The organism is Pseudomonas sp. LjRoot277 (assembly GCF_964253845.1).
Taxonomy (GTDB): domain Bacteria; phylum Pseudomonadota; class Gammaproteobacteria; order Pseudomonadales; family Pseudomonadaceae; genus Aquipseudomonas.
In genome coordinates this window covers 1,229,399-1,286,110 of record NZ_CAXURI020000001.1, presented here as the reverse complement: position 1 = coordinate 1,286,110, position 56,712 = coordinate 1,229,399, and the positions used below count along the sequence as shown (strand labels likewise).

Here is a 56,712-nt window from a genome sequence, read left to right as displayed (position 1 = left end):
ACTTGCCCGACCCTTACGACGGACTGGTCGATGGCCTCGATGATCATCTGGAAGTCCACGACTGCATGGGTTGCCCGCTGTTTATCGATGAGCGTCCGTGGGGTTTGCTGACCCTCGACGCACTCGATCCGGAGCGCTTCGAACCGATCGAACTGGACGCCCTGGAAGCCTTCGCCAGCCTCGCCGCCGCAACGGTCAACGCCGCCGAGCGCATCGAACGCCTGGCCAATCGTGTCGAAGACGAACACCAGCGTGCCGAGGTTTACCGACAAGCCAGCGGCCAGCAAAACCGCGAGATGATTGGCCAGAGCAAGGCCCACAAACGGCTGGTGGAAGAAATCAATCTGGTGGGCGGCAGCGATCTGACCGTGCTGATCACCGGCGAAACCGGGGTCGGCAAGGAACTGGTCGCCCAAGCCATCCACGCCGCATCGCCTCGGGCCGACAAGCCGATCATCAGCCTCAACTGTGCCGCGCTGCCGGACACGCTGGTGGAGAGCGAACTGTTCGGCCACGTCCGCGGCGCCTTCACCGGTGCGATGAACGATCGACGCGGCAAGTTTGAACTGGCCAATGGCGGCACGCTGTTTCTCGATGAAGTCGGTGAGCTGTCCCTGACCGTCCAGGCCAAATTGCTGCGAGTTCTGCAAAGCGGTCAGCTTCAGCGATTGGGCTCGGATAAAGAGCATCTGGTCGACGTACGTCTGATCGCCGCGACCAACCGCGACCTGGCCGAGGAAGTGCGCAGCGGCCGCTACCGTGCCGACTTCTATCACCGCCTGAGCGTTTATCCGTTGCTGGTGCCAGCACTGCGTGACCGTGGGCGGGATGTGCTGTTGCTCAGCGGCTACTTCCTGGAGCAAAACCGCTCCCGCATGGGCCTCAACAGCCTGCGCCTGAACAGCGATGCGCAGGCTGCATTGCTGGCGTATGCATGGCCGGGAAATGTGCGCGAGCTGGAGCATTTGATTGGCCGCAGTGCCTTGAAGGCGCTGGGTAATTGCAAGGAACGGCCGAAGATTCTGAGTTTGAGCGCGGCGGATCTGGATTTGCCCACTGGCAGCGTTGAGCTTACAACCGAGCCAGCCCCTGTCAGCCCTGCTGCTTTGGTCTCGGGAGACTTGCGGGCAGCGACCGAGGATTATCAGCGTCGACTGATCGACGCCTGTCTGGAACGGCACCATAACAATTGGGCGAGCGCGGCGCGTGAGCTAGGCTTGGATCGGGCGAATCTTGGGCGGATGGCCAAACGCCTCGGCATGAAGTAACCCGGTTATTGTGGCGAGGGAGCTTGCTCCCGCTCGGTTGCGCAGCAGCCGCACTACCAGCGATTGCGTACTGCCAGATATAACACGATGCCTATTTTGGGAGTGCTTCGCACTCCAACGGGAGCAAGCTCCCTCGCCACAGGGTTCACCGTTTGACCAGGGGGTAGGCATTTGGCCTAAAGCCTGCCCACAACAAGTCGATAACCCGGCATCGATAGCTGCTGGCGATCCTCGCGGTCGCCCATCACCTTTTTCCACAGAAGGTTTTTATGTCTTCAAACAAAGCCCGCGCAGATTCACTTTCGCTTCTGCTGTTTACCTTGCGCAGCGGCAAGCTGATGGCGATCAACCTGCTGAAAGTCAGTGAAATCATTCCCTGCCCGCCGCTGACCAAGCTGCCGGAGTCGCACCCACACGTCAAAGGCATCGCCACCCTGCGCGGTGCCTCGTTGTCGGTGATCGACCTCAGCCGTGCCATCGGCGAACGACCGCTGGAAGACCCGAACGGTGGCTGCCTGATCGTCACCGATGTCAGCCGCTCCAAGCAGGGTTTGCACGTTCAAGCCGTGAGCAAGATCGTCCACTGCCTGACCACCGACATCCGTCCGCCGCCCTTTGGCTCTGGCGGCGTGCGTTCGTACATCACGGGCGTGACCTCGGTCGACGGCACGTTGGTACAGGTCCTGGACATCGAAAAAGTCATCCATGGCATCGCCCCGGCGCAGATCGAAACGGCCCCGACCGAACTGAGCATGGAAGACGCTGAAGTACTCGGCAACGCGCGGATTCTGGTGGTCGATGACAGCCAGGTGGCGTTGCAGCAATCGGTGCATACCCTGCGCAACCTCGGCCTGCAATGCCACACCGCCCGCAGTGCAAAGGAAGCCATCGACTGCCTGTTGGATCTGCAAGGCACGGCCCAGCAGATCAACCTGATCGTCTCGGACATCGAAATGTCGGAGATGGACGGCTACGCCTTCACCCGAACCTTGCGTGAAACCCCGGATTTCTCGCACCTCTATGTGTTGCTCCACACTTCTTTGGACAGCGCGATGAACAGCGAAAAGGCCCGTCTTGCCGGCGCGAACGCGGTGTTGACCAAGTTCTCCTCGCCAGAACTGACCAAGTGCCTGATCGAAGCGGCCAAGGCGGTCGCTGAACAAGGTCATTGAGGCTTGAGCAAGGACTTCTGCTTTCTGATGCGGCGCAACCTCGCTGAAGTTGTGCCTGCGATCACTTGGCCTCAGGGAATCGTCCTCAGCGACTACCGCCCCTATCTGGCTGAAGCCGTTCATCGTTTGATGGAACTGGGTTATCAACAAGGTGGCGGTCGCGTGCCGGCACTGGACGTCTGGCAACAGCGTTTTGAAACCGATCCTGAATATGATCCGAGCCTGTGCTTCATTGCCCTGGATGCCGAAGGTATCGTCGGCGTGTGCCAGTGCTGGACAAGTGCCTACATCAAAAACCTGGTGGTGCATCCACGAGCTCAGGGGCAAGGATCAGGACGCGCGTTGCTGCTACATGCTTTCAAGATATTTCAGCAACGACGCGAAGGTTTTGTGGATTTGAAGGTGTTGGAAGACAACCTTCGGGCGCGGCGTTTGTATGAAAACGCCGGAATGCGTGTGATCCGTCGGGAACCGGTTCCGGCCTGACATCGGCCAATCCAAACCTCTTGAGGCATACTCCAACCTCGGCCAACACAAGCCCAAGGATGCCTGTCCCATGAAAGCTGTCACCCTGACTTTCTTCTGCCTCGCCGCCCTCGCCACCCAGGCCCACGCCTCCAGCTCCGACGCCTGGGCCGCTTACGACAAAGCGGTGCTCGCCAGTTGCAGCAAGGCGCAGTGACTGGCGCATAACTTGCTTCGATAGCGGCCTTTGCGGTGGCATTCTGTCGCCGTTTCATGTCCTTTTATGCGACTGGCCGTTCAATGAATACGACGTTTTCCTGCGTAGGCTGTGGCAAATGCTGCAACGACCACCACGTGCCCCTGACCCTGCCCGAAGCCCGGATGTGGGCGGCCGATGGCGGTCAGGTGATCGTGTTGGTGGAAGGTTTCCTGGGCAATGGCCTGGGCCTGCCAGTGCAGCAACGCGAACACGCCGAACGCCGTTCGGTGAGGGTTCGAAGCGGCGCATCCGAGGCGTACATAGCCATCACCTTTGCCGCCTACAACGTCGGTCCTTGCCAGAATCTTGACGAAGACAACCTCTGCCGTATCTACGAACGCCGGCCGCTGGTGTGCCGCATCTACCCGATGGAAATCAATCCGCACATTCCCCTGAACACCGCCGTAAAGGAATGTCCTCCCGAGTCGTGGGAAAAGGGACCGGATCTGATTGTGGGTGGTGAATTGGTGGATCAGGAACTGGTCGGATTAATCCAGCGTTCCCGTCAGGCGGATCGCGATGACATTCGGACCAAGGATGCGATTTGCGCGCTGCTGGGGATTCGGACTACAGCGTTGAAGGGTGATGGGTTCACCGCTTATCTGCCGGACATGACCGCGTTTGCGAGGGTCATCGATCAGGTTGCGGCTCAGCCAGTGGTCGGGTCAGGCGCTGACTGGTTGTTTCATGTGTCGGGCGAGGACATCGCCGGGCAAGTGCAGGCGGCCGGTGCGCAAGTGGTGACAGATACGCCAGTGAACTATGCGTTTATTTCGTTGCGGGCAGCCTAAGACGCAAGGCTTCGGAACCACTGCGCAATCCCGTTGCGCAGTGGCTCGTCGTCAAAAGAATTAGCTGGCCGTCACCGCCAGACATTCCACTTCTACCTGCGCGTTCTCGACCAACTTGCCAGCAAACGTTGTACGTGCGGGCAAACGATCCGCTGGAAAGAAACTGCGATACACAGCATTCATGGCGGAAAAATCCCTTATGTCGGCAAGGATGACCGTGCATTTGGCCACTTGAGCCAGGGACGAACCGCTGCGTTGCAGCGCGGTACGCAAGTTCTCCATGACCTGGGTCGTCTGCGGGCCGATGCCGCCCTTCACCAGTTCACCATCAGCCCCCAGGCCGAGCACCCCGGAAAGGTAAATGGTCTCGCCGACCTGCACCGCATCGGAGAATGCCAGACCTTCCTCATTCGGAAAGTAGCGTGGTGAGTCTGGCGCTGCGGGCGGCAAATAACGTTGGGTAATCGCCTGGTACTGGCCATTTTGCTTAAGACGCTCAAGCGCCGCATTCAGGTTATCGCGCAGCAGGGTGTCGGTTTTTCGCACAGCCATGGCCACACCGCTCCCCAGCATGGGGTCCTTGAGCGCCGGACCGACAAAATCGAAACCTTGCCCCTGAGGCTGACTTAAAAGCGCCTGGGTGATTTCAATCGAGTCTTGCAGGGTCGCGTCGAGCTCACCCGCCAGCAGGCTGGCGACCAATTGGTTGTTGAAATTGAAACTGTGCACCGTCACCCCGGCCGCCGCCCAGCGAGCCTTGGCGAAAGCCTCGCGACTTGTGCCCGCAAGGACGCCGACACGCTTGCCCTTGAGTGATTGCGCATCCGGCTGCAGATTCGAGCCCACACGAGCCACCAGACGGTTACTCAAGGGATACAGGTCTTCGGTGAAATCAACCCGCTCGCGACGCGAAGAGGTGGCGGTCATCGGCATGATCACGTCGAAACGGTTGGCTTCAAGGGCATGAATGTTGGTCGCGTAATCCTGATCAACCCAGACACAGCGGGATTTGAGTTCGGCACACAGCGCGTTGCCCAACTCGACGTTCAATCCGACCAGCTCACCCTTGTCGTTACGGCTCTCGAACGGCGGAACCAGCGCTTCGACACCGAAACGGATCTGTGGATCGGGCACAGACGACATGCAGCCAGTGGTCAGGGCCACCAGCGACAGTAGAGAGAGGGTTTTTACCAGAGACATTTTGGCGGCCTTCATCGAAAATTCATGGGCATGAATCTTCGACGAGTGGCCACCGACTTACCCAGAGGACGAATCGCCCATCTTTGTAGGAACTATCTCAATGACAGGAAGAACAATTACCGCTCAACAAAATGCCTGACAGTCAGCGTTTACCCATTGAGCGACGAGTGCCGGGAGGCGCGGCGCCGGGGGTCTTGGTATGGCCATTCTTGGCGCCATTCTTGTACCAGGGCTGGCTGGCGTTCTTCGCTCCAGCCAACTCACCCGGTTTGAACGGGAACTTGAACGCCGGGATCGCGGCCTTGGTTTCGCTGTCTGCGCTGGAGTCGACGCTGTCTGGCAGGTCTGCCTGGTCGTCGCTCAAAGCGTCGGCAACCGGCGGTTGTGTCGGGGAAGTCATGAAAGCTCCGGGTGATGCCATAGAGTCGGGCCCGGTCAGCGAGCCGCGAAAGGCGGCAGTATACCTGTGTCGGAAGCAGCAAGCTTCAAGCCGTAAGCGAGTCCGTCGGGTTTTGTGTCTTGGTCGGCTACCTGCCGCCAAGATCAAAAGATCGCAGCCTCCGGCAGCTCCTACGGGGATCGACGCCGATCCGCAGAGGTCCAAACTGACAGCGCCGTCAGTTAGCAGTCACCTTCTTGACGGGCGAACAGGTTTATAAAGGAAGGTATAAACCTGAAAAAGCTCCAACCACCCAGCCCCGGCGCCCCACTCGCATGCGAATTCAGAAAAACCCCGCCCTGCTCGCAGCCCTTCTGATCGTTCTGGCAGCGCTGGGCCTGTGGTACGCCATCAAGCCCGCTACCACCAAACTGACCGCGCCCTCTGCGATCCCCGTTCGGGTAGTGAACGTCGTCGAAAAAGATGTCCCCCGCTACGTCAGCGGCATCGGCTCGGTGCTGTCGCTGCACAGCGTGGTAGTGCGTCCGCAAATCGACGGCATCCTCACCAAAATCCTGGTCAAGGAAGGCCAACTGGTGAACAAAGGCGACCTGCTGGCCACCATCGATGACCGCTCGATCCGCGCCAGCCTCGATCAGGCCCGGGCGCAACTCGGCGAAAGTCAGGCGCAATTGCAAGTCGCGTTGGTCAACCTCAAGCGTTACAAGCTATTGAGCGTGGACGACGGCGTTTCCAAACAGACTTATGACCAGCAACAAGCCCTGGTCAACCAACTCAAAGCCACCGCCCAAGGTAACCAGGCCTCGATCGACGCCGCACAGGTGCAGCTCTCCTACACACAGATTCGCTCTCCAGTCACCGGCCGCGTCGGTATTCGCACGGTGGATGAAGGCAACTTCCTGCGCATGACCGACGCTCAAGGCCTGTTCACGGTGACCCAGATCGACCCGATCGCCGTGGAGTTCTCCCTGCCACAGCAAATGCTGCCGACCTTGCAGGGTCTGATCGGCGACCCACAACGTGCACAAGTGAAGGCCTACATCGGCGCCGACACTGACGGCGAAACCGGCAATCTGCTCGGCGAAGGTCATTTGACCCTGATCGACAACCAGATCAACGCCAACACCGGGACCATCCGCGCCAAGGCTGAATTCGCCAACCCCGCACAGAAACTCTGGCCGGGCCTGCTGGTAACGGTAAAGATTCAAACAGCACTGGATAAAGATGCGCTGGTGGTGCCGCCCACTGTCGTACAACGCGGGCTCGATCAACATTTTGTGTACCGGGTCAATGGCGACAAGGTCGAAGCCGTTCAGGTGCAGATGGTTTATCAAGGCAGCGGCCAGGACCTCATCAAAGGCGTGAAACCGGGTGATGTGCTGGTCAGCGACGGCCAGTCGCGGCTCAAACCTGGCTCGACCGTGCAGGTAGTGACCGACCCACCGCAAGTGGTGCAATCGGAGCCGAAACCATGAAGGGACATGGCTCGGTTTCCGCGTGGTGCATCGATCATCCGGTGGCGACGGTCCTGCTGACCTTTGCCTTGGTGTTGCTCGGGGTAATCGCTTTTCCGCGGTTGCCGATTGCACCACTGCCGGAAGCGGAATTCCCGACCATCCAGGTGGCCGCGCAACTACCCGGCGCCAACCCCGAAACCATGGCCTCGTCGGTGGCCACGCCGCTTGAAGTGCAATTCAGTGCCATTCCCGGCATGACCCAAATGACCTCGAGCAGCGCCTTGGGTTCGACCATTCTGACCCTGCAATTCACCCTCGACAAAAGCATCGACACCGCCGCGCAGGAAGTCCAGGCCGCGATTAACACCGCCGCCGGCAAACTGCCCAAAGACATGCCGAACCTGCCGAACTGGAGGAAGGTCAACCCGGCCGACAGTCCGGTGCTGATCCTCAGCATCAACTCGCCGCAAATGCCCGGCACCGAAGTCAGTGACCTGGTGGAAACTCTGCTCGCCCGTCAGATCAGCCAGATCGACGGCGTAGGCAATATCAACATCACCGGTCAGCAACGTCCGGCGATTCGCGTGCAGGCGTCGGCGGACAAACTCGCCGCCATTGGCCTGACCCTGGCGGACATTCGCCTGGCGATCCAGCAGACCAGCCTCAACCTGGCCAAGGGTGCGCTGTACGGCGAGTCGAGCATTTCGACCTTGTCCACCAACGACCAATTGTTCCACCCCCAGGAATACGGTCAGCTGATTGTTTCCTACAAGGACGGCGCACCGGTTCATCTCAAGGATGTGGCCAAAGTCGTCGACGGTTCGGAAGATGCCTACATCCAGGCCTGGGCTGACGGTCAGCCGGGGGTGAACCTGGTGATTTTCCGGCAACCGGGGGCCAACATCGTCGAGACCGTGGACCGTATTCAAGCGGCCCTGCCGACGCTGGAGGCCATGCTGCCGGCCTCGGTGCAGGTCAAAGTGTTGATCGACCGCACCCAGACCATCCGCGCTTCGCTGCATGAAGTGGAAGTCACCCTGCTGATCGCGATCCTGCTGGTGGTGGCGGTGATGGCGCTGTTCCTGCGGCAGTTGTCGGCGACCCTGATCGTGGCGTCGGTGCTCGGTGTGTCGCTGATCGCCAGTTTTGCCCTGATGTACATCATGGGCTTCAGCCTGAATAACCTGACACTGGTAGCAATCGTGGTGTCCGTCGGGTTTGTGGTGGACGATGCGATTGTGGTGGTGGAAAACATTCACCGTCACCTGGAGGCTGGCGTCGGCATGCGCGAGGCGGCGATCAAGGGTGCCGGCGAGATCGGCTTTACCGTGGTCTCGATCAGCTTCTCGCTGGTAGCGGCGTTTATTCCGTTGCTGTTCATGGGCGGCGTGGTCGGGCGGCTGTTCAAGGAATTCGCCCTGACCGCCACCTCGACCATCATGATTTCCGTGGTGGTGTCCCTGACGCTGGCGCCGACTCTGGCCGCGCTATTCATGCGCGCGCCGGTGCATCACGCCCACGGTAAACCTGGTTTCGGCGAACGCTTGCTGGCGCTGTATGAGAAAGGCTTGCGCCGCGCCCTCGCCCATCAGAAATTGATGATCGGTGTGTTCGGCCTGTCCCTCGGCCTAGCGGTCGCCGGGTACATTTTCATTCCTAAGGGTTTCTTCCCGGTACAGGACACCGGCTTCGTCCTCGGCACCACCGAAGCAGCCGCCGATATTTCCTACGGCGAAATGGTGAAAAAACATCTGGCGATGGCCGAGATCGTCGCCGCCGATCCCGCCGTCGAGACGTTCTCCCATTCGGTCGGTGTTTCGGGCAGCAACCAGACCATCGCCAACGGCCGCTTCTGGATTTCGCTGAAAGAACGCGGTGACCGCGATGTGTCCGCCAGCCAGTTCATTGACCGGATTCGCCCGCAATTGATGAAAGTCCCGGGCATCGTGCTGTACCTGCGCGCCGGGCAAGACATCAACCTCAGCTCCGGCCCGAGTCGCGCGCAGTACCAATACGTGCTCAAGAGCAACGACGGCGCGATCCTCAGCACCTGGACCCAGCGCCTCACGGAAAAACTGCGCGCCAACCCGGCGTTCCGTGACATTTCCAACGACCTGCAACTGGGTGGCAGCATCACCCACATCAGCATTGACCGCAGCGCCGCCGCGCGTTTCGGCCTGACCGCCAGCGATGTCGACGAAGCGTTGTACGACGCCTTCGGCCAGCGGCAGATCAATGAGTTCCAGACCCAGACCAACCAGTACAACGTGATTCTGGAACTGGACACCAAGCAGCGCGGCAAGGCCGAAAGTCTCAATTATTTCTACCTGCGTTCGCCGCTGAGCGGGGAAATGGTGCCACTGTCGGCCCTGGCGAAATTCGATGCGCCAACCATCGGCCCGTTGTCCATCGCTCACGACGGGATGTTCCCGGCGGCCAACCTGTCGTTCAACCTGGCACCCGGCGTCGCGTTGGGCGATGCGGTGATCATGCTCAATCAGGCCAAGACCGACATCGGCATGCCGGCGGCCATCAGCGGTAATTTCCAGGGCGCGGCCCAGGCGTTCCAGAGTTCGCTGGCCAGCCAGCCATGGCTGATTCTGGCGGCACTAGTGGCGGTGTACATCATTCTTGGCGTGCTCTACGAGAGCTTCGTGCATCCGCTGACCATCATCTCGACGCTGCCGTCGGCGGGGCTCGGCGCGGTGATCATGTTGTGGATTTGCGGGCAGGACTTTTCGATCATGGCGCTGATCGGGTTGGTGCTGCTGATCGGCATCGTCAAGAAGAACGGCATCCTGATGATCGACTTCGCGCTGGACGCCCAACGTAACCGTGGCTTGCCTCCCGAAGAGGCGATCTTTGAGGCGTGTATGACGCGGTTCCGGCCGATCATCATGACCACCCTCGCCGCCCTGCTCGGCGCCCTGCCGCTGATGCTCGGTTACGGCACCGGCGCCGAATTGCGCCAGCCCTTGGGGATCGCGGTGGTCGGCGGCTTGCTGGTGAGCCAGGCGCTGACGCTGTTCACCACTCCGGTCATATACTTGTGGCTTGAGCGGCTATTCCATAGGCCCAAACCTGCGCCCGTACCGGCGCTGGCGACCACAGACTGAGGCGGGGTCATGCGCGTTCTGATTATCGAAGACGAAGAAAAAACCGCGGATTATCTGCACCGCGGCCTGACGGAACAGGGTTACACCGTGGACCTGGCGCGCGACGGCGTTGAAGGCCTGCACCTGGCGCTGGAAAGCGACTACGCGGTGATCGTCCTCGACGTCATGCTGCCGGGCCTCGACGGCTTCGGCGTACTGCGCGCGTTGCGTGCGCGCAAGCAAACCCCGGTGATCATGCTCACCGCCCGCGAGCGTGTGGAAGATCGCATCAAAGGCCTGCGCGACGGTGCCGACGATTACCTCGGCAAACCGTTTTCCTTTCTCGAACTGGTGGCGCGCCTGCAAGCGCTAACCCGTCGCAGCGGCGGTCATGAACCGGTGCAGGTGAGCGTCGCCGACCTGTGGATAGATTTGATCAGCCGCAAAGCCACCCGCGCCGGCACGCGCCTGGACCTGACCGCCAAGGAGTTCTCGCTGCTGAGCGTACTGGCCCGCCGCCAGGGTGAAATTCTTTCGAAAACCGCCATCGCCGAAATGGTCTGGGACATCAATTTCGACAGCGACGCCAACGTCGTCGAAGTCGCGATCAAACGCTTGCGAGCGAAGCTCGACGGGCCGTTCGACGAGAAACTGCTGCACACGATTCGTGGCATGGGTTATGTGCTGGAGAGCCGTGGTGTCCAGTAACTCGATTGCCCTGCGCCTCAGCGGGATGTTCACGCTGGTGGCGCTTTTGGTGTTTTTGTTGATCGGCTGGGCGTTGTACCAGCAGGTCGATAAAGGCTTGGGTTTGTTGCCCGAGGCTGAACTGGACGCGCGCTACAGCGTGCTCGAATCCACGGTCGGCCGTTATGGCACACCCGAACACTGGGTGAAGATCAACAACAAGCTCAAGCTGCTCGGTGAAGAAGACAAGCGCATCAGTTTCTGGATTATCAGCGGTGATCCGCACTACGAATACGGCAACCTGACGCCGCAGATCCGCGCCTTTGCCGAAGGCCCGCTGGGCATGCGCGACTTGAATCTGCCGGATCAGCCATATCCGCTGAAAGTGCTGGTCAGTCAGTTCCCGGCCAAAGATCAACGCCCGCCGTTGCGCTTCATGATCGGCATCGACACCGAGACGTTTCTGCAGACTCAACATCATCTGCTGATTGCCCTGATCAGCCTGGCAATCATCGGCGTGTTGCTGGCGTCGGCCCTCGGTTACTGGGTGGCACGAATCGGCCTCAAGCCGCTGATCAAGTTGTCCCAGGAAGCCCAGCGGCTGGCACCGCCGTTGTTGTCCGGCCGCCTGCAATTGTCGCCGCTGCCGCCGGAACTGAATCAGTTCGTCAACTCGTTCAATTCGACACTGGAGCGGGTCGAACAGGCTTATTCGCGCCTTGAGTCGTTCAACGCGGACGTGGCCCATGAACTGCGCTCGCCGCTGACCAACCTGATCGGCCAGACCCAAGTTGCGCTGACTCGCGGGCGATCCGCCGAACACTATTTTGAAGTGCTGCAATCGAACCTTGAAGAGCTTGAGCGACTGCGCTCGATCATCAACGACATGCTGTTCCTCGCCAGCGCGGATCAGGGCAGCAAAGCTACCAAACTGACCTCCACCTCGCTGGCCGATGAAGTGGCGACGACGCTGGAGTACCTGGATTTCATTCTTGAAGACGCGCAGGTTCAGGTGCAGGTCAGTGGTGACGCGCAGGTGCGGATCGAGATCGCTCATCTGCGCCGGGCCTTGATTAATCTGCTAAGCAATGCGGTGCAGCACACCGAGCCTGGGCAAGTGATTGAGGTGCGGATCGAAGTTGAGGAGCATCAGGTGAGCATCGGGGTTGCGAACCCTGGATCGCCAATTGCCAGCGAGCATTTGCCGCGATTGTTTGAGCGTTTTTATCGGGTCGATGCGTCGCGCAGCAACAGTGGCAACAACCATGGGTTGGGGTTGGCGATCGTCAAGGCGATTGCGCTGATGCATGGCGGGGATGTGTTTGTGCGCAGTGATCACGGTATGAATACCTTCGGTATCCACCTCCCGGTCTGACGATCTTTGCTCTTTGCGTAACAGTCCTTTCTGCAACCCGCTCTTTTTCCCCTCGCCCACGCCCCTTATCTTTGCCGCACCAAACAGCACTTGCCAAGCAAGAAGGTTTTAAAGATGTCCAACACTATGGGTATTGCCAGCGCTTTCGTTTTGTCCTCTTTGTTTCTGTCTCCGTTCGCCATCGCTGAAGAGTCGCAGACGTTCGTCGCGCAAAATTCCGCACGCGCTGCTGCATTCGAACAATATCAGAACGAAATGACGGCCAAGGCTCAGGAAGCTGCGCAAACCCCTCAAGCGTCGACCACTCAAGCCCGGTCACGGGTTGAGAAAGACAGCTGATTGCCAAGTATCACTCTGTTTCCCTCGACACTTTTCATCGGCTCTTCCCATTGAAAAGTTGTCTTCAAAGCCGCTGCTATCAGCGGCTTTTTTTCGTTGTGGTTTTAAACAGTTTCAGTTCGTCTTCCCTAACAAGAAACATCCGGAGTCTCAAAACAACGAGGCTCTTAGTTGACCCAAGGCGCTTTACCGCTAGTGCGTTTCCCTCTTGGATTCAGCCCGTTATTCATTGCAATCGCTGCAACGGTGGCGCCTGCTGCTCACGCTGATGGCAAAAACGCCAGGCACTGGGAACGCGACATCGATCTCAAGTATGTGGTTCAGGGCGGCAAGGCCAAAAACCTGGCGCTGCGCCTGCAATGGGCGTCCAACCGTGGAGGCAACGGCTACGACGCGCTGGATCAGGACACTGATGAACACCGGGTGATCGTCGACTACCCGCTCAATGTCTTCTAAGCTTCAATAAGCAAAAGGCCAGCATGTTTTGCTGGCCTTTTTTTTATCCGGGATTTATACAGGCGCTCCGAACGCAAACGGTTTCTGGGATTCTGCCTGAGTCTTGCAAAACACTTTCATAACGCCTCATTAGCAGAAGTCAGAACCATGAGTGTGAGCAGTCCAACATCTCACCATCCGATCCGGTCGACGCGATCGGAGCGGCTTCTGGTTCTTGGCAGTTTGCTGCTGGTGATTGCGATATTGAGCATCGTGGCGTTCCTGCTCATTCGCGAACGCGCCAATGCTGAACAATCTGCCACTCGCGCAGCAACCAATATCGTGCAACTGATCGACGCAGACGTGTTACGCAACGTCGAACTCTATGACCTGTCCTTGCAAGGCTTGATCGCAGCCTCGCAGCGTGAAGACCTCAAGAACGTTTCCCCTGCCATCCGCCATCTGGCCTTGTTTGACCGTGCCACTGCCGCGCCGTACAAGGGCGACATTTTGTTGCTGGACAACAAGGGCGACGTGATCGCCGACTCGGCCTCGGTGGAGCCTAGAAAGGGCAATTTCGCTGACCGCGAGTACTTTCAGTCACACGTGACCAATCGTGATCCGGGCATGCTCATCAGCCGCCCCTTCCGTTCCAGGCAGGCTGAACATGAATGGCGAATCAGCTTCAGTCGCCGGGTCAGCGGCTCACAGGGCGAATTCCTCGGTGTGGCCGAAGCCGCCATGCGCTTGAGTTATTTCGATCAGCTGTTCAACAGTTTGAGCATCGGGCGTGACAGCTCGGTCAACCTGATCAGCTCGGACGGGATTCTTCTGGCCCAGGAACCCCGCCTGGCCGAAGAGCTGATTGGCAAGGACTTCAGCAACCGTCCCAACTTTCAGCGCATCGTCAAAGAAGGCAACGGCAGCTTCACCGGTGATTCAAGCCGCTATAAGGACAAACGCCTGTACACGTTCTCCAAGGTGGGCAACTTGCCGTTGATCGTCATCGTTGCACTGTCCAGTGATGAAGTATTTGCCTCGTGGAAGCGCACTGCAGTGGTGGTTAGCGTTGCGACTATTGCGCTGTGCATCAGCTTGCTCTGGCTGACTTGGCTGCTCAGCCGGGAATTGCGCCTTCGCCACAATGCCGAACAGGAACTGGCGCAACTGGCGGCCACCGATGCCTTGACCGGCCTGGCCAACCGCCGAACGCTGGATCAGGTCCTGCGTCATGAGTGGTTTCGCGCTCAACGTTCCGGCCAGCCATTGTCGCTGTTGATGATTGATGCCGACCACTTCAAGGCGTTCAACGATCGTCATGGGCATCAGGCTGGCGATGATGCCTTGCGCTCGTTGGCCAAGGTGACCTCCGACAATGTAAGGCGACCAGCCGATCTGGTCGCCCGTTACGGCGGTGAGGAGTTTTCGGTGATTCTCGCGGAAACCGACAGCCAGGGTGCGCAACAGATTGCCGAACACATCCGAGCGACAGTGGAGCAATTGCCGCTGGTTGCAGGTGCCGAGTCGCCGATTACTGTCAGTATCGGTATCAGTACCTGGACCACCTCCGCTGAGATCAGTCTGGAACAGCTATTGTTTGCAGCGGACAAGGCGCTGTATCAGGCCAAGGAAAGTGGGCGTAATCGGGTGGTCGCTGCGGATTGAGGCCTTTCCCGCAGGCATAAAAAAAGGCCACCCGAAGGTAGCCTTTAAAAAACTAGAGAGGTTTTTTACTTACACGGCCGCAACGGGACGCATGTAAGAGATCGGTGCAGTGCTGGCGTCTTCGAAAGTCACGACTTCCCAAGCATCTGTCTGCTCAATCAACTTGCGCAGCAGCTGGTTGTTCAATGCATGTCCGGACTTGAAGCCCTTGAACTCACCAATCAGGCTATTGCCCAGCAGGTAGAGGTCACCAATTGCATCGAGGATCTTGTGCTTCACGAATTCGTCTTCATAGCGAAGGCCGTCTTCGTTCAGTACACCATCCGCGTCGACCACAATAGCGTTTTCAACGCTGCCGCCGAGTGCGAGATTGTGCTTGCGCAGGTACTCGATATCACTCATGAAACCAAAGGTACGGGCGCGGCTGACTTCTTTTACAAACGAAGTGCTGGAAAAATCCACGCTTGCACTTTGTGTGCGGTCACGGAAAACCGGGTGATCGAAATCGATCTCGAAGCTCACTTTGAAACCTTCGAAAGGGACGAAAGTGGCGCGCTTGTCGCCGTCTTCCACTGTCACTTCCCGCAGGATCCGGATGAACTTCTTGGCGGCGTCCTGTTCTTCCAGGCCGGCCGATTGGATCAGGAATACGAAAGGTCCAGCGCTACCATCCATGATCGGAACTTCAGACGCGGAGAGCTCGACGTAGGCGTTATCGATGCCCAGGCCAGCCATGGCCGAGAGCAAGTGCTCCACCGTATCAACTTTGGTGTCACCACTGACCAATGTGGTCGACATCGTGGTTTCACCAACGTTTTCCGCGCGGGCAGGAATCTGCACCACAGGGTCGAGATCGGCACGAACAAACACAATGCCGGTGTCGATAGGTGCGGGCTTGAGGGTCAGGTATACCTTCTCCCCGGAGTGCAGGCCTACACCTGTAGCACGGATAATATTTTTCAGTGTGCGTTGTTTAATCATGGCTTGGGCCGCTTCAGCGCAAATTGCGAACTGGTATCAACAAAGGCTGGCGATGATAGCAGACCAGACCTTTGCTGAACACCAATCACCTTCATAGCCCTGATACATTCCATTAATCGGCCTGACGACGCAGGAAAGCCGGGATGTCCAGGTAGTCCAGATCATCTTGCGGATTCATCTTCGCGGCAGTCGCAGCACCGGCCTGAGCCTGGTTGCGCATGACGGTCGGACGGTCCAGGTCACGGTAGTTTACCGCAGGCGCTTCCTGACGCGAAGGCGCTTGCTGTTGCGGCTGCGATGCCACGGACGTGTGCATGGTGTTGTCGATGACCTTTACAGGCTTCTCGATTTTCGCGCCTAAACCTGTGGCAACCACGGTCACGTGCAGTTCGTCGCGCATGTCCGGATCGATAACGGTACCGACCTTGACCATTGCGTGTTCGGAAGCAAAGGCTTCGATGATGCTACCCACGTCGGAGTACTCACCCAGGGACAGGTCAGGACCGGCGGTGATGTTCACCAGGATGCCGCGTGCACCTTGCAGGTTCACGTCTTCCAGCAACGGGTTGCGAATGGCCGCTTCAGTAGCCTCACGTGCACGGTTCGGACCGCTGGCGCAGCCAGTGCCCATCATCGCCATGCCCATTTCGCTCATCACGGTGCGTACGTCGGCAAAGTCGACGTTGATCATGCCCGGACGCTTGATGATGTCGGAGATACCGCGAACGGCACCGGCCAGTACATCGTCGGCCTTGGCGAATGCGGACAGCAGGCTTGCGTCCTTGCCAAGGATGGTCAGCAGCTTCTCGTTGGGAATGGTGATCAACGAGTCGACGCTTTCAGACAGCAGACGGATACCTTCGTCGGCGATCTGCATGCGCTTGCGGCCTTCGAACGGGAACGGACGAGTCACCACCGCAACGGTGAGAATCCCCATTTCCTTGGCCACTTCAGCAATGATCGGCGCAGCACCGGTACCGGTACCACCGCCCATGCCGGTGGTGATGAACACCATATTGGTGCCCTGCAGGACTTCGGCAATGCGCTCACGATCTTCGAGAGCGGCCTGACGACCTACTTCAGGGTTGGCGCCAGCGCCAAGACCTTTGGTCACGCCGGTACCCAGTTGCAGGATGGTCCGCGCGCCGATGCTTTTCAGCGCTTGGGCATCAGTGTTGGCGCAGATGAATTCAACGCCTTCAATGTTGCTCTTGACCATGTGATTGACGGCGTTGCCGCCGCCTCCGCCAACACCGATAACTTTAATAACCGGGCTTGCGGGGATGTTGTCTACGAGTTCAAACATTTTCCCTCTCCTTTCATTTCTCTAGTTTTTTCGCCTACTGCCTGTATCTACAACGGTGCTGCGGTAAATCTTTAGAAGTTGCCTTGTACCCAGCTCTTGATGCGATCGAGCAAGGCGGCTTTCGGTTCTTCATTGCTGTAGCTGTCACGGCTGCTGATGCCCGAGAACGAAATCCCGTCGGACTGCTTCTGCAGGCCGTACATCAACAGGCCAACGCCAGTGGAATAAATCGGGTTACGAACCACATCGTCCAGGCCCTTGACGCCATGCGGCACGCCCAGGCGGACCGGCATGTGGAAGATTTCTTCGGCAAGTTCCACCGCGCCTTCCATCTTCGACGTACCACCGGTCAGCACGATGCCGGCCGGGATCAGGTCTTCGTAGCCACTGCGACGCAGTTCGGCCTGGATCAGCGTGAACAGCTCGTCGTAACGCGGCTCGACCACTTCGGCCAGGGCCTGGCGGGACAGCTCGCGCGGTGGACGGTCGCCAACGCTTGGAACCTTGATGGTTTCACCGGCACCAGCCAGTTTGGCCAGGGCGCAGGCGTAGCGAATCTTGATTTCTTCGGCGTACTGGGTCGGGGTGCGCAACGCCATGGCGATGTCGTTGGTTACCTGATCGCCCGCAATCGGGATCACCGCGGTGTGACGGATCGCGCCTTCGGTGAAGATCGCGATGTCGGTGGTGCCGCCACCGATGTCCACCAGGCACACGCCCAGCTCTTTCTCGTCGTCGGTCAGGACCGAATACGCGGAAGCAAGCTGCTCGAGAATGATGTCGTCGATTTCCAGGCCGCAGCGACGCACGCATTTTTCAATGTTCTGTGCGGCGTTGACGGCGCAGGTGACCACGTGAACCTTGGCTTCCAGACGTACGCCCGACATGCCCAGAGGCTCACGAACACCTTCCTGGTTATCGATCACGTAATCCTGCGGCAGGGTGTGCAGAACGCGCTGGTCAGCCGGGATTGCCACGGCCTGGGCGGCGTCGAGTACGCGCTCGAGGTCGGCGGAGCTGACTTCGCGATCACGAATCGCCACGATGCCGTGGGAGTTCAGGCTGCGGATGTGATTGCCGGCCACGCCGACGAACGCCGAGTGAATGCGGCAACCAGCCATCAGCTGCGCCTCTTCGATCGCGCGCTGGATCGATTGCACGGTGGACTCGATGTTCACCACCACGCCTTTCTTCAGGCCACGGGACGGATGGGTACCGATCCCGACGATTTCCAGCGTGCCGTCGTCCGAGACCTCGCCGACCAGCGCCACCACCTTGGAGGTGCCGATATCGAGACCGACGATCATTTTGCCGCTTTGCACGTTTGCCATGGTCCTGCCTCTTCTTAATTCTTCGCGACAGCGGGTTGGGCTGTCGTGGGCGCTACAGGTTCCCGCCAGCCAACAGCGAGGCCGTTGGCGTAGCGCAGATCGATGCGCGCAATGTTCGTAATCTGTTCTTTAAGCGTCTTGTCATAGATGGCAATGAAGCGGCGCATCTTTTCCAGCAGGTTGCCGCGTCCCAGCAACAGTTCGATTCCCGGGCCCGCGCTACCGGCGCCGGTGGTCAGGAACCAGCTGCCTCGATCACGCAACTCCAGCCGTGCAATCGAGAAGCCCAACGGCCTGAGCATCTGGCTCAGCACCTGGTATTGCTGCATCACTTGCTGTTGGGCCCGTTGTGGGCCGAACAGCTGTGGCAAGTGTTCGTAATTCGCCAGCTCACGCGGGGTGAACGCCTGCCCCTGGTTGTTCAACAGCGACTCATCGCCCCAACGGGCCACCGGCAGTTGTTCTTCCAGGCGGATCACCACTTGATCCGGCCACACCCGACGCACTTCGGCGTGGGCAATCCATGGCATCGTTTCAAGCTCGGTACGCATGCTCGCAAGATCGATGGTGAAGAAGCTCGACGCCACGTACGGGGCGATCCGCTGCTGCACCGCTTGCTGGCTGATGTAACTCAAATCGCCCTGCACGTTGATCTTGGTGATCGGCCGGTCGGCGTACGGCAACAAACGCTGCGCGCCTTCGTAAGTACCGAAACCCAGCGCGACCAGCAGCACCGGCCAGAACAGGCTTTTCAGAAAACCAAAATTGGCTTTCGGCAGGCGCGCAGACATCGGCTCTTTGGCCACCATTCGGCTGGCACCCCGCGGTACCGGCTTGCGGCCGGGTGGTGCGGAGGGCTGATGTCTCAGCTGTGCGCCTTGCATGCTCTTAACCTCGCGGCTCGATACTTGCGGCCAGAATCGCCAGAACCAGTTGCTGGAAATCCAGACCGGCAGCACGAGCCGCCATCGGCACCAGGCTGTGATCGGTCATGCCCGGTGCGGTATTGACTTCCAGGAACCAGAACTGCCCGTCGGCGTCCTGCATCACGTCAGCCCTGCCCCAACCGGCGATACCCAGCGCCTCACAGGCTTTCGCCGTGAGGTCCATCAGTTCTTTTTCTTTGCTGCTATCCAGGCCACACGGAATCCGGTACTGAGTATCGGAAGCCACGTACTTGGCGTCGTAGTCGTAGAAACTGTGCGTCGTGCCCAGGGCGATCGGTGGCAACACCTGGTCACGCAGGGTGGCGATGGTGAACTCCGGACCTTGAATCCATTGCTCGACCAACACTTGCGAATCGTAGGTACTGGCCGCTTTCCACGCGTCGATCAACTCCGACGCGGAGGTCACTTTGGCCATCCCGATACTTGAACCTTCATGGGCCGGTTTGACGATCAAAGGGAAGCCCAGTTCCGTCACCGCCGAAATACAATCGGCCTCGCAGCTCAGCACGGCATGGCGTGGCGTCGGAATACCGAGGCTGTGCCAGACCTGTTTGGTCCGCAGCTTGTCCATGGCCAGCGCGGAAGCAAGGATGCCGCTGCCGGTGTACGGAATACCCAGGCACTCCAGCAGGCCCTGCATGCTGCCGTCTTCACCGCCACGACCGTGGAGAATGATGAAGGCGCGATCGATTTTTTCGTTCAGCAGACGCTGCAAAAGGTCATCGCCCACGTCGAGACCAAACGCGTCCACACCGGCGCTTAGCAGCGCGTCGAGAACCGCGTTACCCGACTTGAGAGAAACCTCACGCTCGGCACTCTTGCCGCCGAAGAGCACGGCGACGCGGCCGAAATCTTTCGGCGCAATAGTGGAGACGAGGTTGGCGTAAGCAGCAGTCATTTCAACTTCCCCACACTCGGCGCAGCAACGGCGCCTGCGAACAACGGACTTTTCAACAGTTTCGGTGCGAGACCACCGATGTCACCGGCGCCCTGGCACAGCAGGATGTCGCCAGCACGCAGCAGCGGCTTGACCACCGGCGCGAGGTCAACACCGCGCTCGATGTAGATCGGGTCGAGCTGACCGCGCTGACGGATGCTGTTGCACAGCTTGCGGCTGTCGGCCCCAGGGATCGGTTCTTCACCGGCCGGGTAGACTTCCATCAGCAGCAGGACGTTGGCATCGGCCAATACATTGACGAAATCGTCGTACAGGTCGCGGGTGCGGCTGTAACGGTGCGGCTGGTAGACCATCACCAGACGGCGTTCCGGCCAGCCACCGCGCACGGCTTTGATCACCGCGGCGACTTCGGTCGGGTGGTGACCGTAGTCGTCGACCAGCATCACGCTGCCACCTTCTACTGGCAGTTCGCCGTAGACCTGGAAGCGTCGGCCGACACCCTGGAACCCGGACAGGCCCTGGACGATGGCTTCATCGCTGACACCTTCATCGGTGGCGATGCAGATGGTTGCCAGTGCGTTCAACACGTTGTGGTTGCCCGGCATGTTCACCGAGACATCCAGCGGATCGCGATCAGGACGCAGCACGGTGAAGAAGGTCTGCATGCCCTGCTGACGCACATTGATTGCGCGCACGTCGCAGTCGTCGCCGAAGCCGTAAGTGACCGTCGGACGTTTCACCTGCGGCAGAATTTCACGCACCACCGGATCGTCCAGGCACACCACGGCCAGACCGTAGAACGGCAGGTTGTGCAGGAACTCGACGAAGGTTTTCTTCAGTTTGTTGAAGTCACCGTCGTAGGTCGCCATGTGGTCGGCGTCGATGTTGGTGACCACGGCCACCAGCGGCTGCAAGTGCAGGAAGCTCGCATCGCTTTCGTCAGCTTCGGCGATCAGGTAACGGCTGGTGCCGAGCTGGGCATTGGTGCCCGCGGCATTCAGACGGCCACCGATGACGAAAGTCGGGTCGAGCCCACCGGCGGCAAACACCGAAGCGATCAGGCTGGTGGTGGTGGTTTTGCCATGGGTACCGGCGACGGCGATGCCGTGGCGGTAGCGCATCAGCTCAGCCAGCATTTCAGCGCGAGGCACCACCGGAATGCGGCGTTCCAGGGCGGTGGCGACTTCCGGGTTGGAGGTGTTCACGGCACTGGAGGTGACCAGCACATCGGCGGTCGCGGCGTTCTCGGCACGGTGGCCGATAAAGATCTGGGCACCGAAGGACTCGAGACGCTCGGTCACCGGCGAAGCTTTCAGGTCGGAACCGGACACTTCATAGCCCAGGTTCAACAACACTTCGGCGATACCGCACATGCCCACGCCGCCGATTCCGACGAAGTGGATGCGACGGATGCGGCGCATTTCCGGTTGCGGCATGGCTTTCTGATTCTCAACCATGGGCCACCTCCAGGCAGGTATCGACCACGTTACGGGTTGCATCGGGTTTGGCCAGGCGGCGTGCCGCGGTAGCCATGTCGGTCAGTCGTTGTGGTTGCATCAGGACCTCTGTCAGGCGTGCGGCAAGATCCGCTGCGCCAGTCGTTCTTTGCGGCATCAGGAAGGCAGCGCCTTCACGGGCCAAATAATCGGCGTTGCGGGTCTGGTGATCGTCGATCGCGTGGGGCAAAGGCACCAGCATCGAGGGCAGACCGGCGGCGGCCAGTTCACTGATGGTCAACGCGCCTGCGCGGCACACCACCAGGTCGGCCCAGCCATAGGCTTGGGCCATGTCTTTGATGAAAGGCTGCACTTGCGCCTCGACGCCAGCCGCGCGGTAGCGCTCTGCAGTCACTTCATCGTGGTTTTTGCCGGCCTGATGAAACACTTCCGGGCGCAGGTCGGGGGCGACTTGCGACAGGGCTTCAGGCAGCAACTTGTTCAACGGTTCTGCGCCCAGGCTTCCGCCCAGGATCAGCAAACGCGCCTTGCGACCGGCCAGAGCCTGCCGCGGTGTGTCGAGGAACAGCTCGGTGCGCACCGGGTTACCGGTGGTCCGACGGCTGCCCGACAGGGTAAAGGTGTCGGGGAACGCTTCACAGACTCGGGCGGCCAACGGCACCAGCAACCGATTGGCGGTACCGGCCACGGCGTTCTGTTCATGAACGATCACCGGCACGCCGGCCAGTTTGGCTGCAACGCCACCAGGACCGGTCACATAACCACCAAAGCCGACGACACACACCGGCCGCAGCTGACGAATGATCGTCCGCGCCTGCCAGATCGACTTGAGCAACATGAACGGCGCCTTGAGCAGGGACAGCTTGCCCTTGCCACGCAGACCACTGGCATTGATTCGATGCAGTTCGATGCCGGCCACCGGGACCAGATCGTTCTCGATGCCACGCGGTGTCCCGAGCCAATGCACGGTGTAACCACGGGCCTGGAATTCGCGGGCACACGCCAGCGCCGGAAACACGTGACCACCGGTGCCGCCCGCCATGATCAATACGTTAGCGCCCATGGGTCGGCTCCTCGGCGAAGTCGCTTTCATGGAACTCCATCTCTTCGCTGCCCAAGTGGGTTCGACTTTCCCATTCGATGCGCAGCAACAAGCCGAGACAGGCACAGCAGATCACCAACGAGCTACCGCCGTAACTGAGGAACGGCAGAGTCAGACCTTTAGTTGGCAGCAGACCGACGTTCACCCCGATGTTGATCAGGAACTGACCAATCCACAGGAACGACAAGCCGTACGCGATGTAGGCGGCGAAAAATTGCTTGGCCTTCTCGGCCCAATAACCGATGTACATGCCACGAATACAGACAAAGACGAACAGCGCCACCGTGCACAAAGAACCCACGGCACCCAGCTCTTCGGCCAGGACCGAGAACACGAAGTCGGTGTGGGCTTCCGGCAGGTAGAACTGTTTCTGCACGCTGTTGCCCAGGCCAACGCCCAGCCATTCGCCGCGACCAAACGCGATCAACGCTTGAGACAACTGATAGCCGGCACCGAACTGGTCGGCCCACGGATCCGCGAAGTTGGTCAGGCGCGCCATTCGATACGGCTGCACTTGAATCAACAACACCACCGCCGCGACCGCCAGGACAACCATCAAGGAAAAACGGAACAGCCCGACCCCGCCGAGGAACAGCATCGCCGCAGCAGCCCCCATCATCACGACGGTGGCACCGAAGTCCGGCTCCATCAGCAACAGACCCGCCATTGGCAGCAGAACGATGAACGGCTTGAAGAAGCCCATCCAGCTTTCACGCACTTCTTTCTGGCGACGCACCAGGTAACCGGCAAGGTAAATAACGACAAATACCTTGGCAATTTCCGACGGCTGAACGTTGAAGAAACTGAAGCCGATCCAGCGCATCGAACCGTTCACTTCACGGCCGATCCCCGGGATGATCACCATCACCAGCAGACCGAACGCACCGATCAGCATCAGCCAGCCCAGGCGTTGCCAGGTGGCGATCGGAATCATCATGGTGACGATGCAGGCACCCAGGCCCAGCACAACGTAGATAAGGTGGCGAATCATGTAGTACAGGGCGCTGCCCGACTGCACAGCCGCCACTTCGGTCGATGCCGATGCAATCATGACCAGCCCGAGGCCGATCAATGCCAGGCAGCCGGCGAGCATCGGGAAGTCGAGGTCGATGCCGCGCCCGGTGATGATCGGCGACGGATAGGGCTTGATGATGTTCATCAGGCTCATGCCAGATCCTCCACGGCGCGGACGAACTGGTGACCACGGTCTTCGTAATTCTTGAACATGTCGAAACTGGCGCACGCAGGCGACAACAACACGGCGTCGCCCGTCTCTGCGATGGCGCGGCATTGCTCGACCGCTTCGATCAGCGAGTTGACGCGAATCAGTGGCACGGCATCGCCGATGGCCTGAGCGATCAGCTCGGAGTCACGGCCCATCAGCACCACGGCGCGGCAGTTGGACGCCACCGGATCACGCAGGTCCTTGAACTCGGCACCCTTGCCGTCGCCACCGGCGATCAGCACGAGCTTGCCGTCGATGTCCGCGCCCAGGCCTTCGATGGCAGCCAGTGCGGCGCCGACGTTGGTGGCTTTGGAATCGTTGTAGTAGCTCACGCCATTCAGGTCGCGGACCCACTGGCAGCGATGCTCAAGTCCGGCGAAGGTGCGCAGGCTCGAGAGCATGGCGTCGAACGGCAGGCCGACGGCGTGGCCCAGGGCCAATGCCGCCAGGGCGTTGGACTGGTTGTGGGCGCCGCGAATTTTCAACTCGCGCACCGGCATCAGGTTCTGGAATTCGAAGGCCAGGTACTTCTCGCCGTCTTCTTCGCGGATACCAAAGGCCTTGAAATCGGGCTTGCTCAAACCGAAGGTCCAGCATGGCTGACCTTCGCCTATCAGCGGACGGCTGAGGGCATCCTGACGGTTGACCACAAACTGCTTGGCACCCCGGAAGATCCGGTGCTTGGCCAGGTGATAAGCCGGCAGACCGCTGTAGCGGTCCATGTGGTCTTCGCTGACGTTGAGCACGGTCGCCACTTCGGCGTTGAGCTGATCGGTGGTTTCGAGCTGGAAGCTCGACAGTTCCATCACGTACAGCTCGACGTCGTCGCTGAGCAGGTCCAGCGCCGGCGTACCGAGGTTGCCACCAACGGCGACACGCTTGCCGGCCGCTGCTGCCATTTCGCCAACCAGTGTGGTGACGGTGCTTTTCGCGTTGGAACCGCTGATAGCGACAATCGGCGCCTTCGCGTTACGCGCGAACAGCTCGATGTCGCCGGACAATTTCACGCCACGGGCGGCGGCAGCCTGCAGGGCCGGGGTCGCCAGCGCCAGGCCGGGGCTCACGTAGAGCTCGTCGGCGCGGCACAGGAATTCGACGTCCAGCTCGCCACAACGCACTTCCACGTGCGGATAGTCACGCTTGAGCGTGGCCAGTTCCGGTGGATTTTCCCGCGTATCGGCGACAGCAAACGACGTGCCCCGGTTCGCCAGGAAGCGAACCAGGGACATGCCGCTCTTGCCGAGGCCGACAACGATGCGGAAGTGGTCAGAAGCGATCAGAGACACTCGTTCTACCTCAGCTTCAGGGTGGCAAGGCCAACCAGCACGAGAATCACGGTGATGATCCAGAAACGGACGATCACGCGTGGCTCGGGCCAGCCCTTGAGTTCAAAGTGGTGGTGAATCGGTGCCATGCGGAACACACGGCGACCGGTGAGCTTAAAGGACGCGACCTGAATGACGACTGACAGGGTCTCCATCACGAACACGCCGCCCATGATGAACAGGACGATTTCCTGACGGACGATCACCGCGATGGTGCCCAGTGCCGCGCCCAGCGCCAATGCGCCGACGTCGCCCATGAACACCTGAGCCGGATACGTGTTGAACCAGAGGAACCCGAGGCCCGCGCCGATCAAGGCGCCGCAGAAAACGATCAACTCGCCTGCGCCCGGTACATACGGGATCAGCAGGTATTCAGCGAATTTCACGTTACCCGACAGGTAGCAGAAGATCCCCAACCCGCCGCCGACCATTACGGTAGGCATGATCGCCAGACCGTCGAGGCCGTCGGTCAGGTTGACCGCGTTGCTCGACCCGACAATCACGAAGTAAGTCAGGACAATGAAACCTATGCCCAGCGGAATGCTGTGGTCCTTGAGCATCGGCAGGATCAGGGTGGTTTCCACCGGCGTCGCTGCGGTCATATAAAGGAAGATCGCCGCGCCCAGGCCGAACACCGATTGCCAGAAGTACTTCCAGCGGCTCGGCAAGCCACGGGAGTTCTTCTCGATCACTTTGCGGTAGTCGTCGACCCAGCCGATGGCGCCGAACAGCAAAGTCACCAGCAACACAGTCCAGACATAACGGTTGGTCAGGTCAGCCCAAAGCAACGTGCTGACGCCGATGGATGACAGAATCAGCGCACCACCCATGGTCGGGGTGCCGGACTTGGACAGGTGCGATTGTGGACCGTCGTTACGAACGGATTGACCGATCTGACGGTTCTGTAAAGTGCGGATCATCCACGGGCCATAGCACAGCGACAAAACCAGCGCGGTCAGCACACCGAGAATCCCGCGCAGGGTCAGGTACTGAAAGACCGCGAAGCCTTTGTAGAACTGTTGCAGATACTCCGCTAGCAGCAGCAGCATTAATGTTTCTCCAGGCTGGTCCCGCACAAAGCGGCGACGATGTTTTCCATCGCAGCGCTGCGCGAGCCCTTGATCAAAATGGTGGTGTTTGTGTCTTGCTCGGCGCCGAGGGCCTTGATCAGTTCAGCCTGAGTGCTGAAGTGATAGGCCTGTGGACCGAAAGCGTTCACGGCGTGAGCCATCATTGGCCCGACAGCGTAAAGCGCGGAAACCTTGCCGCGGGCGTACTCGCCCACATCGCGGTGCCCCTGCTCCGCCCAATCGCCCAACTCGCCGATATCTCCGAGCACCAGAACGGTGCGGCCGGAAAAGCCGGCGAGTATATCAACGGCGGCGCACATGGAGGTGGGGTTCGCGTTGTATGTGTCATCGATTACGCGCATGCCATTGGTGGCCAGTTGCGCGACGGTGCGGCCCTTGACCGGCTGCACCGAGCCGAGGCCGGTGGCGATGCCGAACAGCGACACGCCCAGCGCGTGGGCAGCGGCGGCGGCGGCCATGGCATTGGCGACGTTATGGGTGCCGAGCAGGTTCAGTTGAACGCGCTCCATACCGTCAGGAGTGTGCAGGTTGAACGCCGGGCAACCGCGAGCGTCGCGGTCCAGATCGCTGCCGTAGAAATCGGCACTGACATTGCTCAGGGCGAAGGTCAGCACTTTGCGACCGGCAGCGCGGGTCTTCCAGATGTCGAACGCTTTGTCGTCAAGATTGAGAACGGCGACGCCATCGGCATCGAGCCCTTCAATAATCTCGCCCTTGGCTTCAACGATTTTTTCCGGCCCGCCGAACTCGCCGACGTGGGCGGTCCCGGCGTTGTTGAGCACGGCCACATGAGGCTTGGTCATGCCGACGGTGTAGGCGATTTCGCCGAGACGCGAAGCACCCAGTTCGATCACCGCAGCGGTATGTTCCGGTGCGAGCTCGAGCAGGGTCAGCGGAACGCCGAGGTCATTGTTCAGGTTGCCACGGGTCGCCAACACCGGACCGCGCGTGCGCAGGATGCTGGCGAGCATTTCCTTGACCGTGGTCTTGCCGCTGGAACCGGTGATGGCCGCAACGGGATGGGTGTAAGCCGCACGGTTCAACGCGCCGAGTTGCCCCAGCGCCTGACGGGTATCTTTCACCAGCAATTGCGGCAGTGCGCTGTCGGCGACTTCGCGTTCGACCAGCGCTGCAACGGCGCCTTTTGCGGCGACGTCATTGAGATAGTCATGACCATCGAAGCGCGGGCCGGTCAGGGCGATAAAGAGCTGGCCTGGTTTGATCGCGCGGCTGTCGATGCTGACGCCGTCGAAGCTGACATCGGCAGTGACCAGGCGGGCATTCAGCGCGCCGGTCAGTTCGCTCAGTTTCAAGGCTTTAAGCATGGGCCACCTCCCACGCGGTCAAGGCGTGATCGGCCTCGACCAGATCGGAGAACGCGTGACGCTGGCCGTTGATTTCCTGATAGTCCTCGTGACCTTTACCGGCCAGGACAATCACGTCATCCGCCGAAGCGCTGGCGATCAATTGCGCAATCGCCTGGCCACGGCCAGCGACGAAGGTGACTTTATCCACAGCGGTAAAACCGGCGCGGATGTCGTCGAAAATCACTGCCGGGTCTTCGGTGCGCGGGTTGTCATCGGTCACCAGCACGCCGTCAGCCAGACGCTCGACCACTTCAGCCATCAACGGACGCTTGCCGCGATCGCGATCACCACCGCAACCGAACAGGCACAGCAAACGGCCTTTGGCGTGAGGACGCAGGGCCATCAAGACTTTTTCCAGCGCATCCGGCGTGTGGGCGTAATCGACCACGACCAGCGGCTGAGTACCGCCGCCGAGGCGCTGCATGCGTCCAGCCGGGCCTTCGAGTTTCGGCAGCACGTTGAGTATTTCGTCCAGTGCGTAGTCCAGACCGAGCAAGGCGCCGACCGCGGCCAGCACGTTGCTCAGGTTGAAACGACCGAGCAAGGTGCTACGCAGATGATGCTCACCCTGCGGCGTGACCAACGTGGCGCGCACGCCTTCGTCATCGAACTGCGCTTCGCGGCAATAAAGGTAGGCACTGGAGTCTTCCAGGCTGTAGGTGATCAGGCGCGACTCGCGTTTATCAGCTGCCAGTTGGCGGCCGAATTCGTCGTCGAGGTTAACCACCCGGCACTTCAAATCGTTCCAGGCAAACAGCTTGGCCTTGGCTTCGCCGTAGGCTTGCATGGTGCCGTGGTAATCCAGGTGATCGCGGGACAGGTTGGTCATCACCGCCACATCGAACGCCAGTGCGGTCACGCGCCCCTGATCCAGACCGTGGGAAGAAACTTCCATGGCGACGGCTTTGGCACCCGCCTTTTTCAGGTCGGCGAGGGTCGCTTGCACGGCGATCGGGTTCGGCGTGGTGTGCAAGCCGCTTTCGAGCGCGCCGTAAAAACCGGTGCCCAACGTGCCGACGATGCCGCAGTGCTGGCCGAGCAAGTCCAATGCTTGCGCAACCAACTGCGTCACGCTGGTTTTGCCGTTAGTGCCGGTCACGCCGATCAGGTTCAGGTGACGACTAGGGTCACCGTAAAAACGCCCGGCGATGTCCGACAGCTGCGCCGCCAGGCCTTTGACCGGAATCAGTGGAACATCGGTAATCGGCAATACGGTCGCGCCTTCGACTTCATACGCCACAGCGGCAGCACCGCGTTGCAGGGCATCGGCAATGTGCGCGCGACCGTCGAATTTGCCGCCAGGGACGGCGAGAAACAGATCGCCAGCCCGCACGTTGCGGCTGTCCAGGGTCAGTTCGCGGATCAACAGATCGCGGCCGGCGTGGGCGAAAATCTTGTTCAGACTCAGAGACATCAGCCGCGCCCTCCATTGGCTTTCAGCGGAACGACTGGTGTTGCGTTCGCTTGTTGAGTGGGTGGCAGGTTGTCCGGGGTGATGTTCATCAGACGCAAGGTCCCGGACATCACTTTGCTGAACACCGGGGCCGATACCAGACCACCGAAGTAACCGGCCTTGGTCGGTTCGTCGATCACCACCACGATGGCGTAGCGCGGATCGTTCATCGGGCCGAAGCCGGCGAACAGCGAGCGGTAGGAATTCTCGGCGTAGCCTTTGGTGCCGACCGACGTTTTACGCGCGGTACCCGACTTGCCGCCCACGTGATACGCCGGCACTTGCGCACGGAATACACCGCGCGGGGCTTCGATCACTTGTTGCAGCATGGTTTGCATGGTTTTCGCGACAGCTTCCGGCAATACCTGTGTGGTTTGCGGCGCCTTGTCGGTTTTGATCAGGGTCAGCGGCGCGAGGCGACCATTGTTGGCCAGGGCCGAGAAGGCGTGGACCAACTGGATCGCGGTCACGGAAATACCGTAGCCGTAGGACAGCGTGGCAGTTTCAGCCTTGCGCCATTCGCGGTAGTTCGGCAGGTTGCCGACGCGCTCGCCCGGGAAGCCCAGGCCGGTGTCCTGGCCGAGGCCGACTTTTTGCGCCAGACGGAAAATCGTTTCACCGCCGATATCGAACGCGACCTTACTCATGCCGACGTTACTGGAGTTGATCAGGATGCCAGTCAGGTCGAGCACCGGCCCTTCGCTCTTGGAGACGTCCTTGATGGTGTATTTACCAATCTGCAAGGTGCCCGGGTACACCTCGACGGTATCGGTCGGCTTCCAGCGCCCGGTTTCAATCGCGGCGCTCATCGAGATCGCTTTCATCGTCGAACCCGGTTCGAACACGTCGATCATCGCGCGGTTACGCATCATCGCCGGTTGCAGGTTGCGGCGGTTGTTCGGGTTGTAGGTCGGCTGGTTGACCATGGCGAGGATCTCGCCGCTCTTCACGTCCATGATCACCAGACTGCCGGCCTTGGCGCCGTTCTCGATGATCGCGTTACGCAATTCACGGTTGGCCAGGTATTGCAGACGCAGGTCAATGGACAACGCCAAGGGCTTTCCGGCCTTGGCGTTTTTGGTGACCTGAACATCCTTGATAAGTCGGCCACGCCGATCCTTGATCACCTGCCGCTTGCCGGGGACCCCGGCCAGCCATTCGTCGTAGGCCAGCTCGACGCCTTCACGACCGTGGTCATCGATGTCGGTAAAACCGACCATATGGGCCGTGACTTCACCGGCCGGGTAGAAACGCCGGAATTCTTCGATACCATAAACGCCCGGCACTTTCAGATCGAGCACAGACTGGCCCTGCTCGGGGGTCAGCCCGCGCACCAGATAAATGAATTCTTTGTTGGCCTGGGCCTCGAGACGTTCGGCCAGGGCTTTCGGGTCCTGCCCCAAGGCAGCCGCCAGTGCAGGCCACTTTTCTTTGGCCGTTTGCATTTCCTTGGCATTGGCCCAAAGGGTGGTGACTGGGGTACTCACGGCCAAAGGCTCGCCGTTACGGTCAGTGATCAGACCACGGTGAGCCGGAATCGGGATATGACGAACGCTGCGCGCATCGCCCTGACCTTTTAGAAAGGCACGGTCGACTACTTGCAGATCGATAATGCGCCAGGCAATCGCCGCGACCATGACGCCGAGCAAACCCACCACCAGGCGGAACCGCCATGGAAAGAGTGCGCCCTCGAGTTTCATCATGGCGCCACCATCTGCACTTCAGCGGCGCCAGGAATGCGCATCTTCAGTTGCTCGGTCGCCAGGACTTCGATACGGCTGTGGGCGGTCCAGGTGCTCTGTTCGAGAATCAAGCGGCCCCACTCCGCTTGCGCCTTGTCGCGCACGCTCAACTCGTTGTACAGCGAATTCAGCAGTTGACGGTTCCAGTGGGCGCTGTAGGAAACGCCGATGGCCGACACGAGCACGCCAATAAACAGCAGAAACATGAAAAAGCTTCCGCCGGGAAGTGGCTTGGCGAAAAGCTTGCTCACCGCAGCTTCTCCGCGACGCGCATGACGGCGCTACGGGAACGTGGGTTGGCTTTGAGTTCGGCCTCGGAGGCGGACTGCGCTTTGCCATGGATTTTGATTATTGGTTCGAAGGCGACGTGACGTACCGGCAGGTTACGCGGCAGATTGTCGGCTTCGCCTTTCACCAGTTTGCGCATGAACAGTTTGACGATGCGGTCTTCCAGCGAGTGGAAGCTGATGACCACCAGACGGCCGCCGACTTCCAGGCATTCCAGCGCGGCTTCGAGGCCGGCTTCCAGATCACCCAGTTCGTTGTTGACGTGAATACGCAAGCCCTGGAACGCACGGGTCGCCGGGTTTTTGCCCTTTTCCCATGCCGGGTTGGCGACTTTCAGGACTTCAGCCAGATCGGCAGTGCGCTCGAACGGCTTGATGTCACGACGCTCGGCCACGGCACGGGCCATGCGGCCGGAGAAACGTTCTTCGCCGTATTGCTTGAACACCCGGGCGATTTCTTCCACCGGGGCGGTGTTGACGAATTCGGCAGCGCTGATCCCGCGGGACGGATCCATGCGCATGTCCAGCGGGCCATCATTGAGGAAACTGAAGCCGCGCTCAGGATCGTCGAGCTGCGGCGAGGACACGCCGAGGTCGAGCAAAACGCCGCTGACCTTGCCGTCCAGGCCACGTTCGGCGACTTCCGAACCGAGCTCGGCAAAGCTGCGCTGCACAACGACAAAGCGGCCGTCTTCGGCCGCTAGCGTTTGCCCGGTGGCAATCGCTTGAGGATCTTTATCGAATCCGAGTACCCGACCCTCGGGACCGAGCTGGCTGAGGATCAACCGGCTGTGCCCGCCGCGCCCGAACGTACCGTCCAGATAGCAGCCATCAGGGCGTACGGCGAGAGCCTCCACGGCTTCGTCAAGCAGTACGGTGATGTGGTTAAAGCCGCTATCAATAGTCACAGGATCAAATCACGCAGTTCATCAGGCATAGAGCCCGGTTGTTGAATAGCAGCCAGGTCTGCGGCAGAAACCGCATCCCAGGCATCCTCGTCCCACAATTGGAACTTGTTCAGTTGGCCTACCAACATCGCGCGCTTATCCAACCTGGCATATTCACGAAGACGCGGCGGAACCAGAAAACGACCACTGCCATCGAGCTCGAGGTCGACGGCATTACCAATCAGTAAACGTTGCAGGCGGCGGTTCTCTTCGCGAAGCGAAGGCAGTGCGCGCAGTTTGGTTTCAATAATTTCCCACTCATCGAGGGGGTAAACACACAAACACGGATCAACGGCATCAATTGTGACGATTAACTGACCGGAACTACGCGAAACGAGCTCGTCACGGTACCGGCTCGGCATAGCGAGACGGCCCTTTGCGTCGAGACTGATAGCGTTAGCTCCGCGAAACACGTCAGCGCTTCTCCAAATATTAGCGTTTTGAGCTCAAAAAACCCACTTCATGCCACTTTCCGCCACTTGCGCACACTATAGGAATGCGGCCACCGCACCGTCAAGGCGCGGATTAAAGGAAAAGCCTTACAGAACTGAGATTTAGGAGCGCAAAAGGAGGGGTAGCGAGAATCTGACGTGTCATCCTGCTCAATAACTTGAACCAGCACTGAAGGCTGCGCTCGAAAGTTAAAGTAGTTTGTTAAGAGTAAGATTTTTTTGGTATTACGAAAGTGCTTCTGCTGTTGATTCTGTAAGGAGGGAAATTGCTACTACAGGCGCCCTGCTCAATGATTAAAGCAGGGAGGGGAAAAAGGTGGAGAGTCGATCTGTAAGCCGGGTTCTGTCTTGAACAGTCATTCGTCTACGATGGCCATCACTGGACATCTTTAGCAACCTACCCGGTCCCAGCGCGGGCCACGCCTTGGGACCCTATTTGGTCTTGCTCCAAGTGGGGTTTACCTAGCCACGAACTGTTGCCAGACGTGCGGTGCGCTCTTACCGCACCTTTTCACCCTTACCGGCGCCGAAGCGCTTAGGCGGTTATTTTCTGTGGCACTTTCCGTAGGCTCACGCCTCCCAGGCATTACCTGGCACTTCGCCCTATGGAGCCCGGACTTTCCTCCCCCCCCTAATTTTCATAGAGGGCAGCGACTGTCCGATCGACTCTCCGCCGCGAAGATTAACGGCAGAGCGGCCGAAGGACAAGCGCTAAACGCCTTGGGCCACGCCTGCACGTCGGTTTTTACTCGCCCTTCTGTTTATCCAGCGCGACCTGATAGAGCACATTCTTGCGCTCGCCGGTAATTTGCGCCGCCAACGCCGCGGCTCGCTTGAGCGGCATTTCTTCAAGCAACAGATTCAGAATGCGCATCGCTTCACTGCTGACGGCGTCTTCGGTCTCGGGGGCAGACCAACCCGCCACCAACACCACGCACTCACCGCGCTGCTGATTGCTGTCTGACTCGACGAACTCGCGCAACTCGGCCAGCGGCAAGCCTTTAAGGGTTTCGAAAGTCTTGGTCAGCTCGCGCGCCAGCAACGCTGGACGCTCACCACCAAACACCAACTCCATGTCTTGAAGGCACTCAAGGATCCGGTGTGGGGCTTCATAAAAGATCAGCGTGCGCGGCTCTTCTTTTACCAGTTCAAGTCGAGCGCGCCGACCGACAGCCTTGGCCGGCAGAAAGCCTTCGAAGATGAAACGGTCCGACGGCAACCCCGCCGCCGACAACGCTGCGATCAACGCGCAGGCGCCCGGAACCGGCACCACATTGATACCCGCAGCACGAGCCTGACGCACGAGGTGATAACCCGGATCGGAAATCAACGGCGTGCCCGCATCGGAAATCAGCGCCACATCGTCGCCGGCGAGCAAGCGTGTGATAAAGCGGCTACCTTCATCCCGCTCATTGTGTTCATGGCAAGCTGCCAGCGGTGTAGGAATGCCGAAATGCTGCATCAATCGCTGTGAGTGACGGGTGTCTTCGGCGGCGATCAGGGCGACCTCGCGCAGGATTTTCAGCGCACGCGCGCTGATGTCGTCCAGGTTGCCGATGGGCGTCGCCACCACATAAAGCGAGCCAGCAGCGGAATTCAAAGCACCTGGAGCAGTCAAAGCGCACACCTCATGATCGGTAAAAACCGCCATTGTAGCGCGTCGTGAGGTTCGCGATACGCGCAAGCAACCCTCGGTTTTGCAGCCTTTTGTGCAGTGCTGCAACATTTGCACGAGCTAAATTGATCGATTCACACCAGTAACATCGCGCCCCGGCCAGTGCTTGGGTACAATTCCACGCTAATTTGATCGAGTATCAGGAACACTTACATGATCGCTTGCCTGCGGCTGCTCACTGCCCTCTGCCTCGCTGCCTTGCTGGCGGCTTGCGCCAGCTCGCCCTCCTCCAGCCTTGGCGAACTTCCTCGGACCCCGGATGCCAGTATCGAGCAATTGCTCGCACAGGCAGCTCAAAGCAAAGACCCGGAAAAAGCCTCCCTGTTGCGCCTGAGCGCAGCAGACCTGGCCTATCGTCAGGGGAATGCCGGCCAGTCCGCGCAAATCCTGCAACAAGTCCCCGTCGAAACACTCAAGCCTGGACAACAGGTTTTCGCCAGTACCCTGGCGGCTGAACTGGCCATGGTTCGCAATCAGCCCAAAGCGGCGCTGACAGCCTTGAGTCATCCGAGCCTGCAACGCCTGAGTGAACTGCCGGTTGAGCAACAGGTTCGCACCGGCACCGTCCATGCCCGCGCCCTTGAAGCCGATGGCCAGACGCTGGCCGCCGCACGGGAGCGCATCTTCATCGCGCCAATGCTTGAAGGTGAAGCCGCGAGCAAAAACCACGAAGCTATCTGGACCCTGATCGCCTCGTTGCCGACCGACCAGTTGCAGCCAACCACTACCGACGACCTCGGCGGCTGGATGGGCCTGGCGCTGGCTGTGAAAACTGCCGGCACCCTGGAACAGCAGCAAGCCGCGATCGACAACTGGCGCGCACAGAATCCAAAGCACCCGGCCGCCATTCAATTGCCGCTACCACTGACCAAGCTCAAGGAACTGGCTAGCCAGCCCCTGAGCAAAATCGCCCTGCTGCTGCCACAGGACGGCCCGCTGGCGTCGGTCGGCAAAGCACTGCGCGAAGGTTTCATGGCTGCTCACTACCAGGCCCAACAAGCCGGGCAGAAGCCGCCAGCCATCGAGTTCTATGACAGCTCGCGCCTGACGTCCCTTGATGAGTTCTATCGCAAGGCTCAGGCCGACGGCGTGCAACTGGTCGTCGGCCCGCTGGAGAAACCGCTGGTCAAACAGCTCAGTGCTCGCCCGCAACTGCCGATCACCACCCTGGCGCTGAATTACAGCGAAGGCGCACAAGGTCCGGCCCAACTGTTCCAGTTCGGCCTTGCGGCTGAAGACGAAGCCCGCGAAGTGTCCCGCCGCGCTCGCGCCGATGGCCTGCATCGCGCAGCCATCATGGTGCCGAAAGGCGAATGGGGCGATCGCGTGTTGAGAGCGTTCAGCCAGGATTGGCAGGCTAACGGTGGCAGCATCGTCGCCACCGAACGCGTCGACCAACCGGTTCAACTGGCCCAGCAAATTGCCGACATGTTCCAGCTGCGTCAGAGCGAAGGTCGTGCCAAGAGCCTGCAAAGCACCGTTGGCGGGCAGGTAGCTGCGCAGCCTTCGCGTCGCCAGGACATCGAGTTCATCTTCCTGGCCGCAACGCCTCAGCAAGCCCAGCAGATCAAGCCGACCCTGAACTTCCAGTACGCCGGCGACGTGCCGGTTTATGCCACCTCCCACGTGTTCAGCGCCAGCGGCGATGTAAATCAGTACAACGACATGAACGGCATTCGCTTCTGCGAAACCCCATGGTTGCTGGAGGCCAACGATCCACTGCGCAAACAAGTGACCGCTCAATGGCCACAAGCTGCTGGCAGCCTGGGCCGTCTGTACGCGATGGGGGTTGATGCCTATCGCCTGGCACCACGCCTGGGTCAACTCAAGGCTCTGCCGGACAGCCGCATCGAAGGTCAATCGGGCAGCCTGGGCATGACTCAGAACCAACGTGTGGTCCGCCAGTTGCCGTGGGCACAGTTCGTCAGCGGCCAGGTTCAACGCCTGCCGGACACCCCGCGCTGATGCCCGACAGATCACGCCAGCAAAGCGGTAAAGATGCCGAGCGCCATGCGCTCGAGCATCTTCAACAACAAGGTCTGCGCCTGCTGGCGCAGAACTGGTTGTGTAAACGCGGTGAGCTTGATCTGGTCATGCTTGATGGCGATACAGTAGTATTCGTAGAAGTCCGCTACAGAAAAAACACTCACTGGGGTGGCGCGCTCGATAGCATTGATGAGCGCAAACGGCAGAAGCTGATATTTGCCGCGCAGTATTTTCTTCAGCGCGAGTCGCGCTGGGCCAATTCCCCTTGCCGTTTCGACGTGGTTGCCATCGACAGCAACCTCGATCAGTTGAACTGGTTGCAGAATGCCTTCGACAGCTGATCGCGTGCGCCCCGAACCGGACACTTTCACCCAACACTTTTGCTCTTTGCTTTGCGGGCTGCACATTCATGTGCCGAGTAGCCGCGCTAATTAAGGTCACACAGATGGACATGCAATCCCGAATTCGCCAGCTTTTTCAGGCCAGTATCGATACCAAGCAAATGGCGATGGACGTACTTGCACCGCACATCGAGCAAGCCAGCCAAGTGATGGTCAACGCCCTGCTCAACGAAGGCAAAATGCTGTCCTGCGGCAACGGCGGCTCTGCCGGTGATGCCCAGCACTTCTCGTCCGAGCTGCTCAACCGTTTCGAGCGCGAGCGTCCGAGCCTGCCAGCGATTGCGCTGACCACCGACAGCTCGACGATCACCTCGATCGCCAACGACTACAGCTACAACGAAATCTTCTCCAAACAGATCCGCGCCCTCGGCCAGCCGGGTGACGTATTGCTGGCGATTTCCACCAGCGGCAACTCGGCAAACATTATTCAAGCGATCCAGGCCGCACATGATCGCGAAATGATTGTCGTAGCATTGACCGGTCGCGATGGCGGCGGCATGGCGTCGCTGCTATTGCCCGAGGACGTCGAGATTCGCGTACCGGCCAACGTCACCGCACGTATTCAGGAAGTCCACCTGCTGGCGATCCATTGCCTTTGCGATTTGATCGACAGCCAACTGTTCGGGAGTGAAGAATGACCCCTAATCGCCTAGGCCTTCTGGCCTTGACCCTGTGCCTCGGCATCAGCGGCTGCACCTCGGTGGTTAACGCCAGCCGTGAAGCACCGATTGAAGATGACCGCGGCACCCGCACCTTCGGCAGCAAGATCGACGACTCTCTGATCGACACCAAGGTCGGCGTGAACATCGCCAAGGCCGATCCAGCCCTGGATAACGACTCGCACATCGTCGTCACCAGCTTCAACGGTGTCGTGCTGCTCGCCGGGCAAACCCCGCGCGCCGACCTCAAGGCCAAGGCCGAACAGGCCGCTGCGGCTGTTCAGCGGGTGAAGACAGTCCACAACGAACTGCAAATCTTGCCACCTTCCGGATTCCTTGCCCGCCAGAACGACACCTGGCTGACCTCCAAGATCAAGACCCAGATGCTCACCGATCCGAACATTCCGGGCTCGCGCATCAAGGTTGTCACCGAGAACGGCATCGTCTACCTGCTGGGCCTGCTGACCAAGCAGGAAGCTGCCCAAGCCACCAACCTGGTGCAAGGCGTTTCCGGGGTGCAGAAGATTGTGAAGTTGTTTGAATACATCGACTGACACGCAACACGCAGGCACAAAAAAGGCGATCCTTGCGGATCGCCTTTTTTATTACTTCACCACCTTCAAACTCGGTCGACCGCTGGGACGCGGCGGCTCGCTGTCGGGTGGCGGAATATCGTCATCCGGCTCGATCTCTTCCTCGTCTTCCATAGGCGATTCCAGATCGAACACCATGCCCTGACCGTTCTCCCGGGCGTAAATACCCAGGATCGATGCGATAGGCACGTACAGGGTGTGCGGCACGCCACCGAAGCGCCCTTCGAAGCTGACCGCTTCGTTGTCCATGTGCAGATGACGCACGGCTGCCGGCGATACGTTCAGGACAATCTGTCCGTCACTGGCAAAACCCTGAGGCACCTGCACCGACGGATACTCGGAATTGACCAGCATGTGCGGGGTGCAATCGTTGTCCACAATCCACTCATAGAGCGCGCGGACCAGGTAAGGTCGACTGGAGTTCATAGCGGCTCCTTAAGCCTTAGCGCATATCGCGTTCGACACCAGACAGACTCGCCTGGAAAGCCTCACGCGCAAACGAGCGCTCCATGTAATCAAGCAGCGGCTTGGCAGGCCGCGGCAGTTCAATACCCAGAATCGGCAATCGCCAGAGTATTGGCAATAGGCAGCAATCCACCAGACTTTGTTCCTCACTGAGGAAAAACGGCTTGTCGGCGAACAACGGCGACACGCCGGTCAGGCTTTCGCGCAGCTCTTTACGAGCCACGACACGGGCTGCTTCCTTGGACCGGGAATCCAGGATCAGATCCACCAGACCACACCAGTCACGCTGAATACGATGAATCAGCAGACGGCTGTTGGCACGCGCCACTGGATAAACCGGCAGTAAAGGCGGGTGCGGGTAACGCTCATCCAGATATTCCATCACCACGGTCGACTCCCACAACGCCAGGTCACGATCGACCAGGGTGGGCAAGCTGCCGTAAGGGTTCACTTCAATCAGTTTAGGCGGCTGGCGACCAGCCTCCACGTAAATGATCTCGGCGCTGACACCCTTCTCTGCAAGTACGATACGCACTCGGTGGGAATAGTGGTCGGCGGGGTCGGAGTAACAGGCCAACCGATTGGTCACGCCCATGGCGGTCCTCCTCGCTTGTTGAAATTATCGGAAACGGAAAAACGCGCGCGCCCAGAGGGCGCCTCCCGTAACGCCTGGATCACCAGGCTCGTTACACCTTCAGAGACGCCCTTGGGCGCGCGCGATTGACAGCAATTTTACAGCAATATCAATGGACGTCTTTCCAGTATTCACGCTTGAGCAAGTATGCGAATACGAAGAAGAACGCCAGGTACAGCAACACATAGGTACCGATGCGCTGATGCTGCAGCTTCACCGGGTTGGCCGAGTAGGCCAGGAAGGTCACCAGATTCTTGACCTTCTCGTCGAACTGCTCTTCGTTCAGCGTGCCGGTTTTCGGCAGCACGGTCAGCTGGTCGCAGGCTTCATGAGTCAAAGCCGTGCCCGTCAGCGGATCGTATTGCTTCTTGCCGTCTTCGACGATTTGAACTTGTTTACAGCCTACCACCTGACGACCCTGCAGGCCGACCAGAACGTTAGGCATCCCGACGTTCGGGAACACCTTGTTGTTCACGCCCCAAGGACGCGTTGGGTCTTCGTAGAAAGACTTCAGGTAACCGTAGAGCCAGTCAGTTCCACGAACGCGGGCGACCAGGGTCAGGTCGGGCGGCGCCGCACCGAACCAGGTCTTGGCGTCAGCCGGCTGCATGCCGACGCTCATGTGGTCGCCGATCTTGGCGCCGGTGAACACCAGCTTCGAGAGCATCAGGTCGTGCGGAATGCCCAAGTCATCGGCGACACGCTCGTAACGCTGGAACTTGGCGCTGTGGCAGCCCATGCAGTAGTTGGCGAATGTACGCGCGCCATCCTGCATGGCAGCCTTGTCGGAAACGTCGATGTCGACCTTTTCGAGCTCAGGACCACCGTGTTCGGCCGCGAAGGACAGCACAGGCAAAGCAGCAAGAATCAGTACAGCAAATAGCTTTTTCATCAGCCAGTCACCCTTTCCGGAACCGGTTTGGTCTTCTCGAGCCTGGTGTAGAACGGCATCAGAATGAAGTAGGCGAAGTACAGGAAGGTACATACCTGCGACAGCAACGTCCGCTCAGGGGTTGGGGCCAGTACGCCCAGCACGCCCAGGATCACGAACGAGATGCAGAACACCCAGAGCCAGATCTTGCTCATCCACCCTTTGTAGCGCATCGACTTGACCGGACTACGATCGAGCCATGGCAGGACAAACAGCACAGCGATGGCCGCACCCATGGCGATAACGCCCAGGAGCTTGTCCGGAATCGCCCGCAGAATCGCGTAGAACGGTGTGAAGTACCAGACCGGAGCGATGTGCTCTGGTGTCTTGAAGGCGTTCGCCACTTCAAAGTTCGGCTTCTCGAGGAAGTAGCCGCCCATTTCCGGGAAGAAGAACACGATCGAGCAGAAGATGAACAGGAACACCACCACGCCGACGATATCTTTCACGGTGTAGTACGGGTGGAAAGCAATGCCGTCCAGCGGTACGCCGTTTTCGTCTTTGAATTTCTTGATGTCCACGCCGTCCGGGTTGTTCGAACCGACTTCGTGCAGCGCCAGAACGTGCAGCACCACCAGACCGAGGATCACGATCGGCAAGGCCACAACGTGCAGGGCGAAGAAGCGGTTCAGAGTGATACCGGAAATCAGGTAGTCACCACGGATCCACTGAGTCAGATCGTTGCCGATGACCGGGATCGCACCGAACAGCGAGATGATCACCTGGGCACCCCAGTAGGACATCTGCCCCCACGGCAGCAGGTAACCCATGAAGGCTTCAGCCATCAGCGCCAGATAGATCAGCATACCGAAGACCCACACCAGCTCACGCGGCTTCTGGTACGAACCGTAGAGCAAGCCACGGAACATGTGCAGATAGACCACGATGAAGAACGCCGAGGCGCCGGTGGAGTGCAGCAGACGCAGGATCGAGCCGTACTCGACGTCGCGCATGATGTATTCGACGGAAGCAAATGCCTCTTCCGCCGACGGGGTGTAGCTCATGGTCAGCCAGACACCGGTAACGATCTGGTTGACCAGAACGAGCAGTGCGAGGGAACCAAAGAAATAGAAGAAGTTGAAGTTCTTCGGGGCGTAGTACTTGCTGAGATGGTCTTCCCACATTTTGGTCGCGGGAAAGCGCGCATCAACCCAATCCATGAACTTGCTCATCACGCTTTCTCCGTATCGACGCCAATGACAATGATGTCATCGGTCTCATAGGAATGCGGGGGAACTGGCAGGTTCAAAGGCGCAGGTTGCGACTTGTAGACGCGGCCAGCCAGATCGTAGTGGGAACCGTGGCAAGGGCAGAAATAACCACCTACCCAGTCCTTGCCCAGATCCGCAGGTGCCACTTCTGGACGGAAGGTCGGCGAGCAACCCAGGTGCGTGCAGATACCGATCAGCAGCAGAACCTCTGGCTTGATCGACCGCGTTTCTGGATCGACGTAGGTCGGTTGTGTCGAGTTCTTGGAGGTCGGGTCAGACAACTGGCCCTCGATCTTTTTCAGATTCCCCAGGATTTCCTCGGTACGGCGGACAATGAACACCGGCTGACCGCGCCACTCAGCAATCATCTGCTGACCTGGCTCGATTTTGCTGACATTCACCTTCACCGGTGCACCTGCGGCTTTCGCCTTGGCACTGGGAAACCATGACCCCACGAACGGGACCGCAGCCCCCACCGCTCCTGCAGCACCCACCACGGATGTGGCTGCTACCAAGAAGCGACGCCGGCCTGCATTCACGCCGTCATTGCTCATTCAGTCCTCTCCCATCAGCTTTGTGGCCTGTTAAATCAGGCGTCTACTAAGTAAAAATCTGAACTTATAAAAATTTTGCCGAATGGTAATGAAAAGCCCCAATTCTGACAAGGTAATTACCGAGGGGCTCCACTGCCAAGCCTTGCAGTATAGGGCTTCTACGGCTGTGGCAAGTTGTCACAGAGCAATTCTTTGATAAATCGCGCCCATAAAAAAACGCCCAGCTTCGCGAGGAAACTGGGCGTTCTTTTTGAACGTAAAAGCGAATTAACGCTTCGAGTACTGCGGACGCTTACGCGCTTTACGCAGACCAACTTTCTTACGTTCAACTTCACGTGCATCGCGAGTAACGAAGCCAGCTTTGCGCAGAGCGCCACGCAGGGTTTCGTCGTACTGCATCAGTGCGCGAGTGATACCGTGGCGGATTGCGCCAGCTTGACCACTTACACCACCACCGATCACGGTGACGTAGATGTCGAATTTCTCGACAGTCTCAGTCAGTTCCAGCGGCTGACGAACTACCATGCGGGCAGTTTCGCGGCCGAAGAAATTTTCCAGGGTGCGGTTGTTGATGGAGATGTTACCAGTACCCGGACGCAGGAAAACGCGTGCGGTTGCGGTCTTGCGACGGCCAGTGCCGTAATTTTGAGTCGCCGACATAATGAACTATTCCGTTAAAACTTCAGTTCTTGGGGCTGCTGAGCAGTATGAGGGTGTACAGCGCCCGCATAGACTTTCAGCTTACGATACATGTCGCGACCCAGTGGGTTCTTAGGCAGCATGCCTTTAACCGCGGTCTCGATCACGCGCTCAGGGGCTTTAGCGATCAGCTTTTCGAAGTTGATCGACTTGATGCCGCCCGGGAAACCGGAGTGGGAGTAGTAGATTTTGTCGGTGGTTTTAGCACCGGTTACACGAATCTGCTCGGCATTGATAACGACGATGTAATCGCCGGTGTCAACGTGAGGAGTGTACTCAGCTTTATGCTTGCCACGCAGACGGCTCGCGATTTCGGTGGCCAGACGACCCAGGGTCTGACCTGCAGCGTCGACGACAAACCAGTCGCGCTGTACTGTTTCCGGTTTAGCAGTAAAAGTTTTCATTCTTTATAGCCTCAGGGGCCGCCCTGTAAATTAGACGGCGGATCTTACTGAATAGTGCGTACTTTGACAAGTCAAAGGCAGCCGGATACAGACGCTTTCGGGGGCTCGGGTCGGCGCGTCCGTTCAACGGCAAGATTCTTCGGCGGCGGCGCATCACTTCCACTGCAGAAAGAGGTGCGCAATTATGCAGATTGCGAAAAATAATTCAACCTGCTTTTATGATTGTTTTGCCCAAGGAGCACCCGATGGACTATCGCCAGCTAGGCCGAACCAATCTGAACGTGAGCGCCATCTGCCTCGGAACCATGACCTGGGGCGAGCAAAACAGCGAGGCTGAAGCCTTCGCCCAGATTGAACGGGCCAAGAGTGCCGGGATCAATTTCATCGATACCGCCGAGATGTACCCGGTGCCGCCCAAGGCCGAAACCTACGCCACCACCGAGCGCTACATCGGCAATTACTTCAAAAGCCGCGGTGATCGCGCTGACTGGATCCTCGCGAGCAAGATCGCCGGCCCCGGCAACACCATCGACTACATCCGCGACAAAAACCTGCGACACAACCGCCAGCACATCACCGAAGCCGTGGACGCCAGCCTCAAGCGCTTGCAGACCGACTACATCGACCTCTACCAGCTGCATTGGCCGGAGCGCAGCACCAATTTCTTTGGTCAGCTCGGTTACAAACACCAGACCGAAGCCAACCTCACGCCTCTGGAGGACACCCTCGAAGCGCTGGACGAACAGGTCAAGGCCGGCAAGATCCGCCACATCGGCCTGTCCAACGAAACTCCGTGGGGCACCATGCGCTTCCTCGCCCTGGCCGAAGCCCGTGGCTGGCCGCGCGCCGTGTCGATCCAGAACCCGTACAACCTGCTCAACCGCAGCTTCGAAGTCGGACTGGCAGAAATCGCCATCCGCGAACAGTGCGGCCTGCTCGCCTATTCGCCGCTGGCGTTCGGTTTCCTGTCGGGCAAGTACGAAGGTGGCGCGCGTCCGCCCAAAGGCCGCCTGAGCCTCTACAGCCGCTTCAGCCGCTATTTCAACCCGCAGTCGGAAGCCGCGTGCAGTCGTTATGTGGCACTGGCGCGTGAACACGGCCTGGATCCGGCGCAAATGGCGTTGGCGTTTGTCACTCAGCAGCCATTTGTGACCAGCAACATCATTGGCGCGACGACGATGGAGCAACTGGAGAGCAACATCGCCAGTTTTGATCTGAAATTGTCGGAAGAGGTACTGGAAGGGATCGAGGCGATTCACAAGGATCACCCGAATCCTGCACCTTGATTGATTCATAGACCCATTCGCGAGCAAGCCCGCTCCCACATTTAATCGAGTTCTACTGGAAGAATACGGTCGAATGTGGGAGCGGGCTTGCTCGCGAAGGCGTCAACCCAGTCACAGCAAAATCAAAGCGACCGCGCAATAATCTCCTTCATGATTTCATTGGTCCCCGCATAAATTCGCTGCACCCGCGCATCCGCCCACGCCCGGGCGATCGGGTATTCCCACATGAAACCGTAACCGCCATGCAACTGCACGCACTCGTCGAGCACCTTGCATTGCAGGTCAGTGCCCCAGTACTTGGCCATCGCCGCGGTTGGCACGTCGAGCTTGCCTTGCAGGTGCAGTTCCAGACAGCGATCGACGAAGACCCGACCGATCTGAATCTCGGTCGCCATCTCCGCCAGTTTGAAGCGGGTGTTCTGGAAGTCGGCGATCGCCTTGCCGAATGCCTTGCGCTCGCGGGTGTAATCCAGCGTCCATTGCAGCGCAGCTTCAGCCGAAGCAAGCCCGCCGATGGCAACGGTAAGACGCTCTTGAGGCAATTCCTGCATCAGGTACGCGAAGCCCATCCCGGCCTGCCCCAACAGGTTTTCCTTGGGTACCCGAACGTCCTGGAAGAACAGTTCCGAGGTGTCCTGAGCCTTCATGCCGACTTTTTCCAGACGCTTGCCCTTGGCGAAGCCTGGGGTGTTGGCTTCCACCAGAAACAGGCTGGTGCCTTTCGCGCCAGCCTTCGGATCGGTCTTGGCCACGACAATCACCAGGTCAGCGAGAAAGCCGTTGGTGATGAATGTCTTCGAACCGTTGATCACATACTCGTCGCCATCGAGCACCGCGGTGGTTTTCACCCCTTGCAGGTCGGAACCGGCACCCGGCTCGGTCATGGCAATCGCCGTGACCATCTCGCCAGACACCAGTTTCGGCAGGTATTTGTGTTTCAGCGCTTCACTGCCGTAATGCAGGATGTACGGCGCGACGATGTCCGAATGCAGGGAAAAACCGATACCGGTCAGGCCGAGACGACCGATCTCTTCGATCACCACTGTGCTGTAGAGAAAGTCCGCCCCCAGGCCGCCGTACTCTTCCGGCAGATGCGAACACAGCATCCCCGCCTCCCCTGCCTTGTTCCAGAGTTTGCGGTCGATATAGCCTTGTTTTTCCCATTGCCCATGGAACGGCACGGCCTCTTTTTCGAGGAACGTTCGCACGCTGTCGCGAAAAAGTTCGTGCTCGGAGCTGAACAAGGTTCTGGGGATCATGCGGCACCTGTCGTTATTGTTAGCCGGAATTGACCTTCAGAGACTATGCCCCGCACCCGATACAGGACACTGGACACATCAGACAAAAAATAAGACGATCCAGCCGTCTGGTGACCACTTTCCCCTATAAGAATAAAGTTGAATTATGTCTAACCAAGTCTCCACGCCTTTGCGGCGCGTCAGCATCCTGGCTATCGACCGGGTTTTCGCTTCCACCCTCATGCAAGCCAAGGATTTCTTCCACCTGGCCAGCCTGCGTTACGGCAAACAACTGGGCCAAGGCCTGACGCCGGCGTTCGAAACCCGCCTGGTCAGCCCCGACGGCAAACCGGTGAACAGCTTCAGCGATGTAATCATGCCGGTGGACGGCGGCCTGGAAAACGCGGACATCATTGTCCTTCCAGCCTTCTGGGACGATTTCGATACCCTTTGCCAACGTTATCCACAGGTCCTGCCTTGGCTGCGCCAGCAACATGCTCGCGGCGCAGTACTCTGCGGCGAAGCTACCGGGGTGTTCTGGCTGGCCGAGGCCGGGCTGCTCGACGGCAAGGAAGCGACCACTTACTGGCGCTTCTTCAATGCGTTTGCCGAACGCTTCCCGCGGGTTCAGCTCAATCAGGACAAGCACCTGACCGACGCCGACAACCTGTATTGCGCCGGCGGAACCACCTCGGCCTGCGACCTTTACATTTACCTGATCGAACGCTTCTGCGGCGCCAACGTGTCCCAGGCCGTGGCGCGGGACATTCTTTATGAAGTGCAGCGCAGCTACTCGCCAGGACGAATCGGTTTCGGCGGCCAGAAGCTGCACCAGGATGTGATCATCCTGCAGATCCAGCACTGGCTCGAAGAACACTTCGCCGACAAATTCCGCTTCGAAGACGTGGCTCGCGAACACGGCATGAGCATCCGCAATTTCATGCGGCGCTTCCAGACCGCCACCGGCGACAAGCCGCTGCATTACCTGCAACGACTGCGCATCGAAACCGCCAAGGGTCTGCTCTCCGGCAGCCGCAAGAGCATCAAGACCATCAGCTATGAAGTCGGTTACGACGATGCGAGTTTCTTTGCGCGCTTGTTCCGCCAGCACACCGAGCTGTCGCCGAACCAGTATCGGCAGCAGTTTCAACAGGCAGCATAACTGTTGATACACGCGCCGCCACGGAATTGCCAAGCGGCGCCTGTTTCAGAATTAAACTGCAAACACCAACGGTGTTTAAAGATAACGATCGCGTGATTATTTCCCTTACATGAAAAACGGAATACAGAGTACCGAACAAGTCCTTTGTGCTCTTGCGAGCCGCTTACCGAGAACCCCAATATATTCTTCCCGCCAGCTGAACTGCACTTCAGGGAAGATCATCAATGACCACAGAAACAAGTTCCCAGCTTCTATCACTTAACGCCAAGACCGAAAATCTCCAGGCTAAAAATAAATGGTCAGGCCGATTCCCAAATCCGCCGGACTTATGCTTTGACTACCGAGCGTTAATTGAACAGAAACACGGCGTAGCAAAGGCAACTGATCCCACCCATAAAATATGCATCATTGGCGCAGGCGTTACCGGACTCACTGCTGCCCGAGAACTTTATCGTTGCGGTTTTACCGACGTGACACTGATAGAACAATCGACACGCATTGGCGGCAGGCACCTGACCGTCCATGGCAGCCATCCAACAAAAGAAAGTCATACACCTTTCGAGATGGGCGCCATGCGTCTGCCATTTTTCAATAGAGAAAACGAGCCACCCAAAGAGGGCCGATCGCTGATGGCTTACTACGCCAAGGCATTTGACCTGGCGCTATCGGACTTCCCCAATCCGGGAAGTCAGTGGGTGAGTTCGACAGGCATTTATCTTCAGGAAGGCAGCCTGGGTGGTCGCGCGGATCCGCACATGTTGATCTGGACAAATGAAGACGGCTTGACGCCTCCACCCGACGAGGCGCTGCAAACGGTTTATGCCAAGTGGAAAGCCTTTGCCGCCAGGATGACTCGCCAGATTGCGCTGATCTACGCCACACAGGAGTGGGAAGCCGTCTGGGCGGCCATCGTCGACAGGTACGAGCGTGTTTCGTTTCGCGACCTGGTCTGCATGCCGGTGCTGGAAACCTGGAGCAAGGACAAAACTGGAGATTTCGGCGGAGTCGGAATGACCTCGTACGAATCCACCCTGTTCTATTCGATTGGCATCGGCGATGGTAGCTGGGGCGCTTTTTATGACGTGTGCGCGCTCTACCCACTGCGTACCGCCATTTTCGGATTCAGCAGTCGCCTGCAACTGGTTCACGGTCGGGTCGATTCGTGCGGCGAACCGCTTCCCGCGCCTTACTTGCACAGCGACGCTGTTCTCGATGCGAAGGGTCTGCCTTTCGACAGCCCGCGCTACATCGGCCTCGCGGCGCTGGACGAATGCCTGCTGTTCATGAACACCGACAGCGCGCACACGTCGTTCTACGAACATTGTCTTGAAAGAGGCGACGGATTTTTCACCGATTCATCCGTCAACAAACTGAAGAAGCTGGACGATCAAAAAGTACGCGTCTACTACACATGGAAATTCAGCCAGCCCTGTCAATCACAGGAACTGTTCGATGACTTTGACGCTGTCATCATGACCCTGCCTTCATGGCTGATTGAAACAGGTATCCGACTCGAAAACTTCAATCAGCAGATGTTGCCATTCGCGATGATCAACGCTTACAAAACAGCGCACTGGGAAACAAGTTGCAAAGTGTACGCCCCCTTAAACAAATCATTCCTTTCAAGCCAAACCCGAATCCCCCAAGCGATTGTGACCGACAGTTTCATTCATGACGTATACAGCTATCGCTATAACGAGAATTATCCATACGACTGCATATTACTAAGCTACACATGGGAGGATGACGCCACCAAACTGGCGCTGTTTAACGACCAGGAACTGGTGGCGAAGTGCGTAGAGGAACTCGACCGGATACTGATGAATTCCGCCAATGTTCAGGAGAGGATTTCTCCCTACATTCAAACTGAACATGCCGTGGTCCAACGCTGGATGACGGACAGAAACGCTTTGGGTTGTGCAAAGTTATACAGGCCCGGCACTTATTACGACGCGGTGAGCCTGATGAAGTACAACCGGGATTTCTCGCCTGTGTCCGGTCTGTATTTCTCCGGCGAATCGTTTTCAGTCGATGCCGGCTGGACAGAGCCCTGCTTTCGCGGCGCCGTGGATGCCGTAATTCATATCTGCAATAAAACCGCAGCGGTATTCAACGGCGGATTCTGCATGAGCGACTACCCGCAATACCGCGTCCGCAACTGACATCCGGCGCCATCTCCCAGAACCAATGCACCCTGAGCGTTGGTTCTGTCTCTGCGCAACCGCTCTATTACGCCATCTTGCGCCCCGACAGAAGCATTCGGGCGCCCTGCCCTGCGCGATCTTCGGACACGGACTACAGCTCAAACGGAAGCCGCTGACTTACGCAAAAACGCCATTTCAACTCTCATAAACACGCAGCTAAACAGCGTGAATAACAATAAAAAGAGGTCATCGAAAATGAGCGAGCCAACAAGTCCTGTTCGTATAGCAGTCGTGCAATTCGATCCACAAGTCGGCAAAGAGAAACGTGCAGGTAATCTGCGTCATGGTCTGGAGTTGGCCCTGGAGGCGGTAAACGGCGGCGCGAATCTCATCGTGCTGCCCGAGCTTTGCAGCACAGGTTATTTCTTCAGCAATCGGCAAGACGCGTTCGACCATTCGGAGGTGATTCCCGACGGGCCAAGTGTGCAAATCTGGGTGGACTTCGCCCGTCAGTACAAGGTTTACCTGGTGGCTGGCTTGACTGAGCGCGATGGCATGCGGCTGTTCAACACCGGCGTTCTGGTCGGGCCTGACGGTTTTATCGGCAAGTATCGCAAAGCCCATTTGTGGAACCTGGAGAAGCTGTGGTTCACGCCGGGAGATTTGGGCTTTCCGGTTTTCGACACGCCTATTGGCCGTATCGGATTGTTGATCTGCTGGGATATCTGGTTCCCGGAAGTGCCGCGAATCCTCAGCCAGCAAGGCGCGGACATCATTTGCAGCCTGAACAACTGGGTGTGGACGCCTCCGCCGCTGTTCGATGACGCCGGCAAGTGCATGGCGTCGTACCTGACCATGACAGCTGCCCATGTAAACAACGTGTTCATCGCCGCCGCCAGCCGGATCGGCGAAGAGCGAGGGGCTCGTTACCTGGGTTGTTCACTGATTGCCGGCACCAATGGCTGGCCGATTGGCGCCGTGGCTTCAGCGGACCAGGAAGAAATCCTGTTTGCCGATATTGACCTGACCAGCTCCCGCAGTGCGCCGATCTGGAACAGCCTGAACGATCTGCATCGCGATCGTCGCACCGATCTCTACGATCAAATGCTCGGTTACACCCAACACCCTTGTCTGCCGCGCTGATAAGGGGGCATGACTGATGGAAACCACAACCGAAAGAAACCGGCTTGCCGGCAGGTCGCCGCTGGATCTTGCAATCATCCTGCTGATGATCGGCACGACACTGCTGATTGTCTGGCTTTCATTCACCTACCGTTCCGCCTGGGAAGCGCATTGGCCAAGTTACAGTGACATGGTCTCGAGTCTCCCCGAACCCGGTGCCTGGTTGCGCTGGGTACTGGGCGACATCAGCGAGGTTGCGTTCTACAAACACGAGTTCGCTTCAATAGGGCTGTTGGCCGGCGCCTATCTGGCTTATTGGGCGAATCGAACGGGAAAAGCCTGGCAAGGTTTTGCCATCTCCTATGGGACGCGATTATGGCCGTGGCTGGTGACCAGTTCGTTGCTGGGGCTGTTGCTGAGTAACCTGCTGTGGGGCTGGACGGTCACGGCCACCCGTTGGCAACCGACGTTTGCAGCGTTTGTTTCGTTGCCAGCGGCGATGGTGCTGATGTTTGGCGGCGGCTGGAAGGTCACAATCAATGGCGCAATCATGGGCGCCGTGTTCGTCACTCCGATGTGCTTGTTGATCGTCAATTACGTCTGCAACCCCCTCGGATTGCCGGCGGTGATCGGCAATGTCACGGGCATGGCGGTCGCCAGCGTCGGCGCTTTTCTGCTCTGTCATTACCTGCCGAGCCTGGTGAAATCCGACCCACCCAAGAAACCGCCCTCCCCTGTGCCCGTACCCGCCATCACCAAAACGCCCGATTATGGTGTCGTGTGGAGCCTGCGCCGGGTGTTGGCCGACTTTTCGGAAGCGCCGTTCTTTGGCAATGAATGGGCCAGTCTCGGTTTGATCGCGGGCGCCTTGATGGCTTACACCTTGAACCCCACAAGCCCGGTGTATGGCACGGGCTTGCTGCCCCAACTGATCGCCGCGCAAGCGTTGACCTCGGCGTTAGGCGTAGTGATCTGGCGTCAGCAATGGATATTGCGCGGCTGGTATCCCACCTACGTTCCGTTGGTGTCAGTCGTACCGGCGGCCGTTCTGACGTACGGCGGCAGCTGGCAGGTGATCACCGCGAGCGCACTGCTGGGCGCACTGATTGCGCCACCCCTGGCCTGCGCCATTGCCCAGCGGGTGCCGGCCTACATGCATGCCTACATCGGTAATGTCCTGTCCATGGCCATCAGCACCTTGCTGATCATTCCGATTATCGGACTCCTGATAGCCAACTGACGCACGCTGTCATCCGGCTGTGGCCAAGCAAACGGGGTTTTTTCAGCGCACAAAAAAGGCCTGCAATGCAGGCCTTTCTCATTTACCGAAATGTCCTACGGCTTATGCGCCCGGGACAGGAATTCGTGGGACTGCATTTCCAGCAGACGACTGAGCGTGCGCTGGAACTCGAAGTTCAGGCGACCGCCGGTGTAGAGGTCTTTGAGCTCGACTTCAGCGGAAATGATCAGCTTCACGTTGCGGTCGTAGAACTCGTCGACCATGTTGATAAAGCGTCGGGCGATGTCGTCGGTGGTGACGCTCATCTGTTCGACACCGCTGAGCAACACGGCGTGGAAGATCTTGCCCAGTTCGATGTAATCGTTCTGGCTGCGCGGGCCGTCGCAGAGTTCGCGGAAGTCGAACCAGGCCACGTCATCGCACGTGCGCACGGCACGGATTTCGCGGTTCTCGATCATCAACACATCGTTCTCGATGGCTGCCGTGCATTCCGGCGTCAGGGCGCGGAAGCTCTTGCGCAGGCTTTCGTGGGACGCATCATCCAGCGGAAAGTGGAATAGCTCCGCTTGTTCAAGGTGACGCAGACGATAATCGACGCCGCTGTCGACGTTGACGATCTCGGTGTTCTGCTTGATCAGCGCAATGGCTGGCAGGAAGCGCGCACGTTGCAGACCGTCCTTGTACAGACCGTCCGGGACGATGTTCGAGGTCGCGACCAGGGTCACGCCGTTCTTGAACAGCTCTTCCATCAGCGTGCCGAGGATCATCGCGTCGGTGATGTCGGACACGAAGAACTCATCGAAACAAATCACCCGGGCTTCATCGGAGAAGCGCTTGGCGATGATGGTCAGCGGGTTTTTCTCGCCGCCGAGGGTCTTCATCTCTTCGTGCACGCGCTTCATGAAGCGGTGGAAGTGAGTGCGGACCTTTTCCTTGAACGGCAGCGCTTCGAAGAAGGTGTCGACCAGATAGGTCTTGCCCCGGCCGACGCCGCCCCAGAAGTACAGACCCTTGACCGGTGCCGCGTCTTTCTTGCCAAACAGTTTGCCGAACAGACCCGGTTTGCTGTGCGAGGCCGCGACCAGATCGTCGTACAGGCGCTGCAAATGGCGCACCGCAGTTTCCTGCGCGGCGTCATGAAAGAATTCCGGGCGTTTCAGATCAGCTTGATATCGTTCTAGGGGCGTCATAATTCGTTAGCAAGGCAACAAAAACGGGCCGTCACTGTAGCGACGGCCCGTGGGAATGGCAATCGGCCCTTGGTCGGGCCGAGCCGTTGATTTATTCCTGAACCGGCGTCAGAGCAACCCGCAGGGTCTCGATGGCAGCATCGCGAGCGGCGCTGTCAGCAAAGGCCGGGCTGTCGGCAACGCACTCGCCTTCCAGCCAGACGCTGAAGCTCAGGTCTTCGTTGCGCACGTCCAATGGCTGACCCGATTGCAATTGCTTGGTCACCTGGCCTGCGGTTTTACCGTCGGCGAAGTTGCGCGACAGCAGCAGTTGCTCGCCGTCGGCCGCCAGCAGACGGAAGCGAAAACTGCCGTCGTCTTCACGAAAGCTGACGAAACGCGCGGCTTTCGCGGCTTTCTTCTTGGTGGTGGTCGCGACCTGAGCCTGAGCGACGAAAGAGCGCAGGCCAACCGCTTCACGCAGTTCGTGAAGGAACGGTGTCGCCACCGAACGAGCCTTTTTGGCGCCGATCTGCAGGATGTCTTCCAGGTCTGCAGGGCGTTCGATCAGTTGGTGATAACGCTCGCGGGACTCGCCCAGCTCGCTGTCCAGCAGCTGGAACAGACGATTCTTCGCCTCGCCCCAGCCCAGGCCTTGCAACAGTTCGCTGCGGAATTCGTCGGACTGCGCCGGGGTGGCGAAGGCCTGGAACAAGGTGAACAGGTGCGAGTTGTCTGGATCTTTCGCCTCGCCCGGTGCACGGGAGTCGGTAACGATCCGCGAAATGGCGTCCTTCATTTCCTTGGCGCGGCTGAACAACGGAATGGTGTTGTCGTAGCTCTTCGACATCTTGCGGCCGTCGAGGCCCGGCAGCGTGGCAACGCTTTCTTCGATCAGCGCTTCAGGCATGGTGAAGAACTCTTTGCCCTGACCGAACAGATGGTTGAAGCGTTGACCGATGTCACGGGCCATTTCCACGTGCTGGATCTGATCACGACCGACCGGCACCTTGTGGGCGTTGAACATCAGAATGTCCGCGGCCATCAGCACCGGGTAGCTGTACAAGCCCATGGTGATGCCGGCGTCCGGGTCTTCGCCGGTTTCGACGTTCTTGTCCACCGAGGCCTTGTAGGCGTGGGCGCGATTGAGCAGGCCCTTGGCGGCGACGCAGGTCAGCAGCCAGGTCAGCTCGGGGATTTCCGGGATGTCGGACTGGCGATAGAAGGTTACACGGTCCACATCCAGGCCACCGGCCAGCCAGGTCGCGGCGATTTCCAGACGCGAGCGCTGGATGCGCAGCGGGTCATCGCATTTGATCAGGGCGTGGTAGTCGGCCAGGAAGTAGAACGAATCGGCATTGCTGTCACGGCTGGCGATGATCGCCGGGCGGATGGCGCCGGCGTAGTTGCCCAGGTGCGGCGTGCCGGTGGTGGTGATGCCGGTGAGGATACGGGTACGAGTCGTCATGGGTAATCGCTTGTCAGACTGCAATCAATTCGAAAGACGCGGCAGGATCAGATCCTTGAGATCGGTCAGCTTGCCATGAAAAAAGTGTCCGCATTCTGCCACTTTCAGCAGCTCATGGGGGCGCTCGAGTTTCGAGGACCAGTCGTAGACGGCTTGCGGATCGATGACTTCGTCGGTTTCCGGCTGGATCAGGGTCAACGGGCAGTTGACCGGCAACAGGTCATAACCATTGAGGCGAGTGACAGCAGCCGCGACCATGAACAAATGTTTCAGCTGTTCGCCCTTCGCTTCCAGGCGTCCGCCGAGACTGGCGGCAACAAAACCGCCGAAGGAGAAACCGAACAGCGTCAGCGGCAAGTCCGGGTGTTTGGCCCGCAGCCACTCGGCGGCCGCTTGAGCATCGTCGACTTCGCCAGTGCCCATGTCGTGGCTGCCTTCGCTGGCGCCGACGCCACGATAATTGAAACGCAAAGTAATCAAACCGGCATCGCGCGCGGTGCGCTGCAGGGTCGAGACCACTTTGTTGAGCATGGTGCCGCCCTGCACCGGGTTCGGATGGCAGATCAGCGCAATGCCGCGTGGCTGCTCATTGTCCAGGCCCTTGTTTTCCAAATACAGGGCTTCCAGTTGGCCGACCGGGCCATCAATCACTACAGGGGTTTCGCGCATAAGCAAGGAAGGAACTCCGTGACCTCAAATCGGGTCGACTCGTCTAGCAAATTGTCTGTGCCAATCTATTGCGAGTGAATCGCGGTATACAGCGCAGGTTCGAGCCGTTAACGTAAAGCAAAGCCGTTTATAGAGGAAGGACTCGTGGAACACTCGCTCTTAGTTTGGTTGTTGCCGACTCTTGCCCTGGTTGTGGGTGTCGCCATTGGTTTCCTGATCGCTCGCCTGGTGCCGAATGCCGCGCCTAGCAGCACACAACGTCAGCTGGATGACATTCAGGAACGTTTCGACAGTTATCAGAACGAGGTGGTTACCCACTTCAACAGCACTGCAACACTGGTCAAGAAGCTGACTGCGAGCTATCAGGAAGTGCAGGATCATCTCGCCGAGGGTGCCAACCGCCTGGCCCTGGACGAGCAAACCCGCCAACGCCTGCTGGCCTCGCTGCACGCCGATGCGGCAACCGCCCCACGGGAACGCCTGACGCCACCGCGCAATCAGGAGCCGCCTCGCGACTACGCCCCCAAAGCCCCGAACGCGCCGGGCATGCTCGATGAGCATTACGGCCTGAAAAAGTAATCAGGTTTCGCGCGACACAAAAAGCCCCCGGATGAGTGATTATCCGGGGGCTTTTTAATTGCTGATGGTTTTTTGTTGCCTAGGGTTCAGTCAGGCTATTACTGGTACTGCTGAGTCGGTTGCTCATACTGCTGACCGGGAATCGCCTTCAGGTTGACCTCGACCCGACGGTTCTGCGCCCGACCATTGACGTCACCGTTGCTGGCAATCGGGTTATCCGGCCCGGCACCGCGAGCCGACAGGTTGGCACCGCTCACTCCCTGAGAGGTCAGGTAAGTTGCCACGCTCTGGGCGCGACGCTGCGACAGGTCCATGTTGTGCTGGCGGCTGCCGGTGCTGTCGGTGTAGCCGACGATCTCGATCTGGTTCTGGCTGAACTCCTTGAGCGAGCCCGCCAGATTGTTCAGCGGCTGATAGAAACCCGACGCGATGTTCGCCGAATCGGTGGCGAAGGTGATGTTACCCGGCATGATCAGTTTGATCTGATCACCCTGGCGCTGCACTTCCACCCCGGTGTTGGCCATGCTGGCGCGCAGCTTTTTCTCTTGCTGGTCGGCGTAATAACCGTAACCGGCAGCCGAAGCACCCACCACCGCAGCGCCAATCAGCGCGCCCTTGCCACGGTTATCGTGACTGATGGCGGCACCGGCCAAAGCACCGGCCAGCGCGCCGAGGCCACCGTATTTAGCGGTTTTGCTCATGCCCGTGGAACCACCGTCGGCCTGACCCTGGTTGTCGTAAGGGTTAGGCGAGGCACAGCCAGACAGCAAGGCCACAGCCGTAGCGACAATAATCAAACGCTGCTTGGTGAACATGAAGAGCTCCTACTTTTTGCATTCTGTGGTGCAACGGACCAAGGCATTAAACCTTTGCGGGCGTTGGATCATTGCGGATGAAAATAATTCCGCCATGCCCCTCACAACGTTAGATATCACGCCCGTACAAAAGGGTTCTCGCGCATTTCATCGCCCAGACGTGTGTCCGGACCATGCCCGGTCACCACCGTCGCCTCTTCATCGAGGGTGTACAGCCGCTGCTTTATCGACCGCACGATGGTCGCCTGATCGCCACCCCACAAATCCGTGCGCCCTACCCCGCGACGAAACAACGTGTCACCGGCAATCAGCAGCTTAGCCTCTGAAAACCAAAAGCTCATGGAACCCGGCGTATGACCCGGCGTGTGCAACGCCACGCCGCAGCCGCAGGCCAGTTCTTCATCATCGGCCAACCAGCGATCCGGCGGCGGCACCGGCGTGTAGGGCACACCGAACATCTGGCACTGCATCTCCAGGTTGTCCCACAAAAATTGATCTTCTTTATGCAGATGCAGGGTTGCGCCAGTTTTCTCCTTCAACTGACCGGAAGCCAGGAAGTGATCGAGGTGCGCGTGAGTGTGAATGATGCTGACCACCTTCAGGCCCAGTGCGTCGAGGCGCGCGAGGATCAGTTCGTGATTACCGCCCGGATCGACCACGATGGCCTTTTTGGTGATCGGATCGCCAATGATCGTGCAGTTGCACTGCAAAGGACCTACGGGGAAGGTTTCGCGGATCAGCGCTGGGCTTGGGGCATTCATGGGAGGTCCTGACGAGTCGATTTTGAACAGGATACCAGCCGCCTTTTCTTCAGGTTCAACGCGGCGAGCCGATACACCTCTGCGTGCCAGTTATTTGACGTCAATCGCACAAAAAACAGTGGCCCTATGATATCAATTGGCGCTATTTCTAGTGCAAAATCGCCTTCTTGTAGCGACCACTTTCAGGACGGTCGCATTCCACTCAGGATATCCAGATGTCGTCTCCTCTTGGTTACGTGTTAACAAAGCCTTCCTTTTTTACCGGTAACCACCAGATCGACAGTCTGATCGACGGCACCTCCTGGTTGAGTCCTGACTGGGGCAATGA

54 protein-coding genes, 1 other RNA gene and 1 pseudogene (2 of these 56 only partly in view) are annotated in these 56,712 nt (G+C 59.0%); 23 read left to right on the top strand and 33 right to left on the bottom strand.

Features of this window, described 5'->3' with window-relative positions:
• From norR to ACSQ87_RS06080, 5 genes are all read left to right on the top strand, one after another.
• On the top strand, positions 1-1,268 hold the 3' portion of the coding sequence (norR, locus tag ACSQ87_RS06100; protein WP_150654727.1) for a nitric oxide reductase transcriptional regulator NorR. It extends 283 nt beyond the left edge of the window; 1,268 of the gene's 1,551 nt are visible here — the last part of the coding sequence; the start codon falls outside the window, past its left edge; the stop codon is at positions 1,266-1,268.
• Between the two features lie 269 nt (positions 1,269-1,537).
• Positions 1,538-2,440, top strand: a complete 903-nt coding sequence (locus ACSQ87_RS06095; RefSeq protein WP_008147551.1) for a chemotaxis protein CheV — start codon at positions 1,538-1,540, stop codon at positions 2,438-2,440.
• A 27-nt stretch (positions 2,441-2,467) separates the two neighbouring features.
• The gene (locus tag ACSQ87_RS06090) at positions 2,468-2,926 is read left to right on the top strand and encodes a GNAT family N-acetyltransferase (RefSeq protein ID WP_436273536.1); all 459 of its coding nucleotides are present in this window, start codon (positions 2,468-2,470) and stop codon (positions 2,924-2,926) included.
• 70 nt (positions 2,927-2,996) lie between these two features.
• A complete protein-coding gene (locus ACSQ87_RS06085) occupies positions 2,997-3,122 on the top strand; it encodes a hypothetical protein (protein ID WP_436275128.1) in 126 nt (41 codons plus the stop codon).
• A gap of 83 nt (positions 3,123-3,205) precedes the next feature.
• On the top strand, positions 3,206-3,955 hold the full coding sequence (locus ACSQ87_RS06080) for a YkgJ family cysteine cluster protein (RefSeq protein ID WP_436273535.1): 750 nt from the start codon (positions 3,206-3,208) through the stop codon (positions 3,953-3,955).
• A gap of 60 nt (positions 3,956-4,015) precedes the next feature.
• Here the strand turns inward: ACSQ87_RS06080 and ACSQ87_RS06075 are convergent, their stop codons facing one another.
• Both ACSQ87_RS06075 and ACSQ87_RS06070 read right to left on the bottom strand, forming a co-directional pair.
• Entirely contained in the window at positions 4,016-5,155 is a 1,140-nt protein-coding gene (locus tag ACSQ87_RS06075) for a transporter substrate-binding domain-containing protein (RefSeq protein WP_223429753.1), read from the bottom strand.
• A gap of 142 nt (positions 5,156-5,297) precedes the next feature.
• Positions 5,298-5,555 (bottom strand): hypothetical protein, encoded by a 258-nt coding sequence (locus tag ACSQ87_RS06070; protein WP_150654724.1) that lies wholly within the window; start codon positions 5,553-5,555, stop codon positions 5,298-5,300.
• 314 nt (positions 5,556-5,869) lie between these two features.
• Here ACSQ87_RS06070 and ACSQ87_RS06065 point away from each other — a divergent pair, with 314 nt between their 5' ends.
• The 7 genes and pseudogenes from ACSQ87_RS06065 to ACSQ87_RS06035 all read left to right on the top strand — a co-directional run bounded on the left by ACSQ87_RS06065 (position 5,870) and on the right by ACSQ87_RS06035 (position 14,608).
• Positions 5,870-7,030, top strand: a complete 1,161-nt coding sequence (locus tag ACSQ87_RS06065) for an efflux RND transporter periplasmic adaptor subunit (RefSeq protein WP_223429679.1) — start codon at positions 5,870-5,872, stop codon at positions 7,028-7,030.
• Positions 7,027-10,128, top strand: a complete 3,102-nt coding sequence (locus tag ACSQ87_RS06060) for a multidrug efflux RND transporter permease subunit (RefSeq protein ID WP_436273534.1) — start codon at positions 7,027-7,029, stop codon at positions 10,126-10,128. Before ACSQ87_RS06065 ends, ACSQ87_RS06060 begins: the two co-directional genes overlap by 4 nt.
• 9 nt (positions 10,129-10,137) lie before the next feature.
• Positions 10,138-10,815: a heavy metal response regulator transcription factor gene (locus ACSQ87_RS06055; protein WP_123535689.1), complete on the top strand. Its 678-nt coding sequence runs from the start codon at positions 10,138-10,140 to the stop codon at positions 10,813-10,815.
• Positions 10,805-12,169, top strand: coding sequence for a heavy metal sensor histidine kinase (locus ACSQ87_RS06050; RefSeq protein WP_403144741.1), 1,365 nt, complete (start codon positions 10,805-10,807; stop codon positions 12,167-12,169). Before ACSQ87_RS06055 ends, ACSQ87_RS06050 begins: the two co-directional genes overlap by 11 nt.
• A 114-nt stretch (positions 12,170-12,283) precedes the next feature.
• The gene (locus ACSQ87_RS06045) at positions 12,284-12,508 is read left to right on the top strand and encodes a hypothetical protein (protein ID WP_223429676.1); all 225 of its coding nucleotides are present in this window, start codon (positions 12,284-12,286) and stop codon (positions 12,506-12,508) included.
• Positions 12,509-12,772: 264 nt separating this feature from the next.
• Positions 12,773-12,964: pseudogene (locus ACSQ87_RS06040) on the top strand (OprD family outer membrane porin); the annotation flags it as partial.
• A gap of 147 nt (positions 12,965-13,111) precedes the next feature.
• Positions 13,112-14,608, top strand: coding sequence for a diguanylate cyclase (locus tag ACSQ87_RS06035; protein WP_436273533.1), 1,497 nt, complete (start codon positions 13,112-13,114; stop codon positions 14,606-14,608).
• A gap of 69 nt (positions 14,609-14,677) precedes the next feature.
• Here the strand turns inward: ACSQ87_RS06035 and lpxC are convergent, their stop codons facing one another.
• From lpxC to rsmI, 18 genes are all read right to left on the bottom strand, one after another.
• The gene (gene lpxC, locus ACSQ87_RS06030; RefSeq protein ID WP_095130494.1) at positions 14,678-15,589 is read right to left on the bottom strand and encodes a UDP-3-O-acyl-N-acetylglucosamine deacetylase; all 912 of its coding nucleotides are present in this window, start codon (positions 15,587-15,589) and stop codon (positions 14,678-14,680) included.
• A gap of 112 nt (positions 15,590-15,701) precedes the next feature.
• Positions 15,702-16,895: a cell division protein FtsZ gene (gene ftsZ, locus ACSQ87_RS06025; RefSeq protein WP_033061342.1), complete on the bottom strand. Its 1,194-nt coding sequence runs from the start codon at positions 16,893-16,895 to the stop codon at positions 15,702-15,704.
• A 71-nt stretch (positions 16,896-16,966) separates the two neighbouring features.
• Entirely contained in the window at positions 16,967-18,226 is a 1,260-nt protein-coding gene (gene ftsA, locus ACSQ87_RS06020) for a cell division protein FtsA (RefSeq protein ID WP_008147519.1), read from the bottom strand.
• Between the two features lie 14 nt (positions 18,227-18,240).
• Positions 18,241-19,110, bottom strand: coding sequence for a cell division protein FtsQ/DivIB (locus tag ACSQ87_RS06015; protein ID WP_008147517.1), 870 nt, complete (start codon positions 19,108-19,110; stop codon positions 18,241-18,243).
• A gap of 4 nt (positions 19,111-19,114) precedes the next feature.
• Positions 19,115-20,071 (bottom strand): D-alanine--D-alanine ligase, encoded by a 957-nt coding sequence (locus ACSQ87_RS06010; RefSeq protein WP_436273532.1) that lies wholly within the window; start codon positions 20,069-20,071, stop codon positions 19,115-19,117.
• Positions 20,068-21,528 carry a UDP-N-acetylmuramate--L-alanine ligase gene (murC, locus tag ACSQ87_RS06005; protein ID WP_436273531.1) on the bottom strand — a complete coding sequence of 487 codons (1,461 nt, stop codon included), beginning with the start codon at positions 21,526-21,528 and terminating at the stop codon, positions 20,068-20,070. The genes ACSQ87_RS06010 and murC overlap by 4 nt, the downstream gene beginning before the upstream one ends.
• The gene (murG, locus tag ACSQ87_RS06000; RefSeq protein ID WP_223429673.1) at positions 21,521-22,591 is read right to left on the bottom strand and encodes an undecaprenyldiphospho-muramoylpentapeptide beta-N-acetylglucosaminyltransferase; all 1,071 of its coding nucleotides are present in this window, start codon (positions 22,589-22,591) and stop codon (positions 21,521-21,523) included. The genes murC and murG overlap by 8 nt, the downstream gene beginning before the upstream one ends.
• The gene (ftsW, locus tag ACSQ87_RS05995; RefSeq protein ID WP_008147508.1) at positions 22,581-23,798 is read right to left on the bottom strand and encodes a putative lipid II flippase FtsW; all 1,218 of its coding nucleotides are present in this window, start codon (positions 23,796-23,798) and stop codon (positions 22,581-22,583) included. The genes murG and ftsW overlap by 11 nt, the downstream gene beginning before the upstream one ends.
• On the bottom strand, positions 23,795-25,141 hold the full coding sequence (murD, locus tag ACSQ87_RS05990; protein WP_436273530.1) for a UDP-N-acetylmuramoyl-L-alanine--D-glutamate ligase: 1,347 nt from the start codon (positions 25,139-25,141) through the stop codon (positions 23,795-23,797). The genes ftsW and murD overlap by 4 nt, the downstream gene beginning before the upstream one ends.
• 5 nt (positions 25,142-25,146) lie before the next feature.
• The gene (mraY, locus tag ACSQ87_RS05985) at positions 25,147-26,229 is read right to left on the bottom strand and encodes a phospho-N-acetylmuramoyl-pentapeptide-transferase (RefSeq protein WP_223429671.1); all 1,083 of its coding nucleotides are present in this window, start codon (positions 26,227-26,229) and stop codon (positions 25,147-25,149) included.
• Positions 26,229-27,596 (bottom strand): UDP-N-acetylmuramoyl-tripeptide--D-alanyl-D-alanine ligase, encoded by a 1,368-nt coding sequence (locus tag ACSQ87_RS05980; protein WP_436273529.1) that lies wholly within the window; start codon positions 27,594-27,596, stop codon positions 26,229-26,231. Before ACSQ87_RS05980 ends, mraY begins: the two co-directional genes overlap by 1 nt.
• A complete protein-coding gene (locus ACSQ87_RS05975) occupies positions 27,589-29,052 on the bottom strand; it encodes a UDP-N-acetylmuramoyl-L-alanyl-D-glutamate--2,6-diaminopimelate ligase (protein ID WP_436273528.1) in 1,464 nt (487 codons plus the stop codon). Before ACSQ87_RS05975 ends, ACSQ87_RS05980 begins: the two co-directional genes overlap by 8 nt.
• Complete coding sequence (locus ACSQ87_RS05970; protein ID WP_191623629.1) at positions 29,052-30,791, bottom strand: peptidoglycan D,D-transpeptidase FtsI family protein; 1,740 nt, start codon at positions 30,789-30,791, stop codon at positions 29,052-29,054. The genes ACSQ87_RS05975 and ACSQ87_RS05970 overlap by 1 nt, the downstream gene beginning before the upstream one ends.
• A complete protein-coding gene (ftsL, locus tag ACSQ87_RS05965) occupies positions 30,791-31,084 on the bottom strand; it encodes a cell division protein FtsL (RefSeq protein WP_033053422.1) in 294 nt (97 codons plus the stop codon). The genes ACSQ87_RS05970 and ftsL overlap by 1 nt, the downstream gene beginning before the upstream one ends.
• A complete protein-coding gene (rsmH, locus tag ACSQ87_RS05960; RefSeq protein WP_411741480.1) occupies positions 31,081-32,028 on the bottom strand; it encodes a 16S rRNA (cytosine(1402)-N(4))-methyltransferase RsmH in 948 nt (315 codons plus the stop codon). Before rsmH ends, ftsL begins: the two co-directional genes overlap by 4 nt.
• A complete protein-coding gene (gene mraZ, locus ACSQ87_RS05955; RefSeq protein WP_064675969.1) occupies positions 32,025-32,480 on the bottom strand; it encodes a division/cell wall cluster transcriptional repressor MraZ in 456 nt (151 codons plus the stop codon). Before mraZ ends, rsmH begins: the two co-directional genes overlap by 4 nt.
• Before the next feature lie 355 nt (positions 32,481-32,835).
• Positions 32,836-33,189: RNase P RNA component class A (rnpB, locus tag ACSQ87_RS05950), an RNA gene on the bottom strand.
• 75 nt (positions 33,190-33,264) lie between these two features.
• Positions 33,265-34,170 (bottom strand): 16S rRNA (cytidine(1402)-2'-O)-methyltransferase, encoded by a 906-nt coding sequence (gene rsmI, locus ACSQ87_RS05945; protein WP_223429668.1) that lies wholly within the window; start codon positions 34,168-34,170, stop codon positions 33,265-33,267.
• Positions 34,171-34,347: 177 nt separating this feature from the next.
• Here rsmI and ACSQ87_RS05940 point away from each other — a divergent pair, with 177 nt between their 5' ends.
• The 4 genes from ACSQ87_RS05940 to ACSQ87_RS05925 all read left to right on the top strand — a co-directional run bounded on the left by ACSQ87_RS05940 (position 34,348) and on the right by ACSQ87_RS05925 (position 37,794).
• The gene (locus tag ACSQ87_RS05940; protein WP_150659108.1) at positions 34,348-36,159 is read left to right on the top strand and encodes a penicillin-binding protein activator; all 1,812 of its coding nucleotides are present in this window, start codon (positions 34,348-34,350) and stop codon (positions 36,157-36,159) included.
• Positions 36,159-36,521 (top strand): YraN family protein, encoded by a 363-nt coding sequence (locus ACSQ87_RS05935; protein WP_436273527.1) that lies wholly within the window; start codon positions 36,159-36,161, stop codon positions 36,519-36,521. Before ACSQ87_RS05940 ends, ACSQ87_RS05935 begins: the two co-directional genes overlap by 1 nt.
• Before the next feature lie 104 nt (positions 36,522-36,625).
• Positions 36,626-37,219 carry a phosphoheptose isomerase gene (locus ACSQ87_RS05930; protein ID WP_008025961.1) on the top strand — a complete coding sequence of 198 codons (594 nt, stop codon included), beginning with the start codon at positions 36,626-36,628 and terminating at the stop codon, positions 37,217-37,219.
• Positions 37,216-37,794, top strand: coding sequence for a BON domain-containing protein (locus ACSQ87_RS05925; protein ID WP_056853208.1), 579 nt, complete (start codon positions 37,216-37,218; stop codon positions 37,792-37,794). Before ACSQ87_RS05930 ends, ACSQ87_RS05925 begins: the two co-directional genes overlap by 4 nt.
• Before the next feature lie 51 nt (positions 37,795-37,845).
• Here ACSQ87_RS05925 and ACSQ87_RS05920 read toward each other — a convergent pair whose 3' ends face one another.
• The 7 genes from ACSQ87_RS05920 to rplM form a co-directional block, all read right to left on the bottom strand.
• Positions 37,846-38,259, bottom strand: a complete 414-nt coding sequence (locus ACSQ87_RS05920; RefSeq protein WP_008155980.1) for a ClpXP protease specificity-enhancing factor — start codon at positions 38,257-38,259, stop codon at positions 37,846-37,848.
• Between the two features lie 16 nt (positions 38,260-38,275).
• A complete protein-coding gene (locus tag ACSQ87_RS05915) occupies positions 38,276-38,893 on the bottom strand; it encodes a glutathione S-transferase N-terminal domain-containing protein (protein ID WP_008155978.1) in 618 nt (205 codons plus the stop codon).
• A gap of 148 nt (positions 38,894-39,041) precedes the next feature.
• Complete coding sequence (locus ACSQ87_RS05910) at positions 39,042-39,824, bottom strand: cytochrome c1 (protein ID WP_436273526.1); 783 nt, start codon at positions 39,822-39,824, stop codon at positions 39,042-39,044.
• Positions 39,824-41,035 carry a cytochrome b gene (locus tag ACSQ87_RS05905; RefSeq protein ID WP_223429666.1) on the bottom strand — a complete coding sequence of 404 codons (1,212 nt, stop codon included), beginning with the start codon at positions 41,033-41,035 and terminating at the stop codon, positions 39,824-39,826. The genes ACSQ87_RS05910 and ACSQ87_RS05905 overlap by 1 nt, the downstream gene beginning before the upstream one ends.
• Positions 41,035-41,628: a ubiquinol-cytochrome c reductase iron-sulfur subunit gene (petA, locus tag ACSQ87_RS05900; RefSeq protein ID WP_007905300.1), complete on the bottom strand. Its 594-nt coding sequence runs from the start codon at positions 41,626-41,628 to the stop codon at positions 41,035-41,037. The genes ACSQ87_RS05905 and petA overlap by 1 nt, the downstream gene beginning before the upstream one ends.
• Positions 41,629-41,895: 267 nt before the next feature.
• Positions 41,896-42,288 carry a 30S ribosomal protein S9 gene (gene rpsI, locus ACSQ87_RS05895; RefSeq protein ID WP_003216038.1) on the bottom strand — a complete coding sequence of 131 codons (393 nt, stop codon included), beginning with the start codon at positions 42,286-42,288 and terminating at the stop codon, positions 41,896-41,898.
• Between the two features lie 14 nt (positions 42,289-42,302).
• Positions 42,303-42,731, bottom strand: coding sequence for a 50S ribosomal protein L13 (gene rplM, locus ACSQ87_RS05890; protein WP_007905295.1), 429 nt, complete (start codon positions 42,729-42,731; stop codon positions 42,303-42,305).
• 245 nt (positions 42,732-42,976) lie between these two features.
• On the opposite strand from rplM, the gene ACSQ87_RS05885 reads away from it, so the two are divergent.
• Positions 42,977-44,017, top strand: coding sequence for an NADP(H)-dependent aldo-keto reductase (locus ACSQ87_RS05885; RefSeq protein WP_046048263.1), 1,041 nt, complete (start codon positions 42,977-42,979; stop codon positions 44,015-44,017).
• A 122-nt stretch (positions 44,018-44,139) separates the two neighbouring features.
• On the opposite strand, the gene ACSQ87_RS05880 is transcribed toward ACSQ87_RS05885, so the two are convergent.
• Positions 44,140-45,276 (bottom strand): acyl-CoA dehydrogenase family protein, encoded by a 1,137-nt coding sequence (locus ACSQ87_RS05880; protein ID WP_046048264.1) that lies wholly within the window; start codon positions 45,274-45,276, stop codon positions 44,140-44,142.
• Between the two features lie 244 nt (positions 45,277-45,520).
• On the opposite strand from ACSQ87_RS05880, the gene ACSQ87_RS05875 reads away from it, so the two are divergent.
• The 4 genes from ACSQ87_RS05875 (at position 45,521) to ACSQ87_RS05860 (ending at position 50,923) form a co-directional block, all read left to right on the top strand.
• Positions 45,521-46,417: a GlxA family transcriptional regulator gene (locus ACSQ87_RS05875; RefSeq protein WP_173860460.1), complete on the top strand. Its 897-nt coding sequence runs from the start codon at positions 45,521-45,523 to the stop codon at positions 46,415-46,417.
• A gap of 224 nt (positions 46,418-46,641) precedes the next feature.
• Positions 46,642-48,579 carry a flavin monoamine oxidase family protein gene (locus tag ACSQ87_RS05870; RefSeq protein ID WP_436273525.1) on the top strand — a complete coding sequence of 646 codons (1,938 nt, stop codon included), beginning with the start codon at positions 46,642-46,644 and terminating at the stop codon, positions 48,577-48,579.
• A gap of 237 nt (positions 48,580-48,816) precedes the next feature.
• Positions 48,817-49,704: a nitrilase family protein gene (locus tag ACSQ87_RS05865; RefSeq protein ID WP_223429664.1), complete on the top strand. Its 888-nt coding sequence runs from the start codon at positions 48,817-48,819 to the stop codon at positions 49,702-49,704.
• Between the two features lie 16 nt (positions 49,705-49,720).
• The gene (locus tag ACSQ87_RS05860) at positions 49,721-50,923 is read left to right on the top strand and encodes a hypothetical protein (protein WP_436273524.1); all 1,203 of its coding nucleotides are present in this window, start codon (positions 49,721-49,723) and stop codon (positions 50,921-50,923) included.
• A gap of 95 nt (positions 50,924-51,018) precedes the next feature.
• On the opposite strand, the gene zapE is transcribed toward ACSQ87_RS05860, so the two are convergent.
• The 3 genes from zapE to ACSQ87_RS05845 form a co-directional block, all read right to left on the bottom strand.
• On the bottom strand, positions 51,019-52,113 hold the full coding sequence (gene zapE / locus ACSQ87_RS05855; RefSeq protein ID WP_046048269.1) for a cell division protein ZapE: 1,095 nt from the start codon (positions 52,111-52,113) through the stop codon (positions 51,019-51,021).
• A 91-nt stretch (positions 52,114-52,204) separates the two neighbouring features.
• A complete protein-coding gene (locus ACSQ87_RS05850) occupies positions 52,205-53,560 on the bottom strand; it encodes a tryptophan--tRNA ligase (protein ID WP_436273523.1) in 1,356 nt (451 codons plus the stop codon).
• Between the two features lie 24 nt (positions 53,561-53,584).
• The gene (locus tag ACSQ87_RS05845; protein WP_150658957.1) at positions 53,585-54,229 is read right to left on the bottom strand and encodes an alpha/beta hydrolase; all 645 of its coding nucleotides are present in this window, start codon (positions 54,227-54,229) and stop codon (positions 53,585-53,587) included.
• A gap of 144 nt (positions 54,230-54,373) precedes the next feature.
• On the opposite strand from ACSQ87_RS05845, the gene ACSQ87_RS05840 reads away from it, so the two are divergent.
• Positions 54,374-54,808: a YhcB family protein gene (locus ACSQ87_RS05840; RefSeq protein ID WP_223429660.1), complete on the top strand. Its 435-nt coding sequence runs from the start codon at positions 54,374-54,376 to the stop codon at positions 54,806-54,808.
• A 98-nt stretch (positions 54,809-54,906) separates the two neighbouring features.
• Here the strand turns inward: ACSQ87_RS05840 and ACSQ87_RS05835 are convergent, their stop codons facing one another.
• Together ACSQ87_RS05835 and ACSQ87_RS05830 are read right to left on the bottom strand one after the other, a co-directional pair.
• Positions 54,907-55,623 (bottom strand): OmpA family protein, encoded by a 717-nt coding sequence (locus ACSQ87_RS05835; protein WP_223429659.1) that lies wholly within the window; start codon positions 55,621-55,623, stop codon positions 54,907-54,909.
• 116 nt (positions 55,624-55,739) lie between these two features.
• Complete coding sequence (locus ACSQ87_RS05830) at positions 55,740-56,384, bottom strand: MBL fold metallo-hydrolase (protein ID WP_008155953.1); 645 nt, start codon at positions 56,382-56,384, stop codon at positions 55,740-55,742.
• A 215-nt stretch (positions 56,385-56,599) separates the two neighbouring features.
• On the opposite strand from ACSQ87_RS05830, the gene ACSQ87_RS05825 reads away from it, so the two are divergent.
• A protein-coding gene (locus ACSQ87_RS05825; RefSeq protein ID WP_436273522.1) for a M10 family metallopeptidase C-terminal domain-containing protein crosses the window boundary here: on the top strand, positions 56,600-56,712 show its 5' portion. 5,629 nt of this gene lie beyond the right edge of the window; the window shows 113 of its 5,742 coding nt (coding positions 1-113); its start codon is at positions 56,600-56,602; its stop codon lies off the right edge, out of view.

Coding starts and splice junctions, on each gene's coding strand:
- rplM (WP_007905295.1), bottom strand. CDS start 42,731: ATGAAAACTTTTACTGCTAAACCGGAAACAGTACAGCGCGACTGGTTT.
- ACSQ87_RS05870 (WP_436273525.1), top strand. CDS start 46,642: ATGACCACAGAAACAAGTTCCCAGCTTCTATCACTTAACGCCAAGACC.
- ACSQ87_RS06045 (WP_223429676.1), top strand. CDS start 12,284: ATGTCCAACACTATGGGTATTGCCAGCGCTTTCGTTTTGTCCTCTTTG.
- ACSQ87_RS06080 (WP_436273535.1), top strand. CDS start 3,206: ATGAATACGACGTTTTCCTGCGTAGGCTGTGGCAAATGCTGCAACGAC.
- rsmI (WP_223429668.1), bottom strand. CDS start 34,170: ATGGCGGTTTTTACCGATCATGAGGTGTGCGCTTTGACTGCTCCAGGT.
- ftsW (WP_008147508.1), bottom strand. CDS start 23,798: ATGAGCCTGATGAACATCATCAAGCCCTATCCGTCGCCGATCATCACC.
- ACSQ87_RS05940 (WP_150659108.1), top strand. CDS start 34,348: ATGATCGCTTGCCTGCGGCTGCTCACTGCCCTCTGCCTCGCTGCCTTG.
- ACSQ87_RS05905 (WP_223429666.1), bottom strand. CDS start 41,035: ATGAGCAAGTTCATGGATTGGGTTGATGCGCGCTTTCCCGCGACCAAA.
- murG (WP_223429673.1), bottom strand. CDS start 22,591: ATGGGCGCTAACGTATTGATCATGGCGGGCGGCACCGGTGGTCACGTG.
- ACSQ87_RS06095 (WP_008147551.1), top strand. CDS start 1,538: ATGTCTTCAAACAAAGCCCGCGCAGATTCACTTTCGCTTCTGCTGTTT.
- ACSQ87_RS05980 (WP_436273529.1), bottom strand. CDS start 27,596: ATGCTTAAAGCCTTGAAACTGAGCGAACTGACCGGCGCGCTGAATGCC.
- mraY (WP_223429671.1), bottom strand. CDS start 26,229: ATGCTGCTGCTGCTAGCGGAGTATCTGCAACAGTTCTACAAAGGCTTC.
- ACSQ87_RS06015 (WP_008147517.1), bottom strand. CDS start 19,110: ATGCAAGGCGCACAGCTGAGACATCAGCCCTCCGCACCACCCGGCCGC.
- ACSQ87_RS05935 (WP_436273527.1), top strand. CDS start 36,159: ATGCCCGACAGATCACGCCAGCAAAGCGGTAAAGATGCCGAGCGCCAT.
- ACSQ87_RS06065 (WP_223429679.1), top strand. CDS start 5,870: ATGCGAATTCAGAAAAACCCCGCCCTGCTCGCAGCCCTTCTGATCGTT.
- ACSQ87_RS05845 (WP_150658957.1), bottom strand. CDS start 54,229: ATGCGCGAAACCCCTGTAGTGATTGATGGCCCGGTCGGCCAACTGGAA.
- ACSQ87_RS05970 (WP_191623629.1), bottom strand. CDS start 30,791: ATGAAACTCGAGGGCGCACTCTTTCCATGGCGGTTCCGCCTGGTGGTG.
- ACSQ87_RS06055 (WP_123535689.1), top strand. CDS start 10,138: ATGCGCGTTCTGATTATCGAAGACGAAGAAAAAACCGCGGATTATCTG.
- ACSQ87_RS06085 (WP_436275128.1), top strand. CDS start 2,997: ATGAAAGCTGTCACCCTGACTTTCTTCTGCCTCGCCGCCCTCGCCACC.
- ftsZ (WP_033061342.1), bottom strand. CDS start 16,895: ATGTTTGAACTCGTAGACAACATCCCCGCAAGCCCGGTTATTAAAGTT.
- ACSQ87_RS06060 (WP_436273534.1), top strand. CDS start 7,027: ATGAAGGGACATGGCTCGGTTTCCGCGTGGTGCATCGATCATCCGGTG.
- ACSQ87_RS06090 (WP_436273536.1), top strand. CDS start 2,468: ATGCGGCGCAACCTCGCTGAAGTTGTGCCTGCGATCACTTGGCCTCAG.
- petA (WP_007905300.1), bottom strand. CDS start 41,628: ATGAGCAATGACGGCGTGAATGCAGGCCGGCGTCGCTTCTTGGTAGCA.
- ACSQ87_RS05850 (WP_436273523.1), bottom strand. CDS start 53,560: ATGACGACTCGTACCCGTATCCTCACCGGCATCACCACCACCGGCACG.
- rpsI (WP_003216038.1), bottom strand. CDS start 42,288: ATGTCGGCGACTCAAAATTACGGCACTGGCCGTCGCAAGACCGCAACC.
- ACSQ87_RS05865 (WP_223429664.1), top strand. CDS start 48,817: ATGAGCGAGCCAACAAGTCCTGTTCGTATAGCAGTCGTGCAATTCGAT.
- ACSQ87_RS06070 (WP_150654724.1), bottom strand. CDS start 5,555: ATGACTTCCCCGACACAACCGCCGGTTGCCGACGCTTTGAGCGACGAC.
- ftsA (WP_008147519.1), bottom strand. CDS start 18,226: ATGGCAAACGTGCAAAGCGGCAAAATGATCGTCGGTCTCGATATCGGC.
- zapE (WP_046048269.1), bottom strand. CDS start 52,113: ATGACGCCCCTAGAACGATATCAAGCTGATCTGAAACGCCCGGAATTC.
- ACSQ87_RS05925 (WP_056853208.1), top strand. CDS start 37,216: ATGACCCCTAATCGCCTAGGCCTTCTGGCCTTGACCCTGTGCCTCGGC.
- ACSQ87_RS05930 (WP_008025961.1), top strand. CDS start 36,626: ATGGACATGCAATCCCGAATTCGCCAGCTTTTTCAGGCCAGTATCGAT.
- ACSQ87_RS05915 (WP_008155978.1), bottom strand. CDS start 38,893: ATGGGCGTGACCAATCGGTTGGCCTGTTACTCCGACCCCGCCGACCAC.
- ACSQ87_RS05835 (WP_223429659.1), bottom strand. CDS start 55,623: ATGTTCACCAAGCAGCGTTTGATTATTGTCGCTACGGCTGTGGCCTTG.
- ACSQ87_RS05975 (WP_436273528.1), bottom strand. CDS start 29,052: ATGTCTCTGAGTCTGAACAAGATTTTCGCCCACGCCGGCCGCGATCTG.
- murC (WP_436273531.1), bottom strand. CDS start 21,528: ATGGTTGAGAATCAGAAAGCCATGCCGCAACCGGAAATGCGCCGCATC.
- ACSQ87_RS05885 (WP_046048263.1), top strand. CDS start 42,977: ATGGACTATCGCCAGCTAGGCCGAACCAATCTGAACGTGAGCGCCATC.
- ACSQ87_RS05860 (WP_436273524.1), top strand. CDS start 49,721: ATGGAAACCACAACCGAAAGAAACCGGCTTGCCGGCAGGTCGCCGCTG.
- ACSQ87_RS05830 (WP_008155953.1), bottom strand. CDS start 56,384: ATGAATGCCCCAAGCCCAGCGCTGATCCGCGAAACCTTCCCCGTAGGT.
- ACSQ87_RS05910 (WP_436273526.1), bottom strand. CDS start 39,824: ATGAAAAAGCTATTTGCTGTACTGATTCTTGCTGCTTTGCCTGTGCTG.
- ACSQ87_RS06010 (WP_436273532.1), bottom strand. CDS start 20,071: ATGACTGCTGCTTACGCCAACCTCGTCTCCACTATTGCGCCGAAAGAT.
- ACSQ87_RS06035 (WP_436273533.1), top strand. CDS start 13,112: ATGAGTGTGAGCAGTCCAACATCTCACCATCCGATCCGGTCGACGCGA.
- lpxC (WP_095130494.1), bottom strand. CDS start 15,589: ATGATTAAACAACGCACACTGAAAAATATTATCCGTGCTACAGGTGTA.
- ACSQ87_RS06075 (WP_223429753.1), bottom strand. CDS start 5,155: ATGTCTCTGGTAAAAACCCTCTCTCTACTGTCGCTGGTGGCCCTGACC.
- ACSQ87_RS05920 (WP_008155980.1), bottom strand. CDS start 38,259: ATGAACTCCAGTCGACCTTACCTGGTCCGCGCGCTCTATGAGTGGATT.
- ACSQ87_RS05880 (WP_046048264.1), bottom strand. CDS start 45,276: ATGATCCCCAGAACCTTGTTCAGCTCCGAGCACGAACTTTTTCGCGAC.